Consider the following 55,815-nt stretch of genomic DNA (forward strand, 5'->3'; position numbering starts at 1 on the left):
GGTGGGGTCGGTTTTCCACAGGGGCGGGGTTGTCCACAGGGTGGGGAAATGCCGGGGCGGGGTGGCGGGGCGGGGCGCAGGATGGCCGGCGCGGCCCTGTTCGGGGCCGCGGGGTCCGGTCGGGAAGGGTCTGTGATGACGTCCTCTGTGTTGCCGCCGCTGCCTGCGGTGCTGGTTCCGCCGCGCCGTGAGGTGCCTGATTTTCCGCCGATCCGGGGGGTGGCGTCGGGTCGCCACCGGTTGCGGGGGGTGGTGCGGCGGCGGGGCGGGTTGGTGGCGGTGGGGTGCCTGGTGCTGGCCGCGGGGTTGCTGGGCGGGCCGCCGCGCGGGGCTCCGCCGTCGGTCGGCGGGGCGGGCGGGTGCCCCCTGGCGTCAACCCGGTGACGTCGGATTTCACCCGTGACCTTCGGGGGCGTCCGCCGTTCGACGCGGCATGAAAGGCTTCAAGGAATTCCTGCTCCGCGGAAACGTGGTGGACCTGGCCGTCGCCGTCGTCATCGGCGCGGCCTTCACCACCGTCATCAACGCGTTCGTCAAGGGTGTGATCAACCCGCTGGTCGGCGTGTTCGGCACCAAGGACCTGTCCGTCTACAAGTCCTGCCTCAAGGGCCCCTGCGAGGTGGACGCCGCCGGGAACGTCACCTCGGGCGTCTACATCCTCTGGGGTTCGGTGCTGAGCGCCGCGCTCACCTTCCTGATCACCGCCGCCGTCGTGTACTTCCTGCTGATCCTGCCGATGAACCACTTCATGCGGAAGCGCAGGTCGTTGGAGGAGGAGGCCCTGGAGGCCGAGGAGAAGGAGGTCGTCCTGCTCACCGAGATCCGCGACGCGCTGGTGCGCCGCGGCTGATCCCGTTACGTCACTTCTCCCCGTGGTGCGGGGGCCGCTGGCTGCGGTACCAGTCCAGCCCCCGCTCCCCCGACGCGTCGCCCCAGCCGCGGTCGGTGTCGTCGGAGGTCTGCTGCTCGAACGGGTCCGTGAAGACCAGTCGGGGCCTGGGGGCGGGGGCGGGCCGGGGCTCGGGCTGCGGTGCGTCGTCCGGGGAGGTCATGTCCTCCACTGTAGGGCGGCCGCGGGCCCCGGCGGGGCGGCCGGTCAGGCGGCCTCGAAGCCCGCGTGGTCGGCGATCTTCTTGAGTTCGGCGAGGGCGTGCTTCTCGATCTGGCGGATCCGCTCGCGGGTCAGGCCGTGCTGCTTGCCGACCTCGGTCAGCGTGCGCTCGCGGCCGTCCTCCATGCCGTAGCGGCTGCGGATGATGGAGGCGGTGCGGTCGTCGAGGCGGCCGATCAGGTCGTCCAGTTCCTCGCGGCGCAGCATCACCATCACCGCGTCCTCCGGGGAGACCGCGCCGGTGTCCTCCACCAGGTCTCCGAACTGGGTCTCGCCCTCGTCGTCGACCGACATGTTGAGGCTGACCGGGTCCCGGGCCCAGTCCAGCACGTCCTTGACGCGCTGCTCGGTGGTGTCCAGCTCGGCGGCGATCTCGGCGGGCTCGGGCTCGCGGCCCAGCTCCTTGGCCTTCTCCCGCTGGACCCGGCGGATCCGGCCGAGCTCCTCGACCAGGTGGACGGGGAGGCGGATGGTGCGGGACTGGTCGGCGATGGAACGGGTGATCGCCTGGCGGATCCACCACGTCGCGTAGGTGGAGAACTTGAAGCCCTTGGAGTAGTCGAACTTCTCCACGGCGCGGACCAGGCCGGCGTTGCCCTCCTGGATCAGGTCGAGCAGCGGGAGGCCGCTGCGCGGGTAGCGGCGGGCCACCGCGACGACCAGGCGGAGGTTGGAGCGGATGAAGACGTCCTTGGCGCGCTCGGCGTCGTCCGCTATCGCCTGCAGCTCCTCGGTGGTGACGCCGTCGAGGGACTCCTCCTCGTCGAGCAGGTGCTGGGCGAAGACCCCGGCCTCGATCCGCAGGGACAGCTCGACCTCCTCCGCGGCATCGAGCAGGGGCGTCCTGGCGATCTCGTCGAGGTACATGCCGACCAGGTCACGGTCGGCTTCGAGGTTGGTCGGGCGGGCGGTGCGAGTCCGATCGGCCCTGTCGCGTACGACGGCACGGGTGGCCATGCTTGCTCCCTCACTGACGCTGCCGGTGGCGCTCCGTTCCGCCGCTCGGCACAACCGTGTGGGCCGTTCGTGGCTCACACGTAACGATCCAACGCACAGAAATCGGACAACATTCCCAAGTGGCTCAGTTTTTCGCCGGGGATGCAGTATCCTGCCGATTTTCATCCGATCGGTACACGCAGCGTGACCGGCTCCGGACGCCGCGCACGCGCCGCGCCCGGCCTGCGGCGGGCACCGGACCGGCGCGAACCCTTCGCGGAGCCTTCGCGCGGCGTCCGCACAACCGATGCCGAATCGCGATCGGGTCAGCGCCGGTTCGCCTCCTGGCGCTGGGAAGGTGTCTGTCATGCACCAGTCCACCGACCCCGGCTCCCGGGCGCCCGCCGGGCGCTCCGCGGCCCGTCCCCGGGTACAACGCCCGAGGGTGCTCCGTTGTGCCTGGCCGGCGCTCGCGGGTGCGCTGGTGTTCACCGTGCTGCTGGTGCTGGTGAAAACCGGCTGGGGGCCGCTGGCCCGGCTGGACCAGGGCTGGGTGTCGGTGCTGCACCGGTACGCGCTGCGCCACCCGGTGTGGACGGCCGCCATGCAGACGCTGGCCGACCTGGGCGCGCCCTGGGTGATGCGGGCGCTGCTCGGGGCGGTCGCGGTGTGGCTGTGGGCGCTGGGCGCCCGGGTGCTGGCGGGCTGGGCGGCGGCGGCGACGCTGCTGGGCTGGGCGGCGGCCGGGGCCGGCCGGGCGCTGGCCGGGCGGCCCCGGCCGCACTTCGCCGACCCGGTGGCGGTCGGCTCCGGGCTGTCCTTCCCGTCCGGGCACGCGCTGGCCTCGGCGGTCACCTGCGGGGCGCTGCTGGTGCTGGCGTGGCCGCGGACGGAGCGGCCGGTGCGGGTGGCGGCGACCGGCGCGGCGGCGCTGGCGGTGCTGGCGGTGGGCTGGACCAGGATCGCACTGGGCGTGCACTGGCCGAGCGACGTGCCGGCCGGCTGGGCGGCGGCGGCGGTCGCGCTGGCCGGCCCGGCGCTGGCGGTGGAGCTGTGGCTGCCGGGCCGGTTCGGCCGGGACGTCCGGCTGCTGCGCCGGCGGGCCCGGCCCCGGGTGCAGCGGGTGCTGGCCCCGCCGCTGCCGCCGGTGGAGTAGGCCACGGAGCGCGATCCGGGCCGCTCCTGACGGATCGTGAGCAACGTCACACCGCGTTTCCGGCCTCCTCCGGGCGGGGGAACGGCGCGGGCAGCATTCCGCGTGTTTCCGGGCGCAAACGGCGCTCCCCGGCCGGTGCCGCAAGGCCCCCGGACACCGGTGCGACCGGCTCGAACACCCCGCCGGTCGGCACCCGACTCCCCATCGGGTGCCGAAGTGGGGCAGACTTCTGCGGCTGGTGCACCCTGCAACCGGCAGGCGGAGTCCGGACCAGGGCCGAATCTCCCGCACTCATCCCACGCAGCGCCGGACGGGCACCGATCGACGGGGGGTCCGATGACCATGCACACCGCGGACGGCTCCGGCGACCCGTACCAGGCACAGGCCCAGGGCGCCCCCTACCCGCCGCAGGGCGATCCGTACCACCCGGACGGCGCCCGCCCGCAGCACGACCCGTACCGGCAGCAGGGCGTTCCGTCCTACCCGCCGCAGGGACAGCCGTACCCCGGGCAGGACCAGCCGACCATGCAGCTGGGCCGGATCCCCGCCCAGGCCTTCGAGCAGTTCGGGCAGCCCCCGCTGCCGCCGCGGCCGGTGGAGCGGCCGGTGCCGCCGCCGCGGTCCGGCGAGGAGCCGGCCGCCCCGAAGCCCCCGGCCGCGAAGCCCGCCGCCTCCACCGGCCGCAACGGCCTGATCATGGCGATGGGTTCGCTGGCCTCCCGGGCGCTGGGCTTCGTGCGCAGCGCGGTGATCGTGGCGGCGCTGGCCACCGGCCCGGCCGGTGACGCGTTCAGCGTGGCGAACTCGCTGCCGAACATCGTCTACATGATGCTGCTCGGCGGCGTGCTGGCCTCGGTGTTCGTGCCGGAGCTGGTGCACGCGATGCAGACCCACCAGGACGGCGGCCAGGCCTACAGCGACCGGCTGCTCACCCTGTGCGGGGTGATCCTGGTGGTGCTGACGGTCGGCGCCTGGCTGTTCGCCCCGCAGATCGTCGACTTCTACTCGGGGTTCGACGACCCCGTGCAGCGCGAACTGGCGATCACCTTCGCCCGGTACTGCCTGCCGCAGATCCTCTTCTACGGCGTCTTCACCCTGCTCGGGCAGGTGCTGAACGCCCGCGACCGGTTCGGCGCCATGATGTGGACGCCGGTGCTGAACAACGTGGTCGCGATCGCCGTGTTCGGCGGCTACCTGGCGATGGGCCGGCACGCCTACGAGGCGAACGAGGTGAGCGGCGGGGACGCCATGCTGCTGGGCCTCGGCTCGACGCTGGGCATCGTGGTGCAGGCCGCCGCGCTGCTGCCCTCGCTGCGCTCGGCCCGCTTCACCTACCGCCCGCGCTTCGACTGGCGCGGCGCGGGCCTGACCCGGCCGCTGCGCGCGGCGGGCTGGGCGCTGGCCCTGGTGGTGGCCACCCAGCTGTCCTTCGCGGTGATCACCAGCCTGAGCACCAGCGCGGGCACCGCGGCGAAGGACGCGGGCATCCTGGGCGGCCGCGGCTTCACCGCCTACAACAACGCCTACGCGCTGTTCGTGGTCCCGCAGGGCGTGATCACGGTGTCGCTGGTGACGGCGCTGCTGCCGGGCATGGCCCGGGCCGCGACGGCGGGCGACTACCGGAAGATCGGCGAGGACCTGGCGGGCGTGCTGCGCTCCTCGGCGGCGATGGTGGTCACCGCGGCGGTGCTGTTCTTCGCGCTGGGCTCGCAGATCGCGATGGCCGCGTACGGCTACGGCTCCGGGTCGCACGTGCACGACGACGCGATGGTGGTCGGCCTGCTGCTGATGGCCTTCGCGGTCGGCCTGCCCGCGTTCTGCGCCCAGTACGGCCTGGCCCGCGGCTTCTACGCGATGGGCGACGCCCGGACGCCGTTCTGGCTGACCCTGATCTCCACCGGCACCAACGCGGCGCTGTGCTGGGTGGCGTACGAGACGCTGCCGCTGCGCTACAAGGTGATCGGCATGGCGGTGGCGCACACCGTGGCGGCCACCCTGTCGGCGGTGGTGACCGGCGTGGCGCTGGGCCGCCGGCTGGCGAAGGGCGCTCCCCCGGCGGCGGTGCCCGCGCAGCAGCGGGCAGGCGGGGGCGCGGACGAGACGATGGTGCTGCGCACCGACGCCTTCGCACCCGGGGCGAACGCCACGGTGGACCTGGGGGTGCGGCGGCGCGGCAGCGGGCTGGAGGGCGGCCGGCTGGTGGTGCTGCACCTGGGCCTGGTGGTGGCCTGCCTGCCGGGTGCGCTGGCCGCGCACTGGCTGGCGGGGCGGTTCGGCGCGGGCCTGTTCGGCAGTCTGACCGGCCTGGCGGCGGGTGCGCTGGCGGTGCTGGTCTCGCTGTTCGTGCTGGCCCGTCCGCTGGGCGTGGGCGCCTCGGTGGCGCCGTTCGCCCGCAAGCTGCGGATCCCGTACCCGGCCCCGGCGCCGACCAGCGGCAAGCACCGGCGCTGAAACCGCCCGCGGCGGGCTCCCGGAGGCGGGCGACCGCGGCAGAGCGCCTGCGGCAGGGGCGCGGAGCGGGAAGGCTGCCGGTGGGCCACCGCGCCGGGTGACGACAGCAGCCACCGCCTGTGGCGAGCCGGCACGGCGTACGACGGCGACGGACACCAGCGCCGGGTCCGCCTGCGGCGAGGACCCGGGAGGGGCTTTCGGCAGGCCCTACGCGGAGGCGTCCTCGGCGGCCTCCAGCCAGCCGAGGGCGGCGACCTGGATGCCGGCCTGGAAGCGGCTGCGGGCGTCCATCCGGACCATCAGGTCGGCCATCATGCGGCGGACGGTGCGCAGGGAGACGCCCAGGCGCTGGCCGGCCCGTTCGTCGGTGAGGCCCTCGGCGAGCAGGCGGAGGAGTTCGCGCTCCTGGCCGGTGAGGCCGTGCGGGTCGCGCTGGGTGCTCTCGCCGAGCGGGCGGGCGTGTTCCCAGACCTGGTCGAAGAGGGCGCGCAGGGCGGTGACGACGCCGGGGCTCTGCAGCAGGACGGCGCCCTTGCGGGGGTCGTCGGGGTCGATCGGGACGATGGCGGTGGCGTTGTCGACCACGATCATGCGCAGCGGGAGGGTGGGGGTGGTGCGGACGGCGCCGCCGAGGCCGTGCAGCCAGCGGGCGTACTGGACGGTGGCGGGGTCGTTGCGGACGCTGTCCTGGTAGACGGTGCGCATCCGGACGCCGCGTTCCAGGGTCTCCTGGTCGAGGGTGCGGCTGGCTTCCATGACGGGGGCGGGCTGCGGGCCGCCGGGGGCGAAGGAGAGCACCTCGGCGGTGGCGTCGGAGGCGAGCTGGATCAGCCGGTCGCGGACCTGGTCGAGGCTGGAGAGCATCTCGATGCCGCGCTGCCCGCCCGCGCCGGGGGCGTGGATGCTGGCGTACTCGGCGATCAGGCCGGCCATCGCGGCGCGGCTGCGTTCGGCCTCGCGCTGGCGGCGGGCCTCCTCGGCCTCCTGGTGGGCGAGCAGGGCGGCGAGGCCGCGTTCGGGGTTGACGGCGCGCCAGCGGGTGCCGCAGCTGGCGGGGCGGGTGAGGGCGAGGTCGGCGAGCCGGTCGAGGGCGTCGCCGATCTCGGCCTCGGTGGAGTCGAGGTGCCCGGCCAGGCCGCCGGTGTCGAGGTCGGGGTGCAGCAGCATGGCGCGGTACACCGCCTCGCCGAACGCGTCGAGCCCGATCGGGCCGCCGGCGGTCAACGGCCGGTCTTCCGCGTGCTCCGGCCCGTGCCCGTCCGCGTGGTTCTGCCCATGTCGACCTCCAGCGCGCCGTGGTGCGGCGCGCCCCCCGGATTCGTGCTGACCGGCGCCCGGCTGGTGCCGACGACAGGTCAGTGTGAAGAAATGGCTTGCGGAGATTCTGTCGCACGGGTGGGCGAGGCGTGAAGACCACCAGACAACTGTCATCTTCGTGCCAGGCGGGGATGTGACACCCGCCGTACCGCGCGGATCGGTTCGGGATTTGCCACGCTGGACGGATGTACGCGATCCGCCTGGAGTTGGTCCCGCCGTCCGCCGCGGGGCGGTGCGCGGAGTCCGCCGGGGCCGGTCCGGTGCGGGCCGCGCTGCTGCGGCTGCCGCTGGACGGGGCCCGGGTGTGCCACGCCCGGGTGCGGGAGGGGGCGGACGGGCTGGCGGCGGTCTGCTTCCTGACGGCCGCTTCGCTGCTGGCCGCGGAGTGGGCGCTGCGGACGGGTGCGGCGGCGCTGGTGGGGCCGGACGGGCCGCTGGCGGGCTGGTCGGTGGCGCACTGCGAGGCGGATCCGTGGTTCGCGCTGGGCCTGTGGCAGGACCGCGCCCACAGCTGACGGTGCATCAACAAGCAGGTCGGGGAGCTGTCCTCACAGTGTCACGGCACTCTGGTGCCAGCTCCGGCTACTGACACGGAGGGGCTCCGGGGAGCACTCTCGTTGTTGTCGGCAGGACGACGGAGCGAGGACGCGGCAGCAGCCCCCGGCGGGGGACGCGGACCGCACCGGGCACCTGGCGGCGGATCGCACCACACCCCCGGTGGCAGCCCGGGGTCAGCCGAACGCGAGAGGATCGGGCACTCCCATGTCGCTGAACATCCGTATTGTCACGATTGCCATGATTGGCGCACTGGCCGTGGGCGGCGTCGCCACCGCCGCCGAACTGGCCGGCCCGGCCCGGCCGGGCGCCGTGGTCGCGGCCGACGCGGTGGTCGCGGACGGCCCGCAGCGGCCGGACGACGCGGCGCAGGCGACCGTGGTCGGTCCCGGCGTGACGGACCCGAGCCCGGTGCCGTCCGGCAGCCCGACCCCGTCCCCGACCACCAGCGCCCCGCAGCAGTCCGGGACCTGGGGCTGGGGCTGATCGGGCCGGAGCGGACCGGGGAGGCGCGCGGATGACGACCGCACTGGAACGCCCGCTGGGGCAGCGGGACTTGGCGCACCGGTTCCCGATCGGCGGGGCCGCGGCGCAGCCGGCGGCGCAGGTGCTGCTGGCCGACGGGCACCACCTGTTCCGTTCGGGGCTGGGGGCCCTGCTGGACCGGGAGGAGGACCTCGCGGTGGTCGCCGAGGCGGCCGGCGGCGAGGAGGCCGTCGCGGCGGCGGCCCGGGTGCGGCCCGCGGTGGCGGTACTGGGGCTGGACCCGGAGCAGGCGGACGGGCCGGTGCTGGCCCGGCTGGTGCAGCAGGCGGCGCCGGGCGCGGCGGTGCTGCTGCTGGTGCCGGCCCTGCCGCGGACGGCGGAGTCGCGGCGGGCGCTGGTGGAGGGCGCGGCCGGGGTCCTGCTGAAGGACGTGCAGGCGCCGGCGCTGATCGCGGCGGTGCGCGAACTGGCCCGCGGCGGCCGGGTGTACGACCCGCGGCTGGTGCTGGACGTGGTGCGCACCGGGCAGGCCGGGCCGCTGAGCCGCCGGGAGCTGGCGGTGCTGGGCGAGATCGCCGAGGGCAGCACGGTGCGGGAGGCGGCCGCGGCGCTGTCGCTCTCGCCGGGGACGGTGCGCAACTACGTCTCGGCGGCGATCGCCAAGACCAGGGCCCGCAACCGCTGCGACGCGATCCGGATCGCCCGCGAGTGCGGCTGGCTGTAGGTGGAGGGAGCAGGGCTCGCCGACGACCCGTCAGATTCCCGCTGACGGGTCGCAGGCGTGCGTGCGTCCGGAAGGGGCGTCAGAAGTTCTCGCCGAAGCCCTCCCCGGCGCGGGCGGCGGCCACCACGTCCGCGAAGCCGTGCGCGGTGCGCGGCACGCCGGCCGGGCGGCTGCCGATCAGGAACTCGCCGACCGAGGACTCCGCCGTCCAGTCCAGGCCGAGGGCGCGGGCGGCGGCGTCGGTGTCGCCGGAGCCGAGGCCGCAGGGGGCCAGGCCCATGGCGGTGGCCACCAGGTAGAGCGTCTGGTAGAGCACGCCGACGTGCTTGAGGGTCAGCGCGTAGGCGATCTGGCTGTACTTCCAGGAGAGCCGGCCGAACCGGCTGGTGACGGTGAGCAGCACCTGCGGGTCGACGGTGCAGGCGGTGGCGCGCCAGGCGGCGGTGACGAGTTCGCTGAACGCGGCCTCCTCGCCGGGGTGCTGGAACGGGCGGGGGCGCAGCCGGTGGGCGGCGGCGTCGTAGCGGTAGACGCCGGGCTCCAGGCCGACGCACTTGACCACCGAGAGGTAGACCTCGAGTTCGCCGGTGGCGCCGCCGGCCGGGTAGGGGCGTTCGACGCCGTCGTAGCCGTGCGGGTCGGCGGGGTCGCCGGGGATGACCCGGCGGACCCGGGCCACCCGGTAGAGCAGTTCGGCGAGTTGGTCGAGGGTGACGGGGGTGTCGGCGTAGCTGCGCACCGAGCGGCGGCCTTCGAGGACCTCGCTGAGGGCGGGGTCGCGGGCGACCACGGTGTCCCAGTCGGGGACGGGCAGGTCGATGCCCTCGCCCTCCTCGCGGGAGCCGGGGGCGGAGACCGCGGGCAGCTGCGGGACGTCCTGGTGGGCGAAGACGCCGCCGGTGGGGTAGTCGTGCCGGCCGGGGCGGCTGCGGGAGTGGAACAGCAGGTCGTGGAAGTCCCAGAGCGGGGCCTCGGCGCCCTTGCCCGCGTCCAGGAAGCCGCCGCCGGCGAGCAGTCCGGCCAGCGCCTCGCCCTCGCCGGGGCTCATCCCGGCCAGCAGGGCGGCCTCCTCTGCGGTCCGGGAGGCGCTGAGCGCCGCCACGAAGGCGCCGGCGGCGGCCTGGTGCAGGGTGAGGCGGAACGGGGCCATCGGCGATTCGAGGACGCAGCTCTCGCCGTCCTGGCCCTGGCCGTCCGGCAGGCGGCGCAGGTAGGCGAACCGGGAGAGCACCAACTGGCCGGTGGGGCGGGCGAATCCGGGCAGGGCGGCGGAGCGGGCGATCGGGACGGCGGTGGCCAGCGGGGTGCCGAGCGGGTCGGCGACGGTGGTGGTGACCAGGTACGGGAAGCGTTCGAGCAGCTTGAGCAGCCGGACGTGGTCGAGGGCCAGCAGGTCGAGGTCGGCGTCGGCGCGGGTGAGGTCGAGCAGCGCGGCGACGGTGCGCTCGCCGAGGGCGTGGACGCGCTGGCGGCCCCACGGGTGGGCGAGTTCGACGTCGGCGCCCTGGGCGGTGACCTCGACCTCGGGGCGCAGCCGCAGCAGGCGGCGCAGCGGGTGGTGGCCCCCGGTGGCGGGGGCGGGTGGCAGGGTGTCGATGACGGTCATGGTGTACCTCCCCGGAGGGGCGGGGCAGCCGGGCCCGGCTGCCCCGCGTGCGGTCAGATGAAGATGGGGATCGGGTTGAGCTCGCTCTCCGGGGTCGGGGTGTCCAGCCAGCCGAGCCGGACCGGGACGTCGTAGAGCCGGCCGGGCGCGAACCTGGCCCAGAAGTGCCGCATGCCGGGGACGATCACCCGGGCGACGGGCAGCCCCACGTCGGGGCGGGTCTGGTCGGCGACCAGGAACTCCATGCCGCGGTCCTCGACGATCTTCTGGACGAGCGCGAGGTCGTCGGCGAGGTCGGGGCCCGCGAGCGGGAGCCAGCTGGCGGGGGTGGAGCGCGGGGCGTGCGGGTCGGGCAGCAGGTAGGGCTGGTTGGCGACGGTGGCGGTGGTCCACCAGGCCTTCTGCTCGGGGTCGGCGCCCGCGTAGCTGACCTTGCCGTGCTCGTCCCCGGCGACCGGGCCGAGGAACTGGTTCATCTCGGTGAGCGCCCGGGTGAGCGCGATGTGCGGGTCCAGGTGGGCGCCGAACGCGATCAGCACGTCCTCGTTGGTGCCGTGGCCCGCGTCGGTGCGGCGGGAGAACGCGCCGACCACCGGGATGCCGAAGTCGGCGGTCAGGTCGAGCGCCCAGATCTCCCGGCGCAGGCCGCGGTAGACCTCGCGGAGCTGGTCGACGTACGGGTCGCCGAAGGCGTCCAGGTCGACGGCGGGGCGCTGGACGCGGTTGTACCACCACAGGGCGACGGCGTCCCGTTCGACGAGTTCCAGGAAGCCCTGGAGGACGGCGTCCTCGAAGGAGGTGCCGGCCGCGCAGCCGTTGGAGTCGCCCGCGGCGTAGAACCGGCCGCTGTGCCGGTAGCCGTAGTACATCGCCTGGGTGGGCAGCCAGCGGTGGCGCTGCTCGGTCAGCGACCAGGCCGGGGACCACTCGATCGGGTCGTCCGCGCGGAACGGGACGGGGACGATGTTGAACATCGACTGCTTGACGTTCCAGCGGTCGCGCTCGGCGTACTGCTTCGCCGAGTACAGCAGGGTGCGCTCGGGGTGGATCGCGGCGTCGCCGAGTTCGGCGAAGGTCGCGGTGCGGCGGGCCTCGTCGCCCTGGAAGACGCCGGAGAAGCGCTCCATGGCCTCGCCGAGCGCGGAGGCGCGGGCCTGCACGTCGGTGCGGCCCTTGCCGCAGGAGACCGAGCGCAGGCCGGTGCGCAGCTGCTTGAGGTCGCCGCTCTGCCGGGACAGGTTCTGCCCGGAGACGTAGACCCGCAGGCCGGTGGGGGTGCGGGCGGCGGGGACCAGGGTGGTGACCACGCCGGTGACCGGGCTGAGCTGGGGGCGGTACTTCTCCAGCATGTCCTCGGGCGAGGCGGAGCGGTGGCCGCCGTCGGCGGTGAACGCCTTGGGGCGGGACTCGAAGGCGACGGGGGCGAGTTGGCGCCTGGAGACCATCGCGTCGTCGCCGCAGGACGGGCACTGCGGGCGGCGCACCAGGACGTGCTTCTCGCTCTCCAGCAGCACGGTGTCCAGGGTGGTGACGGCGGGCTGCGGCGGGCGGGCGCCGGCCAGCCACTTGGCGGTCTCCAGGGCGGCGAGCTGGGTGCCGAGCGCCAGGGTGGCGGGCAGGTGGGCGCCGGCGGTGGAGATCGGCTGGTCCTGGCCGAGGCGGTGCTGCAGGTAGCTGAGCGACTGCCGGTTGGCGGAGAGCCGGTGCGCCAGGCACTCCCAGCAGCCCGAGCCGTCGGTGTCCTCGGCGTCCGGGCTGAACACCGGGCCGACCCAGACGATCGAGCCGACCGGGCGGGCCAGCAGCCAGGGGCGGCCGTCGGCGAGGGCCTGCCGGTTGCGTGCGGCCAGGCCGGGGTGCAGGTAGTCGTCGGTGAGGGCGACGGTGAACTCGGCGTCCTGGTCGACGGTGACGCCCGCGGCGGCCAGGGCGGCCAGGAACGGCGCCGGGTCGAGTTCGCCGTGCACCTCGACCCGGACGGTGGCGGTGCGCAGCGCGGTCATCGCGGTGTCGCCGTCCTGCCCGGCCATCTCGAAGAAGGCCGCGCCGGGGCGGTCGGTGGCCGGGTCGGCGGCGGTGACCCAGCCGCCCGCCCGGAGCTTGTCGACGCCGGCGCGGAGCTTGTCGGCGGGGACGACGCCGTCCAGGGCGGCGCCGATCTGCTCGGCGGTGCGGGTGCCGTCCAGCAGCGGGGCGAGGGCCTGGGCGAGCCGGCCGTCGACCACCGAGACGCCGCGCTCGGAGACCAGGTAGACGGCCTCGCCGTCGACCACGTACGGGGTGAAGTGGCGTTTGAAGCCGATGAGTTCGGACATGGCGGGTACTCCTCGAAGCGGCGCGCGGTCAGCGCAGGGTGGCGAGCGGGGCGGCGGAGGCGTCGTGCAGGCGCAGCAGCAGCAGGCCGACGGCGACGGTGCCGTCCAGCGCGCCGAGGTTGACGGCGTCGTGCGCGGCCCGGTCCGGGAACCAGGTGCCGTGCAGGCGGTGGCGGGTGAGCAGTTCGCGGACCATCAGGGCGGCGGCCTCGCGGCCGTCGTAGAACGGGCCGGGCAGCAGCGCCTCGGTGGCGTCCTCGGGCAGGGTGTGGACCAGGCCCGCCTCGGCGGCGGTGAGCGCCTCGGTGGCGGCGGAGAGCAGGGCGCGGCCGGTCAGGGCGGCGAGTTCGGGGCCGGTGACGGGCGGGGCGAGGGCGCCGAGGTCGGCCCCGTCGACGGCGTCGGCGCCGAGCGAGACGGCGGTGTCCAGGCAGGCAAGCCGGCCGGCCCGGGTGTTGGTGGCGAAGCGGTGGGCGTGCAGCCGGGCCCGGACGTCCTCGGGGTCGGCGAGCAGCGCGGGGGCCTCGGCGAGGGTGCGGGCGAGCGCGGCGGCGATCGAGTCGGTGCCGCCGGGGACGAGCTCCAGGAAGTCGAACGCGGTTGTCTCGTCGGCGAGTTGGCCGAGGGCGGTGTCGGCGAGCTGCCGGATCGCCTGGTCGGTGTCGGCGTGGCCGGCGCCCGCGGCGCGGCGCAGCCGCAGCAGGTTGAGCAGCAGGCCGGCGGTGCCGAGCGGCACGTCGGCGTGCGGGGTCCGGACCGGGCGGCCGGGGCGGCTGGAGGCGGACTCGGCGACCGACATCGCACCGGGGACCAGGGCCTGCGCGGCGGTGAGGAAGTCGGCCTCGCCGAGCAGCAGTCCGCCGCGGGCCAGGCCGTGGATGATCGCGCCGGGGCCGAAGAGGCCGCCGGGGACGGGTGCGCCGGAGGCCAGCCGGGAGTCCCCGGCGAAGGCGAACGCCTTGGGTTCGGCCGGGTCGATCAGCGCGGCGGCCTCGGCGAGCAGGGCGTGGGCGGCCCGGTGGAAGCGCGGTTCGCCGGTGGCGGACCAGAGTTCGGCGAGGAACAGGGCGATGCCGAGGGTGCCGGAGGCCAGGTCGGGGCCGAGCACCTCGACCTGGCGCAGGCCGGTGCCCGGGTACCAGCCCTGGGCGACCCAGCCGGTGCCGCGCCGGGCGGCCAGGATCCGGTCGCCGACGGCGACGGCCTCGCTCAACAGCTCGCCGGGGGACGGGGGCTCGGCGGCGGCGAGCGGCTTCATCGGCTTGGCGGGGGGCTCCTCGGTGCCGGCCCGGGCGGCGTCCACGCAGCCGGAGAGCACGGCGACGTGGGTGTCCAGGTCGAAGCCGTCGAGTTCGGCGACCCGCTGCTGCAGGCGCTGCCAGCCGGTGGAGCGGAAGTGGCCGGGGATCTCGCGGCCGTCGGCGGTGAACACCGAGGAGGAGGTGGTCAGCGAGCGGAAGAACGGGATGTCCAGGGTGCGGAAGGAGTCGAGCTCGGCGAGCACCACCTCCAGCAGGTCGCCGCGGTCCGGGTCGCCGGAGCGGGCGGTGACGGCGCCGCGCAGGGCGCCCGCGATGACGGTCTCCCGGGTCGCGCCGTCGTCCAGGGCGAGCGGGCTGGTGGAGGCGCGCAGGATCTTGTAGCCGTCCCAGGTGTGCCGCCAGATGTAGCGCACCCAGACGCCCCGGAAGCCGCTCAACGGCCCTTCGGCGTCGGCGAGTTCACCGCGGATCCGGTACAGCGCGGCCTGCATCTCGCGGTAGCCGTCGACCACCTCGTCGCTGTACTGCCACGGGTCGGCGGGCTGTCCGTCGTGCACCGGCCGGTAGGCGGTGATGGGCAGCGCGGGCACGCCGGGGACGACCTCCAGGCTGCCGACCCGGGACAGGCAGCCGATGTCCAGGGCGTCGGTGCGCCCGGCCGGGGTCCACGCCTGGAAGGCCATCGCGGTGCGCACCACGGTGGTCTCCAGCTCGTCCAGCAGGGCGTGCTGGGCCTCCTTGAGCACCGGCGGGTTCTGGACGCGCGGGTAGAGCAGGCACTCCAGGTCGATCAGGACGGGGTGCTCGCCGTCGGCCAGCAGGTTGTCGGCCCACAGGTCGCGGCCCTCCAGCAGCTGCACCAGCCGGATGGTCATGCCGAGGCGGCGGTAGAACCGGGCGAAGCCCGCGCGGTCGGCGCAGGGGCGGGACGGGACGAGCTCCTCCCAGCCGTAGTCGCCGGAGCAGTCGGTGCTGAGCGAGGCGCCGTGGCCGTCGTCGCCGCGGTCGGAGCGGACCAGCACGGTGCGCAGCGGCAGGTCGAGGCTCAGTTCGCGGTTGAGGCGCTCGACCAGGCCGAGGAAGGCGGTGGCGTGCCGCATGTCCTTGGGCTTGTAGACCACGCCCGCGCCGCTCTCGAAGCGCAGCAGCGCCACCGAGCGGCCCTGGGCGTGCCGGTCGCCCGCGTCGCCGTGCACCGAGTCCAGCGCGCCCGGGTCGGTGCCGCCCCACATCTGCTCGACCAGGCCGGCCCGGTCGGCGGAGAGCCGGGCGAACATCTCGGTGTACATCTCCTGCCACTGCCGGCAGACGGTGCCGATCAGGTAGGCCAGCGCGGGCAGCCGCTCCAGCCGGGCCAGCCAGCCCGCGGCGGAGGCGTCCGGGCCGCCCTCGGCGTCCCAACTCGTGGCGCGGGGGCGGCCGGTGGCGAGCTGGAACTCCTGGCAGAGGGTGAGGTTGGCGACCTCGACCAGCCGTCCGGTGAGGGTGCCGACCACGTCGGCGCGGCCCTTCGCGGTGACCGGGACGCCCAGCACCGAGCCCTCCCCGGCGGGCAGCAGGGCGTCGGCGGCGGCCCGGAAGCCGGCCGCGACCGAGCCCGGGCCGGTGGCGGGCGCCTGGCTCTGGGCGCGCAGGAACACGGCCAGCGGGTACGCCCAACTCGGCAGCTTGGCCGGGTCGGTGAGGCGGACCCGGCGCAGACCGTCGCCGAGCGGGCGGCCGGTCTCGGCGAGGTGGTCGAGCAGCACCCCGGCGGAGCGCTGGTCTCCGGCAGCGCGGCGCAGCCAGGTCTCGACGGCGGCGGTGCGGCTGCGCCGGTCCTCGGCCGGGTCGGGGGCGAACAGCGCCTGCCCGTCGTCGCGGGCGGCGGCGCGTTCCTCGAAGCTGGCGGCGGCGGCGATCACGGCGTGCAGCCGCTCGTCGGCGCCCGGCAGGCCGGGCAGCAGGGCGGTCGTCGGGGCCGCGTGGCCCGGGGTTCCGGCGGTGCGGAGCCAGGTCTGAACGTCGAGCGACATCTCACATCTCCTGGAAGCGGGCGAGGCGGGTGAACAGCGGGTCGGTGCCGAGCAGTTCGCGGTAGGTGCCCTCGGCGGACACCCGGCCCCCGTCCAGCACGTAGATCCGGTCGGCAGTGCGGATGGTGCTCAGTCGGTGGGCGATCACCAGGCGGGTGCGGTCGAGGCCGGCGACGGCCTCGGCGACCCGCTGCTGGGTGGCGTTGTCGAGCGCGGAGGTGGCCTCGTCGAGCAGCAGCACGGCCGGGTCGCGGACCAGGGCCCGGGCCAGCAGCAGGCGCTGCACCTGGCCGCCGGAGAAGCCCTGGGCGTCCTCACCGACCCGGGTGCCCAGGCCCATCGGCAGGGCGCGCAACTCGTCGGCGATTCCGGCGAGTTCGGCGGCGTGCCAGATCCGCTCCTCGTCGATGTCGGGGTCGGCGCCGGCCAGGTTCTCCAGCAGCGAGCCGCGCAGCATCCGGCCGTGCTGGAGCACCGAGCCGAGCTGGCGGCGCACCAACCGGGCGTCCAGCGAGGCGAGTTCGCGCCCGTCGTAGCGGACCGCGCCGGACTCGGGCCGCTCGAAGCCGAGCAGCAGCCGGACCAGGGTGGACTTCCCGGCGCCGGACGGGCCGACCACGGCGACGAACTCGCCGGGCTCGGCGTGCAGCGACACCCCGTCCAGGGTCGGCAGCGCACTGCCCGGGTAGCGGAACACCACGTCCTCCAGGGCGAGTTGCCCCTTCAGGCGGCCGGGGTCGGCGAGCTGCCCGGCCCGTTCGGCGGCGTTCACGGCCGGCTCGGCGAGGATCGGCCGCAGCCGCTCCAGCACCGGGGCGACGCCGTACGCGCCGGCCGCGGCGTGGGTGACCTGGCCGAGCGCCAGGGCGACCTGTCCGGCGGCCACCCCGGCCGCCATCAGGTGCCCGGCCTCGGCGGCCGGGCCGAACGTCGCACCGGCCAGCAGCACGGCCAGCAGCAGGGGCTGCAACGCGGTGGTGAGGGCACCGGAGAGCGCCTCGGTGCGCATCGCGGCGGCGTCGGCGCGCTTCTGCCCGGCGAACGGGACGGCCCAGCGGGCGAACGCCTGGATCTCCCGGCCGGCGGTCTGCACCTTGTCGATGCCCAGCAGCAGCCCGTACAGCACCCCTTGGAGCTGCCCGTGCGCCGCGTACACCTTCGACTCGTGCTCCTGGCGGCGACGGCCGAGCAGCAGCAGCGCGGCCGTCACCGCCAGCACGGCGAGCAGCAGCAGCCCGCCGAGCCGCCAGTCCACCAGCAGCAGGACGGTCAGCCCGGTGACGGCGAACACCGCGCCCAGCACGGCGCCCACCAGCACCTCCGAGAGGGCCTGCCGGGCCTGCGCCACCGCGTTCGCCCGGTGCACCAGGTCGCCCGTGGTGTAGTCGCGGAAGAACCTGGCGTCCTGGGCCAGCAACCGGTCCCAGACGGCAGGTTCGAGCGCGTGCTGCACCCGGCTGGTGAGCCGGACGGCCGCGGTGTTGCGGACCAGCGTGAGCAGCCAGGACGCCACCACCGCGGAGCCCAGCAGCACGGCCAGCCAGCGCACCGGGTGCCGTTCGGCCAGCAGCAGGCCGGGCAGCAGCACTCCGGTGGACAGCGGGACGAGCAGGCCGAGCAGCGCCGACACCAGACCCGCCGCGCTCAGCACCCCGAGGTCCCGGCGGGCACCGGGCACGGCGAGGGCGAAGCGCAGCAGGTCGGCCGGGGTCGGGCACCCCGGCGGCAGCGGCGGGTACAGCAGCAGCGCCTGGCGGCTCAGCCCGGAACGGGTGGCAGCCCGTTCCGGGTCCGGGTCGTGGCGGCGGTGCCGCCCGGCCCGGGGTATCAGGGCGATCGGCCGGCCGTCCTCGGCGGCGAACGCCACCATCGGCCCGGCCGTGCCGCTCTCGTCCCCGCCGGCCAGGGTGACCGGACGCCAGCGCACCCCGGCCCGGCGCAGCAGCGCCGTCACCGGATCGGCGGCGTCCCGCACCGCGGCGGGGATCTCCTTCGGCACCGCGACGCCCAGCGCCCGCAGCACCTCCCGCGCCTGGTCCGCGCGGTGGCGCGGCGCTGCCGGCGAGGTGCCGCCGGGGCGCGGGGAGGTGTGCGGACGGCTGTCGGCGGTGCCCAACTCGGCCAACACGTCCGCGAGCGCGGTCCGGTTGGCCGCCACGGTGGCGTCGATCCGGGTCGCCGGATCGCGCTCCTCGTCCCCCGCGGCGGTCTGCGACCCGCCCCGACGGGCGGCGGTGATGGTGGTGCTCATGCCTGCTCCTCCGTCCGGACGGGGCGGTTCTGGGTGGGCTGGGTGGTCTGGGCTGTCTGGGTGGGGTCGGGGGTCCGGGTGGGCTCGGAGGTCGCGGCCGGCCCGGCGGGAGCCGACTCGCGGAGCAACTCCCGGTAGGGGCCGTCCTGTTCGGCGAGTTCGGCGGGTGGGCCCTGCTGGACGATCCGGCCCTCGCGGATCACCACGACCCGGTCGGCGGCCTGGATGGTGCTGAGGCGGTGGGCCAGGACGAGGCAGCTGGTGCCGCGGCGGCGCAGGTGGGCGTTGACGGCGGCCTCGGTGTGGGCGTCGAGGGCGCTGGTGGCCTCGTCGAGCACGATCAGGGCCGGGTCGAGGGCCAGTGCCCTGGCGATCTCCAGGCGCTGGCGTTCGCCGCCGGACCAGTTGCGGGCGTCCTCGTCGATCGGCGCGTCCAGTCCGCCGCGGCGGCGGACCAGTTCGGCGGCTTCGGCGTCGGCGAGGGCGCGGTGCAGGGTGTCCTCGTCGGCCGACGGGTCCCAGAGCGTCAGGTTCTCCCGGACGGTGCCCTCGAAGAGCCGCAACTGCTGTTCCACGTAGGCGACCTGGCCGGTGACGACGCCGCGGTGCCAGTCGTCGCGGGGGCGCCCGTCGAGCAGCACCTCGCCCTTCCAGGGGCGCAGCACGCCGGCCGCGAGCCGGGCCAGGGTGGACTTGCCGCTGCCGCTGCCGCCGACCACGGCGACCCACTCGCCGGGGGCGATCCGCAGCGAGATCCCGGCGAGGGCGGGCGGCCGGTTCGGGTCGTAGCCGAACTCCAGGTCGCGCAGTTCGAGTTCGCCGCGCAGCCGGACCGGCTCGGCGGGGGTGTCGAGGACCGGGGCGAGGTACGGGTCGACCTCGCTGGTCTCGATGTCCTCCAGGAGGGCGTTCTGGGCTCGGGCGACGGTGAACTCGGCTCCGGTGCCCACGAGTTGGGAGACCGGCAGGAGGAAGCCGTTGAGCAGCAGCAGGAAGGCCAGCAGGGTGCCGAAGGAGAGCGAGCCGGCCAGCAACAGGGCGGTTCCGGCGATCACCGCGGCGGCCGCGGCGGCCGAGTTGAGGGCGCCGGGCAGCGAGAGCGGCACCAGGACGGTCTCGGCGACCCGCTGCCCGGTGTGGGCGGCGCGGGCCTGCCAGCCGGCCCAGGAGCGGAACAGCGCGTCCTCGGCGCCCTCGGCCTTGACGGTCTCGATCGCCGAGACCCCGGCGAAGGCGACGCCGTCGCGCTTGTGACCCTCGGCGTGCAGCCGGTGGATCATGCCGCCGCGCCGCCGGTCGGCGGAGCGCAGCGCGAGCGCGTCCAGGGCGGCGACGGCGAGCGGGATCGCGGCGAGCTTGGGGGCGAGCCAGAGCAGCGCGGTGAGGTGCACGGCGGCGGCGGCCAGTGAGGAGGCGGCGCCCGCCACCCAGTAGGAGAGCAGGTTGGCCAGGCCGTCGTTGAGCTGCACCCGGGTGACCAGGCCGCCGAGCTGGCGGCGGTGGAAGAACGCGCCGGGCAGCCGCAGCATCCGCCACAGGAAGGCCGCCGAGGAGCGGGCGGCCATCGCCTCCAGCACCCGGTTGACCATCGCGGAGCGCAGCCAGTTCCCGGCCAGGACCAGTCCGGTGACGGTCAGGCCGGCCAGGGTGAGCGGCACCGCCCAGCCGCTCGCGCCGCCGTTGACCACGGCGGACAGGTAGGTGCGCAGCAGGAACGCGGAGGCCACGCCGGGCACCGTCATCAGCATGCCGACCAGCACCGCGACCAGCATCGGCCAGGCGTAGGGCCGCAGCCGGGCGCCGAGCGAGCGCAGCAGCGGGAAGCGGCGGCCGCCGCGTTCGAAGTCGGGGCCGGGTTCGAAGCCGACGGCGATGCCCGCGAACGACTCCCAGAACTCGGCCGGGGTGGCCGAGTAGGAGCCCAGCGAGGGGTCGTTGACGTGCACCCGGCCGCGCTTGACGCCCTCGAAGACGGCGAAGTGCGGGCCGGTGACCAGCACCATCGACGGCACCGGCACCGCGTCGAGGCCCTCCAGCCGCTCGCCCTCGCGGCGCACCACCCGGCGGCCGCGGGCCAGCAGCCCGTACCGCCCGGCGGCGCGGGCGACGGCGGCGGCGCTGACCCCGTCCCGGCTGACCCCGCAGGCCCGGGACGCCTCGTTGAGCGTCACCCGCCGCCCGAACGCGCCGAGCACCACGGCGAGGCAGGCCGCCCCGCAGTCCTGCTCCTCCATCTGCGGCACCACGGGCGTGCGCAGGTGGCTGCGCGGCTTCTTGCGCCTGGGGGCGGTCTTCGGCTTCGGCTTCGGTGCTGCGGGTTCGGCGGTGCCGCTGCCCGCGGTGCGCGGTTCGGTGCCGGCGGGCGGTTCGACGGTGGCGCTCTGCGCGGGCTTCATCGCTTGGCCTCCTGTCCGAGCACCGCCTGGTACGGGTGCCGGCTGCCGAGGTCGACCCGGACGTCCAGCGCCAGCGGGCCGTTCAGCGCGACGCCCTGCGGGAGCCGGGCGTACGCCACCCAGACGGGGGCCGGGCCGGCGGGCAGGCCGGGGACGGCGACCGGCAGGGTGCCGTCGAGCGAGTCGGCGCGGACGGGCAGCGGCTCGACCCGGTCGACGACGGCGCGGACCGCGCCCCCGCCCGGGGCCGGGACGAGCACGGGCAGGCCGGGGGTGAGCTTCGCGGCGTCCTTCGGGTTGTCCAGCAGCAGCCGGACGGTGGGCGGCGCGGCGGCCGCGTCCAGCGTCAACACGGGTGCTCCGGGCGAGAGTTGGTCACCGGGCGCGGCCAGCAGGGCGCTGACGGTGCCGGCCGCGGGGGCGGTCAGCCCGGCGTCGCCGACCAGGGCGAGCACCTGGCCGGCGACCACCCGCTCGCCCGGCCGGACCTCGAACTCGACCAGGCTGCCCGCGCGTTCGGCGGCCACCCGGACGGGCGCGTCCCCGTGCGCGGCGACCGCGTGCACGGTCAGGGTGTGCGGCAGGCGCCCCCACACCGCCCAGCTCGCGCCCGCGCCGACGGCCAGCACCAGCGCGGCACCGGCCAGCCACAGCCGGGCCCCGACCAGCCGCACCGGCTGGTCGAGCCCGGGTTCGAGCACGGCGGCGGCCCGGGCGGCGGCGACTGCGGCCGTCTGCGAGCGCGCCTGCGGCGCGGCTGCCGTAGCGGCTTGCGGCCCGGCTGCCGGAGCGGCCTGTGCCCCGGCCGTCGGCTCGGCTGCCGGTACGACCGCCGACTCGGCCGTCGGCTCGGCTGTCGACTCCGTCGCGGTGCTCATGCCGCCACCTCCATCAGTTCGGTGCGCGGCGGGCAGGCCACCGGCAGTTCGCGCACTCCGCCGAAGGCGAACTGTTCGTTCCGGCGGGCGGTGGCGTCGGTCAGCGTGGTGCTCAACTCCCGTACGGCGTCGGCCTCGGCGAGGCCGCGCAGGACGGCGGAGCCGGCGATCAGGGAGAGCGGGGCGCCCAGGCAGTGGTGCGGGCCGTGGCCGAAGGCGAGGTGTCCGCGTTCGGGGCGGTCGGGGTCGAAGCGGTCGGGGTCGGCGAAGCGGCGCGGGTCCCGGTTGGCGGCGGCGTACAGCAGCATGGCGACGCTGCCGGCCGGGACGGTGGTGTCGCCGAGCGCGACCTCGCGGGTCAGGGCGCGGGCGCTGGCGCGGACGGGGCTGCCGAGTCGCTGGGCCTCGTCGAACACGGCGGCGGCCAGCGCGGGTTCGGTGCGCACCCGGGCGGTCAGGCCGGGGGTGCGGATCAACTCCCAGGCGGCGACGGCCAGTCCGGAGGTGAGCGTCTCCAGCCCGTTGGCCAGCAGCATCACCACGAAGGCGAGCAGTTCCTCGGTGTCGAGCCGGCCCTCGCCGCGTGCGGTGGTCAGCCGGCTGATCAGGTCGTCACCGGGGGCGGCGGCCCGGGCGGCGCACAACTCCTCGACGTAGGCGTGGAATTCGGCGAACTCGGTGTCGATCTCGGCGGCCTCGGGGCCGTCGCCGAAGGGGTCGAGCATCGCGCGGGCGACCAGGCTCGCCCAGCCGGTGATCCGGTCCTGCTCGGAGTCGGGGACGTCGAGGATGGCGCAGGAGACGGCGACCGGCAGCGGGACGGCCAGGTCGGCGACGAGGTCGAAGGAGCCGGCGTCGATCAGCGGGGCGAGCAGCCGGGCGGCGGTGCCCTCGATCCGCTCGCGCATCTGCTCCAGCCTGCGGTGGCTGAACGCGGCGGTGGCCAGCCGCTTGAGCCGGGTGTGGTCGGCGCCGTCGCGCATCGGCAGCATCCGGTTGACCACCCGCAGCAGCGCGGTGTTGCCCGCCCGGGGCAGGCCGACGGTGGTCGGGTCGACGTTGGTGCCGGGGTTCATCAGGACGGTGAGGATCTCCTGGTGGCCGGAGACCACGTACAGCGGGCCGAGGTCCAGCACGGGCGCCTCGGTCAGCAGCCGGCGGTAGAGCGCGGGTGGGTCCTGCTGAGCGGCGGGCTGCTGGATGAACCGCGTCAGCTCGTGCCGGAGGCTGTCCATGCCCGGCTCTCCTTCAATCTGGCGGTGGGGCTGGGTCGTTGGTGCCGGGCCTCGGGGGTGGGCCCCCGGTGCCGGAGCGGGGTGCGGGGGTGGGCCGCCGGAGAGCGGACCACCCCCGCACAGGTCCCGAATTACTCGGCCGCGACCTCGGCGACGGAGTTCGACACCGAGCTGAAGCTCGACACCGGGCAGGCGGCGGAGAGCAGGGAGGAGACGGAGACGCCGCCGTTGACGGTGTCCAGCTCCTCGACCTCGATGTCGAACTGCTCGTCCTTGTTGATCTCGTTCTGCGCCATGGGAATCTCCCTCGGTTTCGCGGCGCCGGCCCGCTTCTCGGACCGGCCGCCCCGGTTTACCCTTTTTCTCGCCGCCCGCTTTCCCGGTTTCGCTTTTCTCCGGTTCCGCTCTCGGCGATGTCTCAACTATGACCGAGTTCCGAAAGTCCGTGCAGTAGGAGATGTCAGATTCCGCGGGGCGTAAATGTCACCGCCCGAGATGACATTTTGCACATGTTCTGACCTGCATCGATGCGCTACTTGCCGTTCCCCGCCCGCACCCGTCACGCTGCATGCATGACACCTCTTTCCGAGAATTCCCCGGCCGTGGAGGTAGTGGATCTGCGGCGCAGTTACGGCGATTACGAGGCGGTGCGCGGCATCTCCTTCTCGATCGCCCGCGGCGAACTCTTCGCCCTGCTCGGCACCAACGGTGCGGGCAAGACCACCACCCTGGAGGTGCTGGAGGGCTACCACCCGCCGACCTCCGGCCGGGTCCGGGTGCTCGGCCTGGACCCGTTCACGGCGGGCCCGCAGGTGCGCCGGCGTACCGGGACGATGCTCCAGGAGGGCGGGTTCTTCAAGGAGTTGACGGTCAAGGAGACCGTCGACTGCTGGCGCGCCTTCACCAGCGGGGCCCGGCCGACCGCCGAGGTGCTGGCGAGGGTCGCGCTGGAGCCGAAGGCCGGCACCCGGGTCTCCCAGCTGTCCGGCGGCGAACGCCGCCGCCTGGACCTGGCGCTGGCCGTGCTGAACGACCCGGAGCTGCTGTTCCTGGACGAGCCGACCACCGGCATGGACCCGGAGGCCCGGCGCTCCACCTGGCACCTGGTCGAGGAGCTGCGGGCGGCCGGCACCACGGTGGTGCTGACCACCCACTACCTGGAGGAGGCCCAGCAGTTGGCCGACCGGGTCGCCATCATGGACCGCGGCACGATCGCCGCCGCGGGCACCGTCGCCGAGGTGCTGTCCGGCCGCGGCGACCTGATCAGCCTGCCGCTGCCGCCCGGCCGCGAACTCGCCGCGCTGCCCGAACTGCTCGGCACCGCACCGTCGTTGACCGGCGGCCGGGCGGTCTACCGGGTGCCCCGCTCGGCGCCCGCGCTGGCCGCGCTGCACGCCTGGGCGGCGGACCGGGGCGTCGAACTGGACGGCCTGGAGGTGCGCACCGGCTCGCTGGAGGACGTCTTCCTCGACCTCGCCACCGCCGCTGTCCCCTCCCCCACCCCCCTGGGAGCGTCCCGATGAGCTGGTTCACGTACGCCAAGGGCCAGTTCGCGCTGGACTGGAAGGTGTTCTGGCGCAACCGGCGCTCCACCTTCATCGGGTTCCTGCTGCCGGTGCTGCTCAACCTGGTGATCGCGGCGCCGCTGCGCGACAAGGAGATCGGCGGGGTGAACGCCGCCGGGTACGTGGCGGTCGGGCTGCTCGGGCTGGCCCTGGTGACCTCGTTCGTCAACCTGCTGGGCAGCGTGGTGTCGCGCCGCGAGGAGCTGGTGCTCAAGCGGCTGCGCGGCACCGAGTGCCCGCCGAGCGCGATCTTCGCCGGGCAACTGGGCGCGGGCGGCGTGGTGGTGCTGATCCAGGCGCTGGTGCTGGGCGGCGTCGCGGTGGTCTGGTTCGGCGCGCCGCTGCCGGCCGACCCGGCGCTGCTGCTGCTCACCCTGCTCGGCGGCTACCTGCTGTTCTCGGTGCTGGCGGTGGCCTTGTCGGGAGTGACGCCGTCCGCCGAGTCGGCGCCGCTGGTGGCCACGCCCGTCCTGGTGCTGTGCATGTTCGGCGCGGGCGTGTTCACCCCCGTCGCCGGCCTGCCCGGCTGGCTGCAGGGACCGGCCGGGGCCCTGCCGCTCTCCCCCGTGATCCGGGGGCTGCGCACCGCCTGGTTCGGCCGCGAGTTCGGCGCCGAGACCTGGGCCGGCGGCCCGCTCCGGGAACTCGACCTGCTGCACGGCTGGACGGCGGCCGGCCCCTCGCTGCTGCTGCTCGCCGCCTGGCTGGCCGCCGCCGCGATGCTCTCCCGCCGCCTGCTGCGCTGGGAGCCCCGCCGCGGCTGACCCCGGCCGCCCTCCCCCTCACCTCCGACCGGCCCGCCACGGCCGAAAGTGCCCTCCGCCAGGGGACTTCCGACCGTGGCGGGCCGGTGGCGCACCGTCGGAGTCTGGACCGTGCGGGCCGTCTCCTGTCGTCGGCGGGTGCCCGTGCCCGTGCCACAGCCCCCGGAGGTCCGCGATGCCCCGCAGCCGTCCACAGCTCAGCCTGCTGACGCTCGACAGCACCCCGGAGTCGGTCTCCGGGGCCCGCCGCCACACCGCCCAGGTCCTGCACTGCTGGCACGCCCGGGTCGAACTCTCCGACGCCGCCCGGCTGGTGGTCTCCGAACTCGCCACCAACGCGGTCCGGGCCCGCGGCGGCCCGCACGGCTTCACCCTCTCCCTGGTCCTCGACCGCGACCACCTCCTGGTCCAGGTCGGCGACCGGGACCCGCACCCGCCCCGCCCCCGCGAAGCCGGCCCCGACGCCACCGGCGGCCGCGGCCTCCACCTGGTCGACACCCTCTCCTCCCGCTGGGGCTACTACCGCACCGCCCCCGACGGCAAGGTCGTCTGGGCCGAACTCCCCGCCGACACCGCCCCCGACGACCCCCCGGGCCGCCCGGACCACCCGGGCCACCCGGGCCACCCGGACCCCCTGGGCCGCATCCTGATCGACACCCACCAGCCCTGCGTCCCCGTCTCCCCGCCCGCCGACCGCTGCCGCTGACCGCTGCCCCTGACGGCCGCTCACCGTTCGGGGAGGCTCCGGTAGACGGCCCACAGCTGCTCCTGGCCGGACCTCCGGCGGTGGCCGAAGCGGTCGGCGGCCTGCAGGACCGAGAGCACTTCGAGGTGGTTGGTCTCCCTGCGGTGGGGCGGCAGTTCGAGGAAGATGCGGATGCCCTCGCCCTCCTCCGCCATCCTGACCTCCACGTCGAGCAGTTCCACCAGCCGGGAGGCCGCCTCCCAGGCCCGGACGGCAGGCTCCGTCACGACTCCTCCGCCACCCGCTCCGGCGGAACGAGTTCGCCCAGCGTGGTGACGCTCTCCCGCCCGTCCCGCAGACTCCGGACGAACACCCCGCAGGCGTGCACCGCCATCACCCGCACGTCCTCGCCCGAACGCCGATCGTGCGCCGACTGCCCCTCCCGGGGCTCCCACCGCTCGCCGCTCACGCGGTCAGCCCCTTCGCCACCACGTACACCCCGTCGCCCGACGACACCGGCCGCACCCCGCAGTCGGCGAACACCCGGGCCAGCACCCGCCGCGACCGCCCGTCGACCAACCGCCCCGTCAGCCGGGCGCACTCCGTGAGCACCTCGGCCAGCACCCGGGCCGTGGCCGCGCTGCACCCCCCGAGCGAGACGTGGGCCCCCGCGACCAGCCCGCTCCCCCTCGTCACCGGCATCACCCCGGGCTCGGACGGCAGCCCCGCGAGCCGCCACGCCGTCTCCACGGCATCCGCCGCCTCCTCCGCCTCCGCCCGGTGGGCACGCAACCGTGCCGTCTCCTGCTCCAGCTCCGCCATCGTCGCTCCGTACTCTCGACTGCCCGGTTCTCCCCATCAGCGTCGGCATCCGTCGCTACCCTGAACAGGGGCCACATCCCAGCAAGGGCACTGCCGGAACGGGGACATGACGGATGGTCAGCGGAAAGAACCTCGCCCCTGCCTCCTCCCCCAGCGCCTTCTACGGGGCGGAGGTCCGCAGGCTCCGCGAGGAGAAGGGGCTGTCCCAGAGCGGGCTGGGCGAACTGGTCTTCTGCTCGGGCGCGTACATCGGGCAGATCGAGGTCGCGGTCCGGAAACCACAGGCGGACCTCTCGGGGCGACTCGACGCGGCACTGGGCACCGGGGGCCATTTCACCCGCCTCTACCCGATGGTGGCCCGCACCCGGCACGCCGCGCACTTCGCTCGGGCTGCTGAGCTCGAATCCCAGGCCGAGACGATCTCCCACTATGCCCCGACGCTGGTGACGGGGCTGTTGCAGACAGCCGACTACGCGCGGGCCGTCGTTCGTGCGGCAAAGCCGTTCGCGTCGGCCGAAGCAGTGGACGACACGGTGACGGCCAGGCTCGAACGGGCGCGCATCCTGGCCGGCCCAACAGCACCCCTGTTGTGGGTGATCCTTCACGAGGCGGTGATCCGGATGCCCGTCGGTGGCGGTCGCGTGATGGCCGATCAGCTACGCCACCTCACGACGCTGGCGGAGGACGGCCAACTCCTGCTCCAGGTACTGCCGTTCAGTGCGGGAGCACATGCCATGGCAACAGGGTCGCTCTTCCTGATGACGTTCGCGGAAGCCCCACCGGTGGCGTACGTCGAGGGCCCGTACTCAGGTCAGTTGCTCGACGATCCGGCCATAGTCGCCCGTTGCCAGAGGTCGTACGATCTAGCCAGGGCCGTCGCACTGTCGCCGGAGACGTCCCTGGCCCTGGTCAGATCGGCGGCGGAGGAATACGCACATGAGTGAAGCGACCGGCCTCAGCACCTCCATGTGGCGCAAGTCGTCCTACAGCGGCGGTGACGGCGGCGAGTGCATCGAGGTGGACGACGCCAACCCCGGCACCGTCCGCGACTCCAAGGACCCCGACGGCCCCCGCCTCACCTTCACCGCCCACACCTGGCAGACCTTCGTCGCCAGCGTCAAGGCAGGCCACTACCCCCACGCATGATGTCCCATCAGCTCCAACAAGGCCCCGGCTGAGTTCCCGCCGGGGCCTTCACGTCACGGCCCCGGCTGTGATCGAGTTGCCGGGCGTGTTCGAGTGAGGACGGCGCAGTGGACGAAGACGAGTGGCTGCAGCGGTACGGGCTGCACCCCGACACCGGGCAGCTCGACGAAGTCCGTCAGCTCCTGCGGGAGCAGACCGACGCCGAACGCCGCGCCCAGGGCCGGGGCGACACGGCGCTGATGAAACTGTGCTGCGTCCAGCTCTTCACCGCCGCCGTACCCGACGACGTCCTGCTCATCTGGCAGGCCAAGACCGCCGGCATGGACGCCGACGCGTCGATCGAGATCCACCTGCTCTGCGGCGGCGGACTGACCGCCGCCAAGGACCACTTGGCAGCCGACCGGTCCGCACCGGCTCGGGCCGCGCTCCGACGCCTGCTCGCGTGCGAGGAAGCGGGCGACTTCGAGGATTTCTCGGTGGCCCGGCAGACCGCCGCCTACGCCTCCTACTACGCGTAACAGCACCCGGCGGCAGCCGGCGCCTGGCGGCTTCAAGCAAGGTCTCCTCCAGTGACCGGCCGGCTTGGCGGCCTCCAGGAGGATGCCGGTGAGGACCGCGTAGATCACCTGGGCTCAGTTTCGTGCTCTCGAAGAGCCGGCCACGCCGTGGCATCAGGCTCGGGAGAGTTCAGCGGCGCGCTGTCGCAACTCACGGACGTGGCTGTTCCGCTGGAGTGGTGAGGTCATGGTGACCATGGAGTCGATGCGGTCCTGACATCTGGCGGACTGGACCATGGGGTAGTCGTCCAGCACTCGGTGCCAGTCGGCACAGGCCTCCTCGATCCGTCCTGCCTCGAACTTCCGCTCGGCCAGCATCGCTCCGTATCGGACCCGGGTACGCCGGTAGATCGGCTCACGGATCCGGTGGGACTCCTGCATCGACCCGATGGCGCCACTCAAGTCGCCAAGCTCGTAACGGACTTGGGAAACGTGGTAGTGCAGCGCCGAGGGGTCGTACGAGCCGAACGCCTTGGCTTGGGACTCGGCCTTCTCCATCGCGGTCTCGGCTTCGGCGACCTGGTGGAGGGCGGTGGCGCGGTCACCGGTGATGGCCGCTGCGTGAGCCTGCTGACCTGCCAGGAAAGCCCGCATGCGCGGTCCGGCATGGGGAGAGGCTGCGGACGCGGCGTCGGCCAGCCGGAGGGACAGTGTGCCGTTGCCGAGGTCGCCGTGCATGACGCTCATCCCCCGCAGGGTGGTGCAGAAGGCGAGCTGGTCACCGGCGGCGGCCGAGAGTTCCAGGGCCTTGGTGTAGTACTGGTCGGCCAGGCCGTCCAAGCGCTCGTCCATGGCCATGTAGCCGGTCAGGTAGCAGTGGTCGGCGGCGGCCGAGAGCATCGCCGTCCTGACCTCGTCGGTGGCCTCGGCCTGGAGACAGGGCACGATGGTGTTGACCAGGAAGGCCGCCGCCATGGGTCTGGCGAACCGTCCGCCGAACTGGTCGTCCAGGCTGCTGACCTGTTCGGTCATGGCGGCGACGGCCTCGACCTCGCGCATCCCGATCCGCGCATGCGGATTCGTCCTGATCGCCTTGAACCGGCCGACGGCGTCCTGCCAGCCGGGGATGGCCACGGCCGCTGAATAGAGGCTGGCGGCTCCCAGTACCGCACGGCGCGACGGGTCCATGTCGGCCCTCCCCAGCTCAGCAAGTCCTGTCAGGGTATCGGGTTCCGCGCCGGCCACCGCCGTACTGGCGAACCCGGCGTCGGCCGCAGTGACCGGCCGCCCGAGAGCCCGTCCCAGGACGACCAGGATCAGATCCCGGGTCTTCCGGCGGGGCACCGTACCGTCGTTCAGCCAGTGGCTCACCGACGACTCGTCGTATCGCAGGCGCATCCCACCTCGGGTGCCCGCACTGTTGATCGCCCGTGCGAACTGGCTGTGCTTCCACCCCAGCTCGTCCAGGAGCCCTGCCAAGCAAGTGTTCTGACTCGACTTCACCGACATGGGACTGCCTTTCCCCGGGATTCAAGTCTTTCAACTCGCGATCACGGCCAGGCAGTTACCGCATGTGGGCGTTCGACGGTTTCCTGGTCCAGCCGCCGACAAGAACCAGCACTCCGTCGGTCGCACCCACCGGTACCCGATTGGAAGGGACAGGAACGATGAACATCTTGACCGAGAAGGGCCTCCTGGAGGCGTCCAGCCGGATCTTCGGCGACGAGCCCGCCTACGAGGTCCTGGACACCACCGACCGGTACTCGTACAAGAAGATCGCCGGGTCCAGCGACTCCGTCCAGACGTACGACACCACCGCGGTCTGACGTCCTTCCGGCCGGCCACAGCCTCGATGCTGCGGCCGGCCGCGCCCTCCACCTCGAACCCCGCGAAGGACGGACCAGCATGTTCCGGCTGCGCATCACCCACGACGACATCACCCCGGAACGGGCCTGGGAGTGGGCCGCCGACCAGTGGCGGTGCGGCTCGTCCTGGGCCAAGCCCTACCGGCACGAGCTGACCGAGCAGACCGCCATGACCGACGGCATCCGCACCGTGCTCGTCTCCCGCGCCAAACAGACGACCGACACCTCAGCGGCGCGGCCCGAGGTCGTCACGGTGAGCCCCGGCATGTACCGCAGGAGGCTCGATGAGATCCACGGGAGCCACGACGACTGGACCACGATCGAGACGACCCCGGGCGGCACCGTCCGCGTCAGAACCGGGACCGCGTGCACCGCGCCCCAGTACCTCGTGGCCGCCAACGGAGTCCTCCACGGCGCATGGGACCTCTTGGACCTGCGGGACTACCAGAACTCCGATCGGCTCGACCAACTGGCCGTCACCCGACACCTCGCTCTGCGCACCCGGTACTCGGCGGCCACCTTCTGGCAGGACATCCGCCTCCTGACCGAACGGGCAACCGCCCGCTTCGTGGAGGGCGGCCTGCTCGGAATCCGGTTCCCCGAGCCGGCCGAACACACCCGCGCCCGTCTGCTGCGAGAGGGCGCCGACCCGTTGCCGCTGTTCCGGGACCTCCTGGACCTGGCCGTCACCAAAGCCCCTTGGGAAGGCTCCAGGACGGCCGTCCAGCTGTCCGGCGGCATGGACTCCACCGTTGTGGCACTGGCCATGCAGACAGCGCGCCAAGGGGCCGGAGTGACCGCCGGGACGGTCATCCTCGACGGCGAGCGGGGCACCCAGCAGACCGAACGGCGCAGGCTCATCCTGGAGTACCTCGCGGGCGGCTGGTCGGGCATCACCGTCGATGCCCTGGCCCATCTTCCGTACGGCCCGGCGTCGAGGTTCAGCCGGTCCGCGGGGACCTCGCCGACCACGGACATCTACACCGACGCCCTCGGCGCCCTCTCCGACCGGTTCGCGGAGAACGACGTCAAGGCCGTGTTCACCGGCATCGGGGGCGACGAGTTGATGGCCACCACCTCCGCCGAGGACGAGGGCGGCTGGGGAGGCTTCGAGCCCACCGAAGTACCGTCCTGGCTGGGCCCGGTCGCCGTCGCCGCCATCGAGGACATCGACACCGCGATCACTCCGGCCTCCGTCGTGCCCGAGACAGCACTCATGGCGAAGGCCGTGTGCGGGCCGGAGTTCCTGCGCCGGGGCCTGTGGCCCGTGCACCCGCTCACCGACCCCGCCCTGGTCAGGTACTGCGAATGGCTCCCCCTGGAGTGGCGCCGGAACAAGGCCGTCCTGCGCGAGAGCATCGACCGTACGGGACTGCCCCGGCAGGTCGCGCACCCGCCCGTCACCGAAAACTTCCAGCACATCATCACCGCCGCGATGCGGATCCACGGGGTTCCCCGCATCAGAAGGATCCTGACCGACGGCTCGCCGCTGTTCGAGGCCGGCCTACTGGACGCGGACGCGCTGTCCTCGACGGCCGACCGGCTGGAGACCGGGGCCGTCCGGGCCGGTGACCACGAGGTGGTGTTCGTCCTGCTGGCCGACTCCGCCCTGGTCCGGCGCTGAGTCCCCGACACCCCGGCTGACCACGAGAGTTGATCTCTCATCGCCCCATAGGCTGCGCTCCGGGTGCGCCGGAAGGAGAAGAGCATGTATCAGATGCGCGAGGCCACGATCGCGGACGCGGGCCCGATCGCGGACATGGTGCGCGCCAGGTCGGCCTGGCTGTCGGAGCGTGGACTCGGCGAGTGCGCGGACATGGCCGAGGAGTACGGATCACAAGCCGGGAACCCCGACTTCCCCGTGTGGGTGCTGGAGCACGAAACGGACGGCGTGGTCGGCTGCACTTCGCACTTCGGGAACGAGTCCTTGCCACCATGGGCGTTCACCGAGGACGAGCAGGCCGAGCCCACCCTGTTCCTGGCCACGACATTCACCCGGCCGAACCCGCACCGCCTCGGCCGGCTGATCGCCTGGTGGTCCTTGGACCGGGCCGCCGGCCTGGGGCTCACCTGGGTACGCCGCGGTACCGGCCAGGAACAGCTCTCCCGGTACTACCAGCAGGCGCAAGGGTGGGATCTGCTGCGCGTGGCCGACCGACGCGGCCACAAGGTGTTCTTCCTCCAGCGGAAGGCAACCCGGGTACCGGAGCTGCCCGAGCTGATGGCGGGTCGAGGTATCTGACAGCACCCCGGCACCGTCCGCGACTCCAAGGACCCCGACGGCCCCCGCCTCGCCTTCACCGCCCGCACCTGGCAGACCTTCGTCGCCAGCGTCAAGGCGGGCCACTACCCGAGCGTGTGACGTCCCGCCAGGTCCGGCAACGCCCCTTCCCTTCCCTCAGGTGAGTGCAACCGGACAGGGCATGGTGGGGGTGTCTCGCTGGTGGGGCCGGCGGGGGTGCGGGGGCAGGAGACGGCGGCCACGGTGCGGAGTTGTCGGCCCGGGGTCCAGTAGGTCCAGATCGTGTCGTGGGGGTGGGCGGCGAGGAAGGTCCGGGCGTGTTGCAGTCGGACGGCCGGGGGGAGGTCGGTGTCCAGGGCGGGGGTGTCGGCGAGTTGCCTGCCGAGCCAGTTCAGGACTTCGGCCGGGTCGTGGGTCGTTAGCCTGATGTGGTCCGCCGGTTTGGCCAGCCAGTGCATGACCTCCAGCGGCGGGACGGGGCTCGGCCACACCGGCCGCCGGCCGTTCTGCGGTTCGGGGGGCCGCCGGTCCCTGTCCTCGGGGCGTTTGCTGCCCGTCCACGTGTAGCCGTGCCAGTGCGGTGCGGGCCTTACCCGGTGGTCCATGCGCGCCTACCCTGATCGGGGGCGGGTCCTCGCTCCCGGTTGCGTCGGGAACGAAGGCCCGCCCGTCCGCTGCGTGTGTCAGACGGCGGTGTCGAAGCGGTCCGGGTCGATGCCGGCTGCCGCCAATTCGGCGGTGCTGAACCTCAGTTGCAGGTCGGGCCGCTTGGTGTCGCCCACCACCCACAGGCCCCCGGCCACCCCGGGCACCTCCGTCAGCGTCGGGCACGTCTCGTGGTCCGACTGCTGGTTGCCGCCGCACGCCTTGAAGGCGGTCAGCCCGGGCGGGATCTCCAGCTCGTACAGGTCGCTCACGGTGCTGCCTTCCCGTTCGATCCTGCGGGGAAGCCGTCCCCGCACGGCGGTGCGCCGGGACTGGGTCATCAGGTCCGGTACCGGCGTCCGAACGGCAGTCAGGCTAGGAGAATTCCGGCGCGGTAATCAACGACATTCCCGCCCGCGACTAAAGATCTCCACGGCACATGTCCGACCACTCGGACAGCCTGGCCCTTGCCTCGTCGCCGAACAGTGCGCAGCGCTCGTAACCGGTAAATTCGTCGAGATAACTCCGCACATCGCGTGGATCCCGAAACACCATGGCGCCGGTCGAAACCTCCACCGTGGCCATCCTGCTGTCATAGACCGTGAAAGTGTTCAGCGGGCAACTGGGAAGGTACCCGCCGATCGGGATCACACCGAGCCGGACACTCGGCAGACGGCTCAGCGACGCCAGGTGGTCGATCTGGACCGCCATGGCGGCCGGTCGGAGGATCGGCCACCTGACGGCCTGCTCGGTCAGGACGAACGTGAAGGATTTCGACCGGTCGTAAAGGACCGCCTGCCGGTCCAGTTTCCTGGCAATGGTTCTGCTGTGGTCGCCGGGAATGTGGGCCAGCGTGGCCTTGACGTAGTCAGGGGTCGAGAGCAGGCCCGTGATCATCGAGAGCAGGAAGAACCTGAATTCACGTGCCGACTTCTCGAGTTCCGCCAGTTCGGCCTGCTTCTTGTCCAGCCCCTTCCGGCGGAGGTTCCGGGCGTCCTGCCATTCGGTGTTCGCGATCCTCGCCAGCGCCACGATCTCCGCCACCAGCGATGACGGCGCGTTCAGCGCGCGCAGGATGCGCTCCACGTCGACCAGTGAGGGCGTTGCCCTGCCGGTCTCGATCTTGCTGATTTTCGACTGCGACATGCCGCAGCGCAGAGCGAGCCGGTCGCCGCTCAGACCGGCCTGCCTCCGCAGTGTTCGCAGTGTCTCTGCCAGGTCCGCCTTGCTCCGACCCAGATCCGTCGGCTCAAATGTCAAGCCCGCTCACGTACTCCACGAACGGAACCGATTCGGCGACCGCGATCCGCTGGTACTCGACGAACGGCGCGAGGTCGCCCTCGTAGACCTCGCGGCTGATCTGTCGTCCGTCCGGCTCGTAGTTCATCAGGACCACGGCCTCCCGGTCGAAGAACCAGTAGTCCTGGACCCCTTCGAGCGGATTCTCCCGTCCCGTCACGTCGAGGATGCGGATCTCTTCGCCGGCTCGGGCGCTGTGCGCGTAGTAGCGCTGGAATTCGAACCGCAGGTAGTCCGACAGGGGGCGGGAGACGACGTGGACCCGCCCGAGCGTCCTCCCGTTCTCCCGGTGGCCGCGGATCAGCCCCGTCCAGTAGTCCTCGAAGGGGCCGGCGAAGCGCTCACCCGAGAGGAATCGCTGGAATTCTTCGGCTTCTTGCGGCATTCGGTACTCGGGCAGGGTCTCAAGCCGCCACGCCTCCGAACGGAAGTCGCGGAACTTGGCCTGCCACTCCTCACCATCCAAGAACACGAACGGCCTCCCGCAGCACGCTCTCGGGGATTTCGACCAGGCCCTCTCCCTCGGGCGGCGCGAAGCCGTCGAACACGTCCCCCTGCACGACGAACGAACCCCGGTCCGTGGCGTAGACGTTCGGGCAGTCGTTCTGGCCGCACTCACCGGACCCGCTGCCCGTGGTGGTGAGCCGCGTGAGCCCAGGCTTGTCCGCCATGGTGAACCCCCTTGCGCGTGGCCCTGGTTGGGCCGGACATGATCGACGCTACGCAGCTCGGGCGGCCCGGTCCACGGAGGCGCGGAAATATTCCTGTCCGCGAATAAACGATCTCCGCAGGCGGCGGCCGTCCGCCGGACGTTGGTCGGTACGATCTTCCGGCCCGTCCTGGCCGCCGTGGAGGAGCCGCAGCATGGCTGAGCAGACCGACAGACCAGGTATTGCCGCCGCCGTCATCGTGCGGGACGGTCGCGTCCTGATGGTGCAGCGCCGGGTGGAGGAAGGCGAGTTGTCGTGGCAGTTCCCGGCCGGTGAGATCGAGGCCGGCGAATCGCCGGAGGCGGCTGCTGTCCGCGAGACCGCGGAAGAGGTCGGCCTGACGGTGCAGGCCACCCGGGTGCTCGGGGAGCGCGTGCATCCGAAGACCGGGCGCCGGATGTCGTACGCCGCCTGCGAGGTGGTGGAAGGCACCGCCGCGGTGGTCGACACCGAGGAGCTGGCCGAGCTGGCGTGGATCACTCACGGGCAGATCGCCATGTTCGTGCCGTACGGCTTGTTCCCGCCGGTGCAGGCGTACTTGGACACCGAGATGCGGCGGGGGAAGGACCGCTCGGGCTGAACTCGTGAGGGCGTCGGGCGGGGCGGGGACGGCGGGCTCCGGCTCGGACGGCGGGAAAGGCGCCGCCGACGGCGAACGGACGCCGGGCGCGCAGAAGCCCCCGGCCGGGTGGGCGGGGGGCTTCTGGGCTCGCTGTGCCCCAGACAGGAATCGAACCTGCGACACCGGCTTTAGGAGAGCCGTGCTCTATCCCCTGAGCTACTGAGGCGGGGCCTGCCGAGAATGTTGCCAGAAAACCGGAACAGAAGTCTCTGGTGACAAGGGCGGACCGATGACAGCCTAGCGGATGCGGCCCAGTGCCCTGCCGTACTCCTCGGCTGGCCTCCCGAGCACGGCTGCGACCTGCAGGTACGCCGCGCAGACCGTCGGTCCAAGGACTGCGGTCGACGCCGGGCTCGTGACAGCACCGACCGGCGCCCCCGCGACCCGGCCCGACCTGCCCCGGCCCGGCCCGGTCCGGTCCGTGGTGTCTCGGCCCGTGGTTCCCCCTTGCCGCAGCGACCCCCCGCACCCGCGGTGGCGCTGCGTCGGCCGCGTTGCCCCAACGGGCTGCGGCTCGGCGGCCGCCCACCGTTCGAGCACGTCAAATGCCCTTTCGGGCAAGGGAGTTCGAGGCCACATTGACGGAGGAGCAGCCAGCTGGCCATACTCCAAAAGGTCTGGACCAAACACGGTTGACGGCACACCCTCTCCACCCGCACCTTGCAAGATTTCCGCAGCAGGTACACAAGGACAAGAGGGAGCCCCTGATGGGGAACATCTGCACGACTCCGGCGGAGCCGGAAGTCCACCCGGATCGCCGGACGGTCCTCGGAGCGCCCCGCACCGGACCCGAGGCGGACCGCGCCGTACCGGCCGGCCGGGCGTGGTGACGCCGGACATGACGAGGACCCGTATGCGAGTGGCCCTGGTGGGCGCCGGCCCCCGCGCCCTGTCCGTGCTGGAACGGCTCTGCGCCAACGAGCGGGCCGCCCCGTCCCGGCGCCCGCTGACCGTGCACCTGATCGACCCGGACCCGCCGGGGGCGGGCGCGGTCTGGCGCACCGACCAGTCACGGCACCTGCTGATGAACACCGTGGCCTCCCAGGTCAGCGTGTTCACCGACGACAGCGTGCGGATCGACGGCCCGGTCGAGCCCGGACCGAGCCTGTACGAGTGGGCCCGGTCGCTCTCCGGGGCCGAGCCCGAAGTGCTCGCCGAGGCAGCCGCGTTGGGCCCGGACTCCTACCCCACCCGGGCCTTCTACGGCGCCTACCTGCGGGCCGTGTTCCAGCGGCTGGTCGAGCGCGCCCCGCGGCACGTCGCGGTCCGGGTGCACCGCTCCCGGGCCGTCGCCCTCACCGGTGGGGAGACGCAGCAGGTCCGGCTGGCGGACGGCAGCACGGTCGGCGCCCTGGACGCGGTGGTGCTGGCCACGGGGCACGTACAAACCGTGCTCGGCACGGAGGAGCGGCGGCTGGCCGACTCGGCGGCGGCGCTGGGGCTGGGCTACTTCCCGCCGGGCAACCCGGCCGACGCCGACCTGAGCACCGTGCGGCCGGGTGAGCACGTCCTGCTGCGCGGCCTCGGGCTGAACTTCTTCGACCACCTCGCGCTGCTGACCGAGGGCCGGGGCGGCGCCTTCACCCGCGAGGACGGCCGCCTCGTCTACCGCGCCTGCGGCAAGGAGCCGGTGCTGTACGCGAGTTCGCGGCGCGGCGTGCCCTACCAGGCCCGCGGCGAGAACCAGAAGGGCCCCTACGGACGCCACTTCCCCCAGTTGCTCACCTCCGAGCACGTCAACGAGCTCCGCCGGCGCGGCATCCCGCTCGACTTCCGCCGCGACCTGTGGCCGCTGATCGCCCGCGAGGTGGAGGGCGTGTACTACGGGGCGCTGCTGGACGCCCGCGACCGCGCGGCCGACCGGGAGCCGTTCACCGAGCTCTACCTGGCGGCCGAACTGCCGGAGCGGCGGGCCGAACTGCTGCACGCGTACGGCATCGACCGGGCGGACCACTGGGACTGGGAGCGGCTGTCCCAGCCGTACGCGGACCGGGAGTTCGGCGACCGGGCGGAGTTCCGGTCCTGGCTGCTGGAGTACCTCTCCCAGGACCTGTCGGAGGCCCGGACGGGCAACCTCCGGGGCCCGCTGAAGGCGGCGCTGGACGTGCTGCGCGACCTGCGCAACGAGATCCGGATCGCCGTCGACCACGGCGGCCTGGACGGCGACTCGCACCGCGACGACCTGGAGCGCTGGTACACCCCGCTGAACGCGTTCCTGTCGATCGGCCCGCCGGCCTCCCGGATCGAGCAGATGATCGCGCTGATCGAGGCGGGCGTGCTCGAACTCACCGGCCCCGGGACCACGGTGAGCATCGACGCCGGCCGGCGGGCCTTCGTCGCCCGCTCCGGCCGGGTGCCGGGGCCGCCGGTCCTGGCCACGGTGCTGATCGAGGCCAGGCTGCCCGAACCCGACCTGCGCCGGACCGCCGACCCGCTGCTGCGGCACCTGCTGGACACCGGCCAGGCCGCCCCCTACCGGGTGCCGGGCACCGGCGGCCACGAGACCGGGGGGCTGCACGTGACCGCCCGCCCGTACCGGGTGGTCGACGCCGGAGGACGGGTGCACCCGCGCCGGTTCGCCTACGGCGTGCCCACCGAGGGCGTGCACTGGGTCACGGCCGCCGGCATCCGTCCCGGGGTGGACTCCGTGACCCTGGGCGACTCGGACGCGATCGCCCGCGCCATACTTGCGCTCCGGCCCGCGGGGCACCGGGAAGCCGACAGGATAGGAGCCAGCGCGTGACATCCGAGACCGTGCCGTCCGAGGCGGGAACGGAGGCCCGGGCGGAAGCGGAGGCCCGGGCGGGAGCGGAGACCCGGGCAGGAGCGGAGGCCCGGGCAGGAGCGGAGGCCCGGGCAGGAGCGGAGGCCGAGGCGGGAGCGGAGGCCGAGGCGGAGGCGGACACCGGACTGCTCTCGCCGGTCCGGGCCGGCACCCCGGTGGAGGCCGCCGTCGGCGACCGCGCCTGGCTCCAGGCGATGCTGGACGCCGAGGCGGCGCTGGCCCGGACGCAGGCCGGACTCGGTGTGGTGCCGGGCCCGGCGGCCGAGGCGATCACCGCCCTCGCCCGGGTCGAGAACTTCGACGTCCGGGCGCTCGCCCTGGCCTCCCGGGAGACCGCCAACCCCGTGGTCGGCCTGGTCCGGGCGCTGACCGAGCTGGTGGCGGCCGAGCACCCGGAGGCGGCGGAGTACGTCCACTCCGGCTCGACCAGCCAGGACATCCTGGACACCGGGGCGATGCTGGTCGCGTCCCGCGCGCTGCGGATCATCCGGGCGGACCTGGCACGGGTGGCCGGGGCGCTCGCCGCCCTGGCCGCGGCGCACCGTTCCACCCCGATGGCCGGGCGCACCCTCGCCCTCCAGGCCGTGCCGACCACCTTCGGCCTGAAGGCCGCCGGATGGCGGCAGTTGGTGCTGGACGCCGACCACCGGCTGGCGCTGGTCGAGCGGAGCGGCCTGCCGGTCTCGCTGGGCGGCGCGGCCGGCACCCTGGCCGGGTACCTGGAGAACGCCCTCGCGGCCGACCCGGCGACCGCCGACGACCCGGCCGCCTACCTGGAGCGCCTGGTCGACGCCTTCGCCGCCGAGACCGGCCTGGCCCGGCCGGTCCTGCCCTGGCACGCGCTGCGGACCCCGCTCGCCGACCTGGCCGCCGCGCTCGCCTTCACCACCGGGGCGCTCGGGAAGATCGCGGTCGACGTGCAGGTCCTGACCCGGACCGAGATCGGCGAAGTCGGCGAGCGGCCGGTGGCCGGGCGCGGCGCCTCCTCGGCCATGCCGCACAAGCAGAACCCGGTGCACTCGACGCTGATCCGCAGCGCCGCGCTCCAGGTCCCGGTCATCGCGGCCGGTCTGACGCAGTGCCTGGTCACCGAGGACGAGCGCTCCGGCGGCGTCTGGCACGCCGAGTGGCAGCTGCTGCGCGAGGCCCTCCGGCTGACCGGCGGCGCCGCGCACACCGCCGTGGAGCTCGCCGACGGCCTGCAGGTGCGGCCCGAACGGATGGCGGCGAACCTCGCCCTGACCGGTAGTCAGATCGTCTCCGAACGCGTCTCCGCCGTCCTCGCCCCCCTGCTCGGCCGGGCGGCCGCCCGCGCGCTGTCCTCCCGGGCCGCCGCGACCGCCGCGGACACCGGCCGGGAGCTCGCCGACGTCCTCGCCGGACTCCCCGAACTGAAGGAGCTGTTCACCCCGGAAGCACTGGCGGCGCTCTGCCGCCCCGAGGACTACCTCGGCGCGGCCGGACCCCTGGTCGACCGGGCCCTGCGCCCCTGACCCGTCGCCGGCCCGCCGCGCCCCCGCCTCCGCCCCCGCCCCCGGGCCGCCGACCGGCGGGAGCGGAGCAACGGGCGCGGCCCCCGGAGGGGGTTCCCGGGGGCCGCGGTGTTTCCGGTGGTGGTGCGGGGGGTCAGCTCCAGTCGTGGGTGTTCGGGGAGGCGACGGCGGTGACGGTCGGGGCGGTCAGCTCGGGGTCGATCCGGGGCTCGGCCTCCAGGTCGACGCCGAGCGGGCGGTCCTCGCTCACGCCGAGCAGCCAGAAGCCGTCCGCGCGGGAGAGGTTGAAGGTCAGCCGGGTGGCGGGCCAGACCACGGCGGGCGGGCCGTGGGCCGGGTCGGCGCACTCCGGGCAGAGGGTGCGGCCCGGCCGCACCTCCCCGGCCTCGACGCCGAGGTAGCCGCCCAGGATCCGCCGCAGCCCGACGTGGGCGGCCGTGCAGGAGGCCGCGGCCCGGTCGCGCAGCAGGCGGACCCGGTTGCGCTCGGCGCTCGACAGCACGGCCGGGCCGCGCTCGTCGACGTCCTCCGGAACGCCCAGCCGGATGTCGGCGGCCCCGGCCGGGAAACGCTGTTGGCTCACTTCCTCACCCCTGTCCAGCGAGGGCGGTGCCTCGGCGGCCCACCGGTCTCGCAAGCCGGTTCGAACAGCGGCCAGCCTGGTGAGCGGGGCTATACGGGCGCTATCGGGCACCCATCGCACCGGGGGCCGCGGGGGCCGGCCCGGGGGACGGGCGCGAAGTGGCCGGATCCATGGATGCGGTACAGCCCGGTGTCGTAGAAGTAGGAGCCGCGTGCTTTCCGGTCAGGTCCGGGGTACGCCGGCCCGGAGCGCCCCAGCGGGCTGACGCACTTCTACCAAAGGCGGAAATGTGTTCGACAAGAAGAGCGGCGGGCCCGACGCCCCGCTGACCGGCTCCGCCGTCGTCAGCCTGTCCGCGGCACGCAAGAGCTACGGCACCGGCGACAGCCGGGTCACCGCACTGGACGACGTCACCCTGGACTTCCCGGCCGGGACCTTCACCGCGATCATGGGCCCCTCCGGCTCCGGCAAGTCCACCCTGCTGCAGTGCGCGGCCGGCCTGGACCGGGTCGACTCCGGGCGGGTCTCGCTGGCCGGCGCGGACCCGGCCGGCATGTCCGAGAACGCCCTCACCAAGCTCCGCCGGGACCGGATCGGCTTCATCTTCCAGTCGTTCAACCTGATCCCGGCGCTGACCGCCCGGCAGAACGTCGAGCTGCCGCTCAAGCTGGCCGGCGTGCGCCCCGACCCGGCCGAGGTCGAGAAGGTCCTCGCCGGGGTCAACCTGACCGGCCGCGCCGGGCACCTGCCCAGCGAGCTGTCCGGCGGCCAGCAGCAGCGGGTGGCGATCGCCCGCGCCCTGGTGACCCGCCCCGAGGTGCTGTTCGCCGACGAGCCCACCGGCGCCCTGGACACCCGCACCTCGCGCGACGTGCTGGCCCTGCTGCGCCGGATCGTCACCGAGAACGGGCAGACCATCATCATGGTCACCCACGACCCGGTCGCCGCCTCCTACGCGGACCAGGTGGTCTTCCTCGCCGACGGCCGGGTGGTCGACAAGATCACCGGCCCGACCGTGGAGGCCGTGGCGAACCGGATGGCGCACCTGGAGCCCGAGGACGCGACCGACCTGGAGGGCACCCCGTGCTGAGCATCGCCCTCGCCACCGTCCGCACCCGCTGGGTGAGCTTCGTCGGCGCGTTCATCGCGCTGGCGCTCGGCACCGGCATGATCGCCATGATGGCGCTCGCCCTGACCGCCACCATCGGCACCCCGCACGAGGGCCCGCAGCGCTTCGCGAAGGCGCAGACCGTGGTGGTCCCCGCCGACCCGCGCGGCGACCCGATGGAACTGCCCGCCGCGCTCCCCGACACCGCCGCCGCCAAGGCCGCCGCGGCCGGCGCAGTGGTCGAGGACCGCACCTTCGACGCCCCGTGGAAGGGCGGCCCGTCCGACGCGGTCGGCCACGGCTGGTCGTCCGCCGCGCTCACCCCCTACGCGCTGAGCGCCGGCCGGGCCCCGGCCGCCCCGGACGAGGTGGTGCTGACCGGCGCCGCCGCCGACCGGGTCGGCGGCACCGTGCTGGTCTCCACCCCGGCCGGCCCGCACCCGTACACCGTCACCGGCGTCGCCCCGGCGACCTGGTTCGAGGACGCGGTGTTCTTCACCGACACCGAGGCCGCCCGGCTCTCCCCCGCCGTCAACGCGCTCGCCGTGGACGGCGGCGCCGCCGCCGTGCGCTCAGCCCTCGGCGCGGGCCCGCTGGTGCTGTCCGGCGCCGACCGCCAGCAGGCCGACCCGGACCCGTCCGGCGGCGCGGACGCCCTGATCAACGCCCAGTCGATGGCCGCGACCACCGGCGGCATCGCGGTCTCGGTCGCGGTGTTCATCGTGATCGCCACCTTCGCCTTCGTGGTCGAGCAGCGCAGCCGCGAACTGGCGCTGCTGCGGCTGGTCGGCGCCACCCCGAAGCAGGTCCGCCGGATGGTGGTCGCCGAGGCCGGGCTGGTCGGCGTGGCCGCCGCCCTGGTCGGCTGCGTGCTGGGCCCGATCGGCGCCGGCCGGCTGAACAGCTGGATGCTGGACAACGACGTCGCCCCGAGCTGGTTCCACATCGGCCTCAACCCGGTCCCGCTGGTGATCGCCTTCCTGATGGGCGTCGGCTCGGCGCTGCTCGGCGCGGCCGCCGTCGCGGTGCGCGCCTCCCGGGTCCGCCCGGTCGCCGCGCTGCGCGACGCCGCCGCCTCCAGCCGGGCGATGACCCCGGTCCGCTGGGTGCTCGGCGTCGGCCTGCTGGTCGCCGCCGTCGCCACCGGCTGGAGCATCGCGGGCGACAGCCCCACCTACGCGGTCAACCCGCGCAAGTACGGCATGGTGCCGCTGCTGTACGTCGGCGGCCTGGCGCTGCTCGCCCCGGTGCTGCTGCGGCCGGTCGCCCGGATCGCCACCTGGCCGCTGTCCCGGTTCGGCGCGGGCCCGCTGATCGTCCGGCAGAACACCCTGAACGGGCGCCGCCGCACCGCCGCCACCGTCACCCCGATCGTGGTCGCGGTCGGCCTGACCGCCGCGATGATCTGCATGCAGGCGGCCGGCGACCACACCAAGATCGACCAGGTCCGGCAGCAGACCCGGGCCGACTACCTGGTGCTGCCCGCCGCGGGCAAGACCCTGGACCGCTCGGCGACCGCGGCCCTGGCCGACCTGCCGGGCGTGCGGGCCGACGTGGTCTCCTCCGCGCACGTCTACATCGGCACCGAGGACGGCCAGGTCGTCGACTCGCTGAACGGCCAGGCCGTCGCCCCGTCCTCGCTCGGCGCGAACGGCGTCCTGCACCCCCGGGTGCTGGAGGGCTCGGTCGACGACCTCGGCGACGACTTCATCGTGGTCGACCGGAAGACCGCCGACGGCAACGACCTGGTGCTCGGCCAGACCCTCACGGTGTGGATGCCCGACGACACCTCCACCAAGCTGCGGATCGCCGCGATCGTCCAGACCGGCCTGGCCGGCGACGACACCTACCTGTCCGCCGCCAAGGCCTCCGGCGCCCGCCCCGCCCGCGCCTGGCTGCGCTTCGACGCCGGCGCCACCCCCGACTCGGTGGCCGCCGCGCTCAAGAACCAGGCCGTCCGGGTCGCCCCCGTCCCGGTCTACTACGACACCCTGAAGGCCAAGCTCAAGGAGGACACCAGGACCGCGGCCACCGTCATCCTCGGCATCTCGGTCGGCTACTCGCTGATCTCGGTGGCCAACACCCTGGTGATGGCCGCCGCCGGCCGCCGCCGCGAACTCGCCTCGCTCAACCTGGCCGGCGCCACCCGCGGCCAGATCCTGCGGGTGATCGCCGCCGAGGCGCTGCTGGCCACCGTGATCGGCACCATCCTGGCCGCGGTGGCCGGCGCGGCCGTGGTCCTCACCCAGCGGCTGTCGCTGACCAAGCTGGTCGACGGGGCGGCGACCGTGCTGCCCTGGGGCTCGACCTGGCAGGTCGTGGTGCTGTGCGCGGTGACCGCGGTGACCGCCGCCGTGCTGTCCGCCCGGCACACCACCCGCGGCCGGGCCGTCGAACTGGCCGGCACCCGCGACTGACCGCCCGCCCGGCCCGGCACCCCCGGACGCCGCCGCCCGCACCGCGCCCGCCGCGGTCCGGGCGGCGGCGTCCGCCGCTGCGGCCCCACGACCGGTGGCCCGGAGCACCCCGCGCGGTGCCCTACCGTGGGAGGTGGCGCCCCCGGGCGCCGCCCCGGCCAGCCGCTCCAGAAAGGCACCCCCCTGTGAGCTCCTCCCCGGAGACCCCGTTCGCCGGACTCGGCAGCATCCTGGTGATCGTCCCGACCTACAACGAGGCCGAGAACGTCGAACGGATCGTGTCCCGCGTCCGCGCCGCCGTCCCCGAGGCGCACGTGCTGGTCGCGGACGACAACAGCCCGGACGGCACCGGCAAGCTCGCCGACGCCCTCGCCGCCGACGACGACCACGTCAAGGTGCTGCACCGCAAGGGCAAGGAGGGCCTCGGCGCCGCCTACCTGGCCGGCTTCCGCCTGGGCATCGACGAGGGCTACGACGTGCTGGTCGAGATGGACGCGGACGGCTCGCACCAGCCCGAGGAGCTGCCCCGGCTGCTGACCGCGCTGCGCAGCGCGGACCTGGTGCTGGGCTCCCGCTGGGTGCCCGGCGGCGCGGTGGTGAACTGGCCGAAGTCCCGGCTGCTGCTCTCCAAGGGCGGCTCCACCTACTCCCGGCTGATGCTGAACGTGCCGATCCGGGACGTCACCGGCGGCTACCGGGCCTTCCGCAAGGAGACCCTGCTCGGCCTCGGCATGGAGCAGGTCGCCTCGCAGGGCTACTGCTTCCAGGTCGACCTGGCCTGGCGCGCGGTCAGGGCCGGCTTCAAGGTCGCCGAGGTGCCGATCACCTTCGTGGAGCGCGAGCACGGCGCCTCGAAGATGAACCGCAGCATCGTGGTCGAGGCGCTGTGGCGGGTCACCGCCTGGGGCGTGGGCTCCCGGGTCGCCGGGCTCACCCGGAAGAAGTAGGCGGCCGCCCTCCCCCTCCGCCGGCCGGTGACGATGGAAGTTCCCGTCCGGCGGAGCATGCGGAGGTTGCGGCGTGACCGAATCACTGCGACGGGCGGAGCAGGACCCCGCCCCCCGGCGCCGGGAGTCCGCCCGGGAACGGGCGGCCCGGTACGCCGAGTCCGCCAAGGGCGCCCCCGAACGGATCCCGCTGATCGGCCGGGCCGTCAGCAACCTGATCCGGGTCAACCTGCTGGACAACGCCACCCGGCTGGCCGCCCAGGCGTTCCTCTCCGCGCTGCCCGCCCTGCTGGTGGTCGCGGTGTTCGCCCCCGCGTCGCTCAAGCACAGCATCACCGGCTCGCTGCGCGAGCAGCTCGGCCTGCAGGGCCCCGCCCAGCAGCAGATCCAGCAGCTGATGAACGCCCCGCACGACGACGGCGCCAGCCAGAGCTTCGGCGTGCTCGGCGTGCTGGTCACCCTGGCGTCCGCGACCGCGATGAGCCGGGCCCTGCAGCGGGTCTGCGAACGGGCCTGGGAGATGCCGAAGAACAGCGCCCGGCTGGCGCTGTGGCGCTGGGTGGTGTGGCTGCTGGTCTGGCTGGTGTTCCTGGTCGTCCAGGTCCCGCTGCGCAAGGGCTTCGGCGCCGGCCTGTGGCTGGGCGTCCCGCTGACCTTCCTGGTCTCCTCCGCCGTCTGGTGGTGGACCCAGCACCTGCTGCTCGGCGGCCGGATCCGCTGGTACCCGCTGCTGCCCGGCGCCCTGCTGTGCGGCGTCGGCGAGGTCGCCCTCGGCATCGCCTCCAAGGTGTGGCTGCCGCACGCGATGAGCTCCTCGGTCGGCAAGTTCGGCCCCTACGGCGTGGTGTTCACCGTCCTGTCCTGGCTGATCACCCTGTTCGCCGCCGTCACCCTCGCCCTGGTCCTGGGCCGGGTCGTCGCCGAGGAGCCCTCCGTCACCCGCTACCTCGGCACCCGCACCGAACCCGGCCGCTGGTAGCGCCCTCCCCGGCCGCTGGTAGCGCCCTCCCCCGCCGCGAACGCCGGAGCGGCCCGGACTCCCCGTCCGGGCCGCTCCGCCGTTCCGTTCCACTGCCGCCGGGTCCTAGCCCAGGCGCAGCAGCCGGGAGCCGATGGACGCCGGGGCCAGGTCCGACTTCAGGGTGACCGGCACCTCGACCCGGCCGTCCCCGTCGCCCGCCGACAGCGTGCCGACCTGGGTGCCGGCCGGCAGGGTGTGGGCGATCTTCCCGACCGGGGTCAGGGTCAGGTGCGCGGTGATGCCGTTCCAGCCCGCGACGGTCAGCGCCTTGGCCGCGACCACCGGCACCTTCCCGCCCACGCCGTCGTCCACGTAGCCGACCACCTGGCCCTGCTCGGCCAGGGTCTGCCCGGCCAGCGCGGCCTGCGCGGCCACGTTGATCCGCTGGCTCGGCGGCTGCGCGGCCCGCACCAGGCTCATCTCCTCCTTGGTCTGCGGCTGGCCCAGCGTCACGCCGACGATCATCCGCTGCACGCCGCCGACCTCCTTCACCGCCGCCCACATCAGGCAGGACTGCGCGGGCGTCGAGGAGCCGGTCTTGCCGCCGATGATGCCGTTCTTGCCCAGCAGCGCGTTGGTGTTGAAGATCCGCTGGCCGTTGAACCGGGTGTCCGGCTCCGCGACGACCTGCTTGAAGATCTCCAGCTGCATGGCCTTCTCGGCCACCTTCAGCTGGTCCTTCGCGGTCGACTTGGTGTCGTTGTTGTACCCGGCCGCGTCCGCGTAGGTGGTGTTGGTCATGCCGAGCTGCGCGGCGGTGGCGTTCATCTTCTTCACGAACTCCTCCTCACTGCCGGAGTCCCAACGCGCCAGCAGCCGGGCCACGTTGTTGGCCGACGGCAGCATCAGCATCTCCAACGCCTCGTACTCGGTGAGCTGCTGGCCCTCCGTCAGCGTCACCGTCGACTCGTCGTTGTTGCCCGACTCCTGGGCGGCCGCCTTGTCCACCGTCAGCACCGGGCCGCTCTCCCCCTTCTTCAAGGGGTGCGCCTGCAGGATCAGGTACGCGTTCATCACCTTGGTGACGGACGCGATCGGCACCGGCTTCTCCTCCCCCGACGACCCCAGGCTGCCCACGCCCACCACCTCGGCGGCCGCCTGCCCCTTCGCCGGCCACGGGATGTTCGGCTGCTCGCCCCCGAAGGTGAACGAGTCCGCCAGCGACAGCTTCGCCTTCGGCGCCGGCAGCGGACGCAGCAACTGCGCCGCGACCAGCACGCCCAGCACCACCGCCAGGAAGACGCCCCAGATCGTGATCCGCTTCACCGCCCGCCGCAACGGCGTCATCGGACGGGCACTCAGCGCCTTCAGCACCTCCAGCGCCTCGATGGTGCTCTCCGGCCCCGGCGGGGGCGCGACCGGCAGCGGCGGAGGCGGCGGCGGAGCGGTGGGCGCGGCAGCGGCAGCGGGAACAGGCCCCGGAGCGGGCTTCGCGGCCGGCACGGGGACGGGCTTCGGCTCCGCGGCCGCCTCGGGCTTCGGCACGGCCACGGGCTTCGTGGGTGCCTCGGACTTCGCAGCCGTCTCGGCCTGGGGCTCGGGCTTCGGCTCGGGCTTCGGCTCGGGCTTCGGCTCGGCCTTGGACTCGGCCTTGGGCTCGACCGCGGGCTTCGCGGGTGCCTCGGACTTCGCAGCCGCCTCGGGCTTCGGCTCGGCCTTGGGCTCGGCCTCCGCGGCCTCCTTGGGCAGCCGGAGCATCACGGTCCGCTCGGGACGGTCCTTGTCGACCCGCAGCGTCATCGTCGGCTCGGGCTTCGCGGCCGCCTCGGACTCGGCACCGTCCTCGGCCTCGGCGTCGTCCTCGCCCTCAGTCTCGGCCTCGGCCTCGGCTTCTGTTTCCGCCTCGCCCTTCTCCGCCGCCGCAGCGGACTTCGCCAGGTCCGCCATCCGCAGCGTCATCGTGGGCTGCGGCCCGGCCGGAGCGTCCGCAGCCTCACCCTCCTCGGCCTTGGCGTCTCCCTCGTCCTCAGCCTCGTCCTCTTCTTCTTCCGCCGGCAGCTCCGGCACCCGCAGCATCATCGTCGGCTCGGGCTTCGCCGCAGCCCCCGACTCCGCCTTGCCCTCGTCCGCCTCTTCTTCCGCCGACGGCTCGGGCTCCGCCTCGTCCGTCTCCTCTTCCTCCGGCAGCTCCGGCGCGCGCAGCGTCATGGTCGGCTGCGGGCCCTTCGGGGCGGATTCCGTCTCGGATTCGGGGGTGTCCTCGTCCCGAGGGGTGGGACGGGGGTCGGTGAGGGCGGCGCTGGATTCGGGGAGGTCGGCGGGGAGGCGGAGGGTCGTGGTGCGGGTGTCCGCATCGCGGACGCGCAGGTGGACGGTGCTGTTGCCCGTGGCGCGCTCGCCGGGTTCGCGCGGGGTCTCCTCGGTCTCGGCCGACCGCTCCTCGCCGTCGTGCCGCTCGCTCTGCGGGGACTCGCCCACGTAACCCACTCCTCCTCGTCCGCCCGGCACCGCCGGTCCGATCACACAAGCTGGTTTTTTTCGGGCGGGTTCTCGACCCGGCCCAGCACCTGTACAGTCTCCGGCACCGAACCCGCAAGGGCCCGCCGCACCCCGCCCGACCGGCGGTTTTTCCTGCCCGTACGGGCCGCTGCCCGGTCAGACGCGGAGCCGTCGGACGGTGGTTCCAGCCTGCCCGGGCAAGGTCACGATTCGGAGGCGTACTCGACAAGCCTGTGTGAGAGGCGTCACCCTGTCATTCATCCACGCGGGGAGGCTTGGATGGGCAGAGGCCGTCGAACCATTCCCGAGGAGCTGCTGTTGCTCGCGCTGGACCCGGCCACGGGTACCACCGCGCAGCCGCAGACCCTCGACCTCGGACTTGCCGGGGCGCAGCTCGTCGAGCTGTCCCTGGCCGGAAGGATAGTCCCGGACGGGGACCGGATCGCCGTGGTGGTGCCACGGCCGACCGGTGACCCGACCCTTGACCACGCACTGGAGCTGTTGCGCCGGCGCGGCAGTCCGGTGCGCGCCGCGCACTGGATCGGTGGCCCGCGCCTGGGCCTCCGGCAGACGTACCTGGCGCACCTGGAACGGTGCGGCATGGTGACGGCTGTGGCCGGGCAGGTCTGCGGGGTGCTGCCGACGACGCGCTACCAGGCGTCGGACGACTGCACCAACGCGGCGATCAAGCAGCGGCTGGACACGGCGATCCGCACCGGCGTGCCGCCGGACCCGCGGACGGCGGCGCTGGCGGCGCTGGCGCACGCGGTCGGCCTGGGCAAGCACCTGTACCCGGGCAACGAGGGGCGGTCCTCGCGCTCCCGGCTGCGGGACCTGATCAGGTACGACCCGCTGGGCGGGATGGTGGCCCACGCGGTGATGGACGTGCAGAACGGTCTGCCCGCCCAGCAGCAGGGCAGGTCGGCGCCCGCGGGTTCGCGCGGTCCGGCCGGTCGTCCGGCGGCCGCGGGGCGCGGGGTGGCCAGCAGGGTGGGCGCGCGATGAGCGGCGCACGCCGTTAGCGTTCGGTTCGGCAGGAGGGCGGGTGGCCCGGTGCGATGCACCGGGCCACCCGCCCTCCGGCGTTCCCGGCGTCCGTGCGGTGTCCGGACGGTCCGTCAGGGGCCTTGGCGGGCGCGGGAGTCCCTTTAGCGGGTGGGGGCGCCGAGCGCAAGGGCTCGGATCCATATTGAGCTATTTTCCGATGATCTGTTCTACTGCGGTACTTCGATTCCTGGACACGGACCGCAGTTGAGGTGGCATGCTGCTCAGCGTCAGGGGGTTGGTACCAATTACCGCACTGTTGCCAGAAGTCCGGCCGGAGGTCGATGTGTCCGCCAGCGTGAATCCGACGGTCCGCCGCCGCAGGCTCGGCGCCGAACTGCGGCGCCTGCGCGAGCTCAAGGGCATGACCGCCGAAGAGGTGGCCGGCCGCCTGATGGTCTCCCAGTCGAAGATCAGCCGGCTGGAGAACGGCCGCCGCTCGATCAGCCAGCGCGACGTGCGCGACCTGTGCGACGTCTACGAGGTCGAGGACGAGCGGGTCCGCGCCGGGCTGATGGAGATGGCCAAGGAGTCGCGGCAGCGCGGCTGGTGGCACGAGTTCGGGGACATCCCGTACAGCGTGTACATCGGGCTGGAGGCGGAGGCGTCCTCGATCCGGGCGTACGAGTCCTCGTTCGTGCCGGGGCTGCTGCAGACCCGCGAGTACGCCGAGGCGGTGGTGGCCGGGACGCAGCCGGACACCGACCCGACCGCGATCCGCCGCCGGGTGGACGTCCGGCTCAAGCGGCAGCACCGGATCCACGGCGCGGACCAGCTGGGCAGCCTGTGGGTGGTGATAGACGAGGCCGTGCTGCGCCGCCAGGTCGGCGGGAAGGCGGTGATGGCCGAGCAGTTGTACCAGCTCGTCGAACTGGGCGAGCGGGCCAACATCAACCTCCAGGTCATCCCGTTCAGCCACGGCTCCCACCCCGGCATGACCGGGACATTCTCCCTGCTGGAGTTCCCCGAGTCGGCGGATTCCACGGTCGTCTACTTCGAAGGAGTGACGAGCGATCTCTACCTGGAGAAGGACGCCGACGTCCGCCGCTATACCAATCTGTACGACCACTTGAGGGCCGCGGCGCTGAGCGTCGCGGAGAGCCGGTCGATGATCGCCACCATCGCAGAGGAGTTCATGAAATGAGCAAGGCCACCGAGAGCCTGACCTGGCGCAAGAGCAGCTACAGCGGGGGCAACGGCGCCTGCGTGGAGATCGCCGTGCCGGGTTCGGCCTCGATCGCGGTCCGCGACTCCAAGGACCCGCAGGGCCCGCAGCTGCGCTTCTCCGAGGCGGCCTGGGCGGCGTTCGCCGCGGCGGCCGGGGCGGGCCGCTTCGGCGAGCTCTGAGCCCTTGGCCACAGGTGCGAAGGTGCCCGCCGCTTCCCGCGCGGCGGGCACCTTCGCGTCCGGGGCCGGACTGTCAGGCGGCCGGACGGACGGGCGGCCTGGCGACCGGGCGGGGTCAGGCGTCCGCGGCCGGGTAGCGGACCGACCAGGCCTCGGTGCCGTGCAGTTCGGGGCCGTGCAGCAGTTCCAGCACCAGGTCGTCGGCGAGTTCCAGGACGGTGCCGCGGCCCTCCAACTCGGCCAGCAGGTCCGGCGGGAGGGCGGTCTCGCCGTGCAGGGCGCCCAGCAGGTTGCCGCAGATCGAGCCGGTGGAGTCGCTGTCGCCGGAGTGGTTGACGGCCAGCAGCAGGCCGCTGCGGACGTCCTCGGCGACCAGCGCGCAGTACAGGCCGATGGCGAGCGCCTCCTCGGCCACCCAGCCCTCGCCGAGCTCCTCGACCCGCTCGGGGGACGGCGCCCCGGCCCGCACCGCGTCCAGGGCGGCGCGCAGCGCGGCGGTGGTCTCCTCGTGGCCGGTGCGCTCGGAGAGCAGGGCCAGCGCCAGGTGCACGCCCTCCTCCAGGGTGCCGCCGCGGGCCACCGCGTGGACGACCACCGCGAACGCCCCGGCGGACAGGTAGCCGGTGGGGTGGCCGTGGGTCAGCACCGAGCACTCGACGGCGAGTTGGAAGACCAGCGCCGGGTCCCAGGCGGTGAGCAGCCCGAACGGGGCGGCCCGCATCACGGTGCCGCAGCCCTTGGAGCCCGGGTTGCGCGGCTCCTCGACGGTCGGCAGCGGGCCGCTCTCGGTGCCGGCCAGCCCGGACAGGCAGGCCTGGCCGGGGGCCCGGCGGGCGTACAGCCACTCCTCGCGGCCGAGCCAGCCCAGGTCCTTGCGGCGCTCGTCCGGGCCCCAGTCCTGCTGGGTGGCGTACCAGCGCAGGTAGGCGCGGTGCACGTCGGACGGCGGGTGCCAGGAGCCGGCGTCGCGGCTGATGTGGGAGCGGATCAGGCCGTCGACGGTGAACAGCGTCATCTGGGTGTCGTCGGTGATCGCGCCGCGCCGCCCGTACGCGGGGACGTAGCCGGCCACGCCCGCCTCGCCGTGGGCCGCGCGGATCTGCTCCAGTTGCTCGAACTCGATGCCGCCGCCGAGCGCGTCCCCGATCGCCCCGCCGAGCAGGCAGCCCCGGACCCGGCTGCGGAAGTCCTGCTGCTGGGCGCGTGACCACAGAGGCATCACGGGGCGGAACCCTTTCGTCGACGGCACGGTCGGGAGCCCGGAGCAGGCGCACGGGCAGTAGACGCACCTTATTCGAAGAGCAGCGCGAAAAGGCCCCCGGGACCGAACATCGGTGCGCCCGCTCACCCGTCACCGCCCGGACACCCGCAGGTCACCGGGCGGAGAGCCGGACGTCGGACGCGGGCGTCGGGCGCGGGCGTCGGGCGCGGGCCGCTAGTCGAGGACCGGCAGCAGCTGCGGCAGGTGACCGTCGGAGGCCAGGGCGGCGGCGCGGCGTTCGGCGGGCACCTCGCCGTAGAGGGTGGTGCGCTGGCGGGACGGGCAGCCGGCCAGGGCGGCGATCGCCTCCAGGTCGCGGACCGACTTGTAGGAGCCCCAACCGGAGCCCGCCATCCGGGAGATGGTCTCCTCCATCAGGGTGCCGCCGAGGTCGTTGGCACCGCTGCGGAGCATCTCGGCGGCGCCCTCCGCGCCGAGCTTGACCCAGCTGGTCTGGATGTTGGGGATGTGCGGGTGCAGCAGCAGCCGGGCCATCGCGGTGACCGCCCGGTTGTCGCGGGCGGTCGGGCCGGGCCGGGCGATGCCCGCCAGGTAGACCGGCGCGTTGGTGTGCACGAACGGCAGGGTGACGAACTCGGTGAAGCCGCCGGTGCGCTGCTGGACCTGCGCGAGCAGCCGCAGGTGGCCCAGCCAGTGCCTGGGGGTGTCGACGTGGCCGTACATCATCGTCGAGGAGGAGCGCAGGCCCAGCTCGTGCGCGGCGGTGACCACCTCGACCCAGGTCGCGGCGGGCAGCTTGCCCTTGGTGAGCACCCAGCGGACCTCGTCGTCGAGGATCTCGGCGGCCGTGCCGGGGATGGAGTCCAGCCCGGCGTCCTTCGCGGCGGCCAGCCAGTCGCGGACCGACAGGCCGGTGCGGGTGGCGCCGTTGACCACCTCCATCGGCGAGAAGGCGTGCACGTGGATGCCCGGCACCCGCTCCTTCACGGCCCGGGCGATGTCGAAGTACGCGGTGCCGGGCAGGTCCGGGTGGATGCCGCCCTGCATGCACACCTCGGTCGCGCCGACCTGCCAGGCCTGCTCGGCCCGTTCGGCGACCTGGTCCAGCGAGAGGGTGTAGGCGTCGGCGTCGGTGCGGCGCTGGGCGAAGGCGCAGAACCGGCAGCCGGTGTAGCAGACGTTGGTGAAGTTGATGTTCCGGGTGACGCAGTAGGTGACGTCCTCGCCGACGGTGTCGCGGCGCAGCTCGTCGGCGATCCGGGTCAGCGCGTCCAGCGCGTCGCCGTCGGCCTGGAACAGGGCCAGGGCCTGGTCGTCGGTGAGCCGCTCCGGGTCGTCGGCGGCGGTGGACAGCGCGGCCCGCAGGTCGGCGTCGATCCGGCGGGGGGCGGGCAGCGCGGCCTGTTCGCGCAGCGCCTCCCAGTCGCCGTACACGTCGTCGAAGTCGGAGCGGCGGTCGCCGGTGCGGCCCTCGGTGTCGACGGTGCGGAACAGGTCGGTGCGGCCGCCGCCGGTCATCGGCGCGTCCGGCTCCTGCCAGGGCAGGCCGACCGGGCGGGCGCCCTCGACGGCCAGGCCGGTGGCCGGGTCGGCGAGCGCCCGGACGTGCGGGAGCAGCCGCGGGTCCAGCCAGGGCTCGCCGCGCTTGAGGTACTCGGGGTAGATCGTCAACCGCTCGCGCAGGGTGAACCCGGCGGCGGCGGTCCGTTCGGCCAGCTCTTCGACGTGCGGCCAGGGGCGCTCCGGGTTGACGTGGTCGGGCGTCAGCGGGGAGACGCCGCCCCAGTCGTCGATGCCCGCGCCGATCAGCAGCGCGTACTCGGCGTCCACCAGGTTCGGCGGGGCCTGGATCCGGGCGGCGGGGCCGAGCAGCAGCCGGGCCACCGCCACCGCGGCGGCCAGCTCGGACAGTTCGGCGTCCGGCATGGCGCGCATCGCGGTGTCCGGCTTGGCCCGGAAGTTCTGCACGATCACCTCCTGCACGCCCTGGTAGGCGCGGGCCACCTTGCGGATCGCCAGCAGCGACTCGGCCCGCTCCTCGAAGCTCTCGCCGATGCCGATCAGCACGCCGGTGGTGAACGGCACCGCGCTGCGCCCGGCGTCCTCCAGCACCCGCAGCCGGACGGCGGGCTCCTTGTCGGGCGAGCCGTGGTGCGGGCCGCCGGGCTCCGACCAGAGGCGGACGGCGGTGGTCTCCAGCATCATGCCCATCGACGGGGCGACCGGCTTGAGCCGCTGGAAGTCCGTCCAGGACAGCACGCCCGGGTTGAGGTGCGGCAGCAGCCCGGTCTCCTCCAGCACCCGCACGGCCATCGCCCGCACGTACGCGAGGGTGTCGTCGTAGCCGTGCGCGTCCAGCCACTCGCGGGCCTCGGGCCAGCGGTCCTCGGGGCGGTCGCCGAGCGTGAACAGGGCTTCCTTGCAGCCGAGTTCGGCGCCCTTGCGGGCGATGTCCAGCACCTCGTCCGGGGACAGGTACAGGCCGTGGCCGTCCTTGCGGAGCCGGCCGGGCACGGTGACGAAGGTGCAGTAGTGGCAGCGGTCCCGGCACAGCCGGGTGAGCGGGACGAACACCTTGCGGGAGTAGGTGATGACGCCGGGGCGCCCGGCCTGCTCCAGCCCGGCGTCGCGGAGCCGGGCGGCGACCGCGCACAGCTGCCGCAGGTCCTCGCCGCGGGCCTGCAGCAGCACCGCCGCCTCCGCCGCGTCCAGCGCCACCCCGTCCCGGGCCCGGCGCAGCGCCCGCCGCATCGCGGTCGCGGTCGGGGCCTGGGCGGGGACGGCAGCGGGCACGGGCGGGCGCTGAGGGCTCATGGGGCCGACCCTACGCGAGAGGTAGCCCTGCGGGACTACACGACCCTGACGGCGTCTCAGGGTCGCAACACCCCGGATACAACGGGAGGCGTACCCGGATCTGCTGCCGCCGGGCGACGCCCCCGGGCGGACGGCGGTGGTCTCATGGACGGTGACAGCGCACAGGCACTCGGAAGGGGGCTGCCATGGACCAGGACTCCACCGCAGAACAGGGCATGACACCGATCCGGATCGCACCGGTCGAACGGCCGGAGCGTCCCGCCCGGCCCGCGAAGCGGCGCACCGCCGTCCGGATCGGCGTACCGGTGGCCGTGGCCGCCGTCGTCGCCACCGGCATCGGCCTGGTGCCCGCGCTCGCCAGCGACGAGGCGCCGGACCTGCCCGCGATCAGTGCCCAGGACCTCGTCGCCAAGGCCCTGGGTTCGACCACCGACACCTTCTCCGGCACCGTCCGGGTCAGCGCCGACCTGGGCCTGCCCACCGCCCTCACCGACGCCGTGACCGGCTCCGGCGCCATCGGCGACCTGGCCCGCAGCGCCGGCGCGTCGGTCGGCGGGGCCGACCCGCAGCTGAAGGCCGTCGAACTCCTGGGCGGCTCGCACACCCTGAGCGTCGCCGCGGACGGGCCCGAGCGGCAGCGGCTCACCCTGTCCGGCGAGAAGTCCGGCTACGAGCTGGTCCACAACGGCGACCAGGTCTGGGCCTACGACCGCGACTCCCGGCAGGCCCTGCACTTCACCGGCGCCGGCCGGGCCGACGGGCAGCACGACGCGGGCCGGGCCGGCATCGGCTCGCTGACCCCGCAGGACGTCGCCAAGCAGCTCCTCGACGGCTCCGCCGAGACCACCTCGGTCACCGTCTCCGGCACCGAGCGGGTCGCCGGGCACGCCGCGTACCGGCTCAGCGTCAAGCCGAAGCAGTCCGGTTCGACGATCGACGAGATCCGGGTCTCGGTCGACGCCGAGAAGGGCTTCCCGCTCGCCGTGCAGGTCCGCACCACCGACGGCGCGACCGCGCTCGACGTCCGCTTCGGCACCCT

At 74.0% G+C, this 55,815-nt stretch carries 49 protein-coding genes, 1 tRNA gene and 1 pseudogene (1 of these 51 only partly in view); 27 read left to right on the plus strand and 24 right to left on the minus strand.

What is annotated here, in order from left to right; genetic code table 11:
* Nucleotides 1-433 precede the first annotated feature (433 nt).
* Nucleotides 434-850 (plus strand): large conductance mechanosensitive channel protein MscL, encoded by a 417-nt coding sequence (gene mscL, locus IH44_RS0109585; RefSeq protein WP_030459020.1) that lies wholly within the window; start codon nucleotides 434-436, stop codon nucleotides 848-850.
* A gap of 10 nt (nucleotides 851-860) precedes the next feature.
* Here the strand turns inward: mscL and IH44_RS0109590 are convergent, their stop codons facing one another.
* Both IH44_RS0109590 and IH44_RS0109595 read right to left on the minus strand, forming a co-directional pair.
* Nucleotides 861-1,052 carry a hypothetical protein gene (locus tag IH44_RS0109590; RefSeq protein WP_030459021.1) on the minus strand — a complete coding sequence of 64 codons (192 nt, stop codon included), beginning with the start codon at nucleotides 1,050-1,052 and terminating at the stop codon, nucleotides 861-863.
* A 44-nt stretch (nucleotides 1,053-1,096) separates the two neighbouring features.
* Nucleotides 1,097-2,068 carry an RNA polymerase sigma factor RpoD/SigA gene (locus tag IH44_RS0109595; RefSeq protein ID WP_030459022.1) on the minus strand — a complete coding sequence of 324 codons (972 nt, stop codon included), beginning with the start codon at nucleotides 2,066-2,068 and terminating at the stop codon, nucleotides 1,097-1,099.
* Nucleotides 2,069-2,492: 424 nt separating this feature from the next.
* Between IH44_RS0109595 and IH44_RS0109600 the strand changes: the two genes are divergently transcribed.
* Together IH44_RS0109600 and murJ are read left to right on the plus strand one after the other, a co-directional pair.
* Nucleotides 2,493-3,203 (plus strand): phosphatase PAP2 family protein, encoded by a 711-nt coding sequence (locus IH44_RS0109600; RefSeq protein WP_157852236.1) that lies wholly within the window; start codon nucleotides 2,493-2,495, stop codon nucleotides 3,201-3,203.
* 336 nt (nucleotides 3,204-3,539) lie between these two features.
* On the plus strand, nucleotides 3,540-5,654 hold the full coding sequence (murJ, locus tag IH44_RS0109605) for a murein biosynthesis integral membrane protein MurJ (protein ID WP_063759582.1): 2,115 nt from the start codon (nucleotides 3,540-3,542) through the stop codon (nucleotides 5,652-5,654).
* A 207-nt stretch (nucleotides 5,655-5,861) separates the two neighbouring features.
* On the opposite strand, the gene IH44_RS0109610 is transcribed toward murJ, so the two are convergent.
* Nucleotides 5,862-6,878 (minus strand): LuxR C-terminal-related transcriptional regulator, encoded by a 1,017-nt coding sequence (locus IH44_RS0109610; RefSeq protein ID WP_030459025.1) that lies wholly within the window; start codon nucleotides 6,876-6,878, stop codon nucleotides 5,862-5,864.
* 278 nt (nucleotides 6,879-7,156) lie between these two features.
* Between IH44_RS0109610 and IH44_RS46370 the strand changes: the two genes are divergently transcribed.
* The 3 genes from IH44_RS46370 (at nucleotide 7,157) to IH44_RS0109625 (ending at nucleotide 8,736) form a co-directional block, all read left to right on the plus strand.
* Complete coding sequence (locus IH44_RS46370; RefSeq protein WP_030459026.1) at nucleotides 7,157-7,486, plus strand: hypothetical protein; 330 nt, start codon at nucleotides 7,157-7,159, stop codon at nucleotides 7,484-7,486.
* A 280-nt stretch (nucleotides 7,487-7,766) separates the two neighbouring features.
* Nucleotides 7,767-8,012 carry a hypothetical protein gene (locus IH44_RS46375; RefSeq protein WP_157852238.1) on the plus strand — a complete coding sequence of 82 codons (246 nt, stop codon included), beginning with the start codon at nucleotides 7,767-7,769 and terminating at the stop codon, nucleotides 8,010-8,012.
* A gap of 31 nt (nucleotides 8,013-8,043) precedes the next feature.
* On the plus strand, nucleotides 8,044-8,736 hold the full coding sequence (locus IH44_RS0109625) for a response regulator transcription factor (protein ID WP_051816713.1): 693 nt from the start codon (nucleotides 8,044-8,046) through the stop codon (nucleotides 8,734-8,736).
* 79 nt (nucleotides 8,737-8,815) lie between these two features.
* Here IH44_RS0109625 and IH44_RS0109630 read toward each other — a convergent pair whose 3' ends face one another.
* From IH44_RS0109630 to IH44_RS46385, 8 genes are all read right to left on the minus strand, one after another.
* Entirely contained in the window at nucleotides 8,816-10,342 is a 1,527-nt protein-coding gene (locus IH44_RS0109630) for a SagB family peptide dehydrogenase (protein ID WP_051816714.1), read from the minus strand.
* A gap of 53 nt (nucleotides 10,343-10,395) precedes the next feature.
* Nucleotides 10,396-12,657: a TOMM precursor leader peptide-binding protein gene (locus IH44_RS0109635; RefSeq protein WP_051816715.1), complete on the minus strand. Its 2,262-nt coding sequence runs from the start codon at nucleotides 12,655-12,657 to the stop codon at nucleotides 10,396-10,398.
* A gap of 28 nt (nucleotides 12,658-12,685) precedes the next feature.
* Nucleotides 12,686-15,934: a type 2 lanthipeptide synthetase LanM gene (locus tag IH44_RS0109640; RefSeq protein WP_030459031.1), complete on the minus strand. Its 3,249-nt coding sequence runs from the start codon at nucleotides 15,932-15,934 to the stop codon at nucleotides 12,686-12,688.
* Nucleotide 15,935: 1 nt separating this feature from the next.
* Nucleotides 15,936-18,185, minus strand: a complete 2,250-nt coding sequence (locus IH44_RS0109645; RefSeq protein WP_051816716.1) for an ATP-binding cassette domain-containing protein — start codon at nucleotides 18,183-18,185, stop codon at nucleotides 15,936-15,938.
* A complete protein-coding gene (locus IH44_RS0109650; RefSeq protein ID WP_051816717.1) occupies nucleotides 18,182-20,581 on the minus strand; it encodes an ATP-binding cassette domain-containing protein in 2,400 nt (799 codons plus the stop codon). Before IH44_RS0109650 ends, IH44_RS0109645 begins: the two co-directional genes overlap by 4 nt.
* A complete protein-coding gene (locus tag IH44_RS46380) occupies nucleotides 20,578-21,459 on the minus strand; it encodes an acetyl-CoA carboxylase biotin carboxyl carrier protein subunit (RefSeq protein ID WP_030459034.1) in 882 nt (293 codons plus the stop codon). The genes IH44_RS0109650 and IH44_RS46380 overlap by 4 nt, the downstream gene beginning before the upstream one ends.
* Nucleotides 21,456-22,694, minus strand: a complete 1,239-nt coding sequence (locus IH44_RS0109660; protein WP_051816718.1) for a cytochrome P450 — start codon at nucleotides 22,692-22,694, stop codon at nucleotides 21,456-21,458. Before IH44_RS0109660 ends, IH44_RS46380 begins: the two co-directional genes overlap by 4 nt.
* A gap of 131 nt (nucleotides 22,695-22,825) precedes the next feature.
* A complete protein-coding gene (locus IH44_RS46385) occupies nucleotides 22,826-22,990 on the minus strand; it encodes a hypothetical protein (protein ID WP_157852240.1) in 165 nt (54 codons plus the stop codon).
* A 276-nt stretch (nucleotides 22,991-23,266) separates the two neighbouring features.
* Here IH44_RS46385 and IH44_RS0109670 point away from each other — a divergent pair, with 276 nt between their 5' ends.
* The 3 genes from IH44_RS0109670 (at nucleotide 23,267) to IH44_RS0109680 (ending at nucleotide 25,729) form a co-directional block, all read left to right on the plus strand.
* Entirely contained in the window at nucleotides 23,267-24,217 is a 951-nt protein-coding gene (locus IH44_RS0109670) for an ABC transporter ATP-binding protein (protein WP_030459036.1), read from the plus strand.
* Nucleotides 24,214-25,023 (plus strand): ABC transporter permease, encoded by an 810-nt coding sequence (locus tag IH44_RS0109675; RefSeq protein WP_030459037.1) that lies wholly within the window; start codon nucleotides 24,214-24,216, stop codon nucleotides 25,021-25,023. Before IH44_RS0109670 ends, IH44_RS0109675 begins: the two co-directional genes overlap by 4 nt.
* Nucleotides 25,024-25,198: 175 nt before the next feature.
* Nucleotides 25,199-25,729 carry an ATP-binding protein gene (locus tag IH44_RS0109680; protein ID WP_051816719.1) on the plus strand — a complete coding sequence of 177 codons (531 nt, stop codon included), beginning with the start codon at nucleotides 25,199-25,201 and terminating at the stop codon, nucleotides 25,727-25,729.
* Between the two features lie 20 nt (nucleotides 25,730-25,749).
* Here the strand turns inward: IH44_RS0109680 and IH44_RS0109685 are convergent, their stop codons facing one another.
* The 3 genes from IH44_RS0109685 to IH44_RS0109695 are packed head-to-tail and all read right to left on the minus strand — an operon-like array spanning nucleotide 25,750 to nucleotide 26,530.
* Nucleotides 25,750-25,995, minus strand: coding sequence for a hypothetical protein (locus IH44_RS0109685; protein ID WP_030459039.1), 246 nt, complete (start codon nucleotides 25,993-25,995; stop codon nucleotides 25,750-25,752).
* A complete protein-coding gene (locus tag IH44_RS0109690) occupies nucleotides 25,992-26,177 on the minus strand; it encodes a hypothetical protein (RefSeq protein WP_030459040.1) in 186 nt (61 codons plus the stop codon). Before IH44_RS0109690 ends, IH44_RS0109685 begins: the two co-directional genes overlap by 4 nt.
* A complete protein-coding gene (locus IH44_RS0109695) occupies nucleotides 26,174-26,530 on the minus strand; it encodes a hypothetical protein (RefSeq protein ID WP_030459041.1) in 357 nt (118 codons plus the stop codon). Before IH44_RS0109695 ends, IH44_RS0109690 begins: the two co-directional genes overlap by 4 nt.
* Nucleotides 26,531-26,643: 113 nt before the next feature.
* Here IH44_RS0109695 and IH44_RS0109700 point away from each other — a divergent pair, with 113 nt between their 5' ends.
* The 3 genes from IH44_RS0109700 (at nucleotide 26,644) to IH44_RS0109710 (ending at nucleotide 28,194) form a co-directional block, all read left to right on the plus strand.
* Nucleotides 26,644-27,474, plus strand: a complete 831-nt coding sequence (locus IH44_RS0109700; RefSeq protein ID WP_030459042.1) for a helix-turn-helix transcriptional regulator — start codon at nucleotides 26,644-26,646, stop codon at nucleotides 27,472-27,474.
* Nucleotides 27,467-27,676 carry a DUF397 domain-containing protein gene (locus IH44_RS0109705; protein ID WP_030459043.1) on the plus strand — a complete coding sequence of 70 codons (210 nt, stop codon included), beginning with the start codon at nucleotides 27,467-27,469 and terminating at the stop codon, nucleotides 27,674-27,676. Before IH44_RS0109700 ends, IH44_RS0109705 begins: the two co-directional genes overlap by 8 nt.
* A 107-nt stretch (nucleotides 27,677-27,783) precedes the next feature.
* Nucleotides 27,784-28,194, plus strand: a complete 411-nt coding sequence (locus IH44_RS0109710; protein WP_030459044.1) for a hypothetical protein — start codon at nucleotides 27,784-27,786, stop codon at nucleotides 28,192-28,194.
* Between the two features lie 153 nt (nucleotides 28,195-28,347).
* Here the strand turns inward: IH44_RS0109710 and IH44_RS0109715 are convergent, their stop codons facing one another.
* A complete protein-coding gene (locus tag IH44_RS0109715; protein WP_030459045.1) occupies nucleotides 28,348-29,682 on the minus strand; it encodes a transcriptional regulator in 1,335 nt (444 codons plus the stop codon).
* A gap of 158 nt (nucleotides 29,683-29,840) precedes the next feature.
* On the opposite strand from IH44_RS0109715, the gene IH44_RS46390 reads away from it, so the two are divergent.
* The 4 genes and pseudogenes from IH44_RS46390 to IH44_RS47825 form a co-directional block, all read left to right on the plus strand.
* Nucleotides 29,841-29,999, plus strand: a complete 159-nt coding sequence (locus IH44_RS46390) for a hypothetical protein (RefSeq protein ID WP_157852242.1) — start codon at nucleotides 29,841-29,843, stop codon at nucleotides 29,997-29,999.
* Between the two features lie 79 nt (nucleotides 30,000-30,078).
* Entirely contained in the window at nucleotides 30,079-31,662 is a 1,584-nt protein-coding gene (locus IH44_RS0109725) for an asparagine synthase-related protein (RefSeq protein ID WP_030459046.1), read from the plus strand.
* Between the two features lie 84 nt (nucleotides 31,663-31,746).
* The gene (locus IH44_RS0109730) at nucleotides 31,747-32,280 is read left to right on the plus strand and encodes a hypothetical protein (RefSeq protein ID WP_030459047.1); all 534 of its coding nucleotides are present in this window, start codon (nucleotides 31,747-31,749) and stop codon (nucleotides 32,278-32,280) included.
* A gap of 24 nt (nucleotides 32,281-32,304) precedes the next feature.
* Nucleotides 32,305-32,400 (plus strand): annotated as a pseudogene (locus tag IH44_RS47825) (DUF397 domain-containing protein); the annotation flags it as partial.
* A 563-nt stretch (nucleotides 32,401-32,963) separates the two neighbouring features.
* Here the strand turns inward: IH44_RS47825 and IH44_RS0109740 are convergent.
* From IH44_RS0109740 to IH44_RS0109755, 4 genes are all read right to left on the minus strand, one after another.
* Nucleotides 32,964-33,197, minus strand: coding sequence for a hypothetical protein (locus IH44_RS0109740; RefSeq protein ID WP_030459049.1), 234 nt, complete (start codon nucleotides 33,195-33,197; stop codon nucleotides 32,964-32,966).
* Nucleotides 33,198-33,345: 148 nt separating this feature from the next.
* Complete coding sequence (locus tag IH44_RS0109745; protein WP_030459050.1) at nucleotides 33,346-34,185, minus strand: helix-turn-helix transcriptional regulator; 840 nt, start codon at nucleotides 34,183-34,185, stop codon at nucleotides 33,346-33,348.
* Nucleotides 34,175-34,696 (minus strand): DUF6879 family protein, encoded by a 522-nt coding sequence (locus IH44_RS0109750; RefSeq protein ID WP_030459051.1) that lies wholly within the window; start codon nucleotides 34,694-34,696, stop codon nucleotides 34,175-34,177. Before IH44_RS0109750 ends, IH44_RS0109745 begins: the two co-directional genes overlap by 11 nt.
* Nucleotides 34,680-34,895: a hypothetical protein gene (locus IH44_RS0109755; RefSeq protein ID WP_030459052.1), complete on the minus strand. Its 216-nt coding sequence runs from the start codon at nucleotides 34,893-34,895 to the stop codon at nucleotides 34,680-34,682. Before IH44_RS0109755 ends, IH44_RS0109750 begins: the two co-directional genes overlap by 17 nt.
* A 193-nt stretch (nucleotides 34,896-35,088) precedes the next feature.
* Here IH44_RS0109755 and IH44_RS0109760 point away from each other — a divergent pair, with 193 nt between their 5' ends.
* A complete protein-coding gene (locus tag IH44_RS0109760) occupies nucleotides 35,089-35,514 on the plus strand; it encodes an NUDIX hydrolase (protein WP_030459053.1) in 426 nt (141 codons plus the stop codon).
* Between the two features lie 135 nt (nucleotides 35,515-35,649).
* Here the strand turns inward: IH44_RS0109760 and IH44_RS0109765 are convergent.
* Nucleotides 35,650-35,722 (minus strand) — tRNA-Arg (locus IH44_RS0109765).
* 672 nt (nucleotides 35,723-36,394) lie between these two features.
* On the opposite strand from IH44_RS0109765, the gene IH44_RS0109770 reads away from it, so the two are divergent.
* The gene (locus tag IH44_RS0109770; protein ID WP_030459054.1) at nucleotides 36,395-38,299 is read left to right on the plus strand and encodes an FAD/NAD(P)-binding protein; all 1,905 of its coding nucleotides are present in this window, start codon (nucleotides 36,395-36,397) and stop codon (nucleotides 38,297-38,299) included.
* On the plus strand, nucleotides 38,296-39,834 hold the full coding sequence (gene pcaB, locus IH44_RS0109775; protein ID WP_369794924.1) for a 3-carboxy-cis,cis-muconate cycloisomerase: 1,539 nt from the start codon (nucleotides 38,296-38,298) through the stop codon (nucleotides 39,832-39,834). Before IH44_RS0109770 ends, pcaB begins: the two co-directional genes overlap by 4 nt.
* Nucleotides 39,835-39,967: 133 nt before the next feature.
* On the opposite strand, the gene IH44_RS0109780 is transcribed toward pcaB, so the two are convergent.
* Nucleotides 39,968-40,417: a 4'-phosphopantetheinyl transferase superfamily protein gene (locus IH44_RS0109780; RefSeq protein ID WP_051816721.1), complete on the minus strand. Its 450-nt coding sequence runs from the start codon at nucleotides 40,415-40,417 to the stop codon at nucleotides 39,968-39,970.
* A 289-nt stretch (nucleotides 40,418-40,706) separates the two neighbouring features.
* Here IH44_RS0109780 and IH44_RS0109785 point away from each other — a divergent pair, with 289 nt between their 5' ends.
* From IH44_RS0109785 to IH44_RS0109800, 4 genes are all read left to right on the plus strand, one after another.
* Nucleotides 40,707-41,507: an ABC transporter ATP-binding protein gene (locus tag IH44_RS0109785; RefSeq protein ID WP_369794925.1), complete on the plus strand. Its 801-nt coding sequence runs from the start codon at nucleotides 40,707-40,709 to the stop codon at nucleotides 41,505-41,507.
* A complete protein-coding gene (locus IH44_RS46395; protein ID WP_030459058.1) occupies nucleotides 41,501-43,942 on the plus strand; it encodes an FtsX-like permease family protein in 2,442 nt (813 codons plus the stop codon). Before IH44_RS0109785 ends, IH44_RS46395 begins: the two co-directional genes overlap by 7 nt.
* A 185-nt stretch (nucleotides 43,943-44,127) precedes the next feature.
* Complete coding sequence (locus tag IH44_RS0109795; protein WP_030459059.1) at nucleotides 44,128-44,889, plus strand: polyprenol monophosphomannose synthase; 762 nt, start codon at nucleotides 44,128-44,130, stop codon at nucleotides 44,887-44,889.
* A gap of 73 nt (nucleotides 44,890-44,962) precedes the next feature.
* On the plus strand, nucleotides 44,963-45,868 hold the full coding sequence (locus IH44_RS0109800; protein WP_030459060.1) for a YhjD/YihY/BrkB family envelope integrity protein: 906 nt from the start codon (nucleotides 44,963-44,965) through the stop codon (nucleotides 45,866-45,868).
* Between the two features lie 105 nt (nucleotides 45,869-45,973).
* On the opposite strand, the gene IH44_RS0109805 is transcribed toward IH44_RS0109800, so the two are convergent.
* Nucleotides 45,974-48,328, minus strand: a complete 2,355-nt coding sequence (locus IH44_RS0109805) for a D-alanyl-D-alanine carboxypeptidase (RefSeq protein ID WP_051816722.1) — start codon at nucleotides 48,326-48,328, stop codon at nucleotides 45,974-45,976.
* A 300-nt stretch (nucleotides 48,329-48,628) separates the two neighbouring features.
* Between IH44_RS0109805 and IH44_RS0109810 the strand changes: the two genes are divergently transcribed.
* The 3 genes from IH44_RS0109810 to IH44_RS0109820 all read left to right on the plus strand — a co-directional run bounded on the left by IH44_RS0109810 (nucleotide 48,629) and on the right by IH44_RS0109820 (nucleotide 50,740).
* The gene (locus tag IH44_RS0109810) at nucleotides 48,629-49,354 is read left to right on the plus strand and encodes a GPP34 family phosphoprotein (protein WP_030459062.1); all 726 of its coding nucleotides are present in this window, start codon (nucleotides 48,629-48,631) and stop codon (nucleotides 49,352-49,354) included.
* A gap of 325 nt (nucleotides 49,355-49,679) precedes the next feature.
* Complete coding sequence (locus tag IH44_RS0109815; protein WP_030459063.1) at nucleotides 49,680-50,537, plus strand: helix-turn-helix transcriptional regulator; 858 nt, start codon at nucleotides 49,680-49,682, stop codon at nucleotides 50,535-50,537.
* The gene (locus IH44_RS0109820; protein WP_030459064.1) at nucleotides 50,534-50,740 is read left to right on the plus strand and encodes a DUF397 domain-containing protein; all 207 of its coding nucleotides are present in this window, start codon (nucleotides 50,534-50,536) and stop codon (nucleotides 50,738-50,740) included. The genes IH44_RS0109815 and IH44_RS0109820 overlap by 4 nt, the downstream gene beginning before the upstream one ends.
* 115 nt (nucleotides 50,741-50,855) lie before the next feature.
* Here the strand turns inward: IH44_RS0109820 and IH44_RS0109825 are convergent, their stop codons facing one another.
* Together IH44_RS0109825 and IH44_RS0109830 are read right to left on the minus strand one after the other, a co-directional pair.
* Nucleotides 50,856-51,959, minus strand: a complete 1,104-nt coding sequence (locus IH44_RS0109825) for an ADP-ribosylglycohydrolase family protein (protein WP_030459065.1) — start codon at nucleotides 51,957-51,959, stop codon at nucleotides 50,856-50,858.
* Between the two features lie 216 nt (nucleotides 51,960-52,175).
* Nucleotides 52,176-54,776, minus strand: coding sequence for a bifunctional FO biosynthesis protein CofGH (locus tag IH44_RS0109830; RefSeq protein ID WP_051816723.1), 2,601 nt, complete (start codon nucleotides 54,774-54,776; stop codon nucleotides 52,176-52,178).
* 185 nt (nucleotides 54,777-54,961) lie between these two features.
* Between IH44_RS0109830 and IH44_RS0109835 the strand changes: the two genes are divergently transcribed.
* Nucleotides 54,962-55,815: the 5' portion of a hypothetical protein gene (locus tag IH44_RS0109835; RefSeq protein WP_051816724.1), read on the plus strand. The gene runs 391 nt beyond the window's last position; only the first 854 of its 1,245 coding nucleotides appear in the window; its start codon is at nucleotides 54,962-54,964; its stop codon lies beyond the right edge, outside the window.

It is taken from the genome of Kitasatospora sp. NRRL B-11411 (assembly GCF_000721345.1).
GTDB classification, from domain to species: Bacteria; Actinomycetota; Actinomycetes; order Streptomycetales; family Streptomycetaceae; genus Kitasatospora; species Kitasatospora cineracea.

Bases quoted from the DNA above. Each gene is read 5' to 3' on its own strand.
- mscL (WP_030459020.1), top strand. From the start codon at position 434: ATGAAAGGCTTCAAGGAATTCCTGCTCCGCGGAAACGTGGTGGACCTG.
- IH44_RS0109590 (WP_030459021.1), bottom strand. From the start codon at position 1,052: ATGACCTCCCCGGACGACGCACCGCAGCCCGAGCCCCGGCCCGCCCCC.
- IH44_RS0109595 (WP_030459022.1), bottom strand. From the start codon at position 2,068: ATGGCCACCCGTGCCGTCGTACGCGACAGGGCCGATCGGACTCGCACC.
- murJ (WP_063759582.1), top strand. From the start codon at position 3,540: ATGACCATGCACACCGCGGACGGCTCCGGCGACCCGTACCAGGCACAG.
- IH44_RS46370 (WP_030459026.1), top strand. From the start codon at position 7,157: ATGTACGCGATCCGCCTGGAGTTGGTCCCGCCGTCCGCCGCGGGGCGG.
- IH44_RS46375 (WP_157852238.1), top strand. From the start codon at position 7,767: ATGATTGGCGCACTGGCCGTGGGCGGCGTCGCCACCGCCGCCGAACTG.
- IH44_RS0109625 (WP_051816713.1), top strand. From the start codon at position 8,044: ATGACGACCGCACTGGAACGCCCGCTGGGGCAGCGGGACTTGGCGCAC.
- IH44_RS0109630 (WP_051816714.1), bottom strand. From the start codon at position 10,342: ATGACCGTCATCGACACCCTGCCACCCGCCCCCGCCACCGGGGGCCAC.
- IH44_RS0109635 (WP_051816715.1), bottom strand. From the start codon at position 12,657: ATGTCCGAACTCATCGGCTTCAAACGCCACTTCACCCCGTACGTGGTC.
- IH44_RS0109640 (WP_030459031.1), bottom strand. From the start codon at position 15,934: ATGTCGCTCGACGTTCAGACCTGGCTCCGCACCGCCGGAACCCCGGGC.
- IH44_RS0109645 (WP_051816716.1), bottom strand. From the start codon at position 18,185: ATGAGCACCACCATCACCGCCGCCCGTCGGGGCGGGTCGCAGACCGCC.
- IH44_RS0109650 (WP_051816717.1), bottom strand. From the start codon at position 20,581: ATGAAGCCCGCGCAGAGCGCCACCGTCGAACCGCCCGCCGGCACCGAA.
- IH44_RS46380 (WP_030459034.1), bottom strand. From the start codon at position 21,459: ATGAGCACCGCGACGGAGTCGACAGCCGAGCCGACGGCCGAGTCGGCG.
- IH44_RS0109660 (WP_051816718.1), bottom strand. From the start codon at position 22,694: ATGGACAGCCTCCGGCACGAGCTGACGCGGTTCATCCAGCAGCCCGCC.
- IH44_RS46385 (WP_157852240.1), bottom strand. From the start codon at position 22,990: ATGGCGCAGAACGAGATCAACAAGGACGAGCAGTTCGACATCGAGGTC.
- IH44_RS0109670 (WP_030459036.1), top strand. From the start codon at position 23,267: ATGACACCTCTTTCCGAGAATTCCCCGGCCGTGGAGGTAGTGGATCTG.
- IH44_RS0109675 (WP_030459037.1), top strand. From the start codon at position 24,214: ATGAGCTGGTTCACGTACGCCAAGGGCCAGTTCGCGCTGGACTGGAAG.
- IH44_RS0109680 (WP_051816719.1), top strand. From the start codon at position 25,199: ATGCCCCGCAGCCGTCCACAGCTCAGCCTGCTGACGCTCGACAGCACC.
- IH44_RS0109695 (WP_030459041.1), bottom strand. From the start codon at position 26,530: ATGGCGGAGCTGGAGCAGGAGACGGCACGGTTGCGTGCCCACCGGGCG.
- IH44_RS0109700 (WP_030459042.1), top strand. From the start codon at position 26,644: ATGGTCAGCGGAAAGAACCTCGCCCCTGCCTCCTCCCCCAGCGCCTTC.
- IH44_RS0109705 (WP_030459043.1), top strand. From the start codon at position 27,467: ATGAGTGAAGCGACCGGCCTCAGCACCTCCATGTGGCGCAAGTCGTCC.
- IH44_RS0109715 (WP_030459045.1), bottom strand. From the start codon at position 29,682: ATGTCGGTGAAGTCGAGTCAGAACACTTGCTTGGCAGGGCTCCTGGAC.
- IH44_RS46390 (WP_157852242.1), top strand. From the start codon at position 29,841: ATGAACATCTTGACCGAGAAGGGCCTCCTGGAGGCGTCCAGCCGGATC.
- IH44_RS0109725 (WP_030459046.1), top strand. From the start codon at position 30,079: ATGTTCCGGCTGCGCATCACCCACGACGACATCACCCCGGAACGGGCC.
- IH44_RS0109730 (WP_030459047.1), top strand. From the start codon at position 31,747: ATGTATCAGATGCGCGAGGCCACGATCGCGGACGCGGGCCCGATCGCG.
- IH44_RS0109755 (WP_030459052.1), bottom strand. From the start codon at position 34,895: ATGGCGGACAAGCCTGGGCTCACGCGGCTCACCACCACGGGCAGCGGG.
- IH44_RS0109760 (WP_030459053.1), top strand. From the start codon at position 35,089: ATGGCTGAGCAGACCGACAGACCAGGTATTGCCGCCGCCGTCATCGTG.
- IH44_RS0109770 (WP_030459054.1), top strand. From the start codon at position 36,395: ATGACGAGGACCCGTATGCGAGTGGCCCTGGTGGGCGCCGGCCCCCGC.
- IH44_RS0109810 (WP_030459062.1), top strand. From the start codon at position 48,629: ATGGGCAGAGGCCGTCGAACCATTCCCGAGGAGCTGCTGTTGCTCGCG.
- IH44_RS0109820 (WP_030459064.1), top strand. From the start codon at position 50,534: ATGAGCAAGGCCACCGAGAGCCTGACCTGGCGCAAGAGCAGCTACAGC.
- IH44_RS0109825 (WP_030459065.1), bottom strand. From the start codon at position 51,959: ATGCCTCTGTGGTCACGCGCCCAGCAGCAGGACTTCCGCAGCCGGGTC.
- IH44_RS0109830 (WP_051816723.1), bottom strand. From the start codon at position 54,776: ATGAGCCCTCAGCGCCCGCCCGTGCCCGCTGCCGTCCCCGCCCAGGCC.